Genomic DNA, 57224 nt, shown 5'->3' on the forward strand with positions numbered 1-57224 from the left:
CCGGCGTGGCCGTCATGCACTTCATCGGGATGCAAAGTGATCACGCTACCTGGTGGGCTGCGGTGAAATTCACCGTTGCTGAAGAAATCCTGACGTCCCGCCAGCGTGACACCCAGGGCATATTCTTCATGCGCATGTCGGTCGTACTGGAAGTCGTTCATCGTGGCATGCAATGCCGTCATGCGTGCCACATGCCGGCTTTTCATGAACCGGAAACGACTCGTGGCTTGCATGGTGTCCTCCTTACGATCCGGTCGTGCCATGACAACGCCACTTTAGCGCGTCACGCGGGAGCGGACTTGAACGATATTGCGCACTTCGTGCTTTCGGTGCGCCGGACGCGCGCACCCAGGACCCTGGCGGGCCCGTGCGCTGCACCTCGGCACGACGAGCGCGTCCTGCTAGTCTGCAAGCTCGGCTAATGACGGGACAGGGGATGCGCATGGCGGAAGATCGGCGGGAGGAACTAGCGGGATTGACTCACTTGCTCGAGCGGATCGGGCAGGCGCCCCGGCGCGACGATGAGCGTGTCCAGCTTGGCGATATGCTGACGGCGGTGGGACAGGGGTCGTTTGGCTCCTTGCTGCTGGTGCCCGGGGTGATCACGCTATTGCCGCTGGTGGGCGATATCCCCGGCGTGCCCACGCTCATGGCGCTGCTGGTGCTATTGGTGGCGGGACAACTGCTGCTTGGGCGCCGCACGTTCTGGTTGCCGCAATGGCTTTTGAAGCGCTCGGTTTCCCGAGCCAAGCTGGACAAGGCGGTGGCCTGGATGCGTAAGCCGGCCCGGGCCATCGACCGCTTGTTGAAACCGCGTCTGACGTGGCTGACCCAGCGTGCCGGTACCTATCTCGTGGCGCTTTTCTGCTTTCTCATTGCCCTGGCGATGCCACTGATGGAAGTGGTGCCTTTCTCGGCCAATGGCGCGGGGCTTGCCTTGATGATGTTCGGCTTGTCACTGATGGCCAACGATGGCCTCTGGGCGCTGCTGGCGCTGATCCTCACCGGCGGCACGGTGGGAGCGGTGATCGTCGCGTTGCTGTGAGGCCTGTCAGTAATGGTGCTCCGAGCCGGCCCTCAGGCTTTGGGCGGCGGATAATGACACATAGCCTAGGCACCTAGTCGTGCATCGAACATAGTTTGCTTTGGTCGAGGATGACTGATGGCGCTCGACGAGGCCACGGCAGTCTTCATGGTTCAGGCTGTCCCAGCAACGGCTAACGCCGATCGCCAGGACGTGGGTACGGCGCAGCGCCTCGGCGGGATAGAGGTACGTGGTCTGCTGCGAGATCAGACTCAACTCGCCCAGCGTGCCGCCGCGCTCGACGCAGCGGATCGTTCCAGGTGGCCGTCGTCGGTGGCACGCAACAGCCGCACGGCGTCAGATGGCGAATTGTGCAACGGGCAGGAATGCATAGTCGCTCCCCTCCATCACCGGCATGTCGCCGGGCACCACGAGATAACCGTCCGCCTGACAGGCCGCGCCGAGCATGGCCGAACCCTGGCCGCCGGCCAGCCGGGCCGTTGGCTCGAATTCCGTATGCTCGACAACGACGCGCAGCAACTCGCAGCGCCCGTGCGTGGCACGACGGCTGAACCCCGCCTTGACGGAAAACTGCTGAAGCGGGCGCGGACGCCGGCCCTGGCAGGCCTGTACGAAGACCTGTCCCAGCACCTGCCAGGTCACCAGTGCCGCGACCGGGTTGCCGGGCAGACCGAGCAGCGGCACGTTGCCGTCGGCCCCATGGAGACGGCCGAAGGCGAAGGGCTTGCCGGGCTTCATCGCAACACCGTGGAAAATCAGCTCGCCGAGCTCGGCGAGCACCGGGCGAACGTGGTCCTCCTCGCCGGCCGAGACGCCACCGGTACAGATCACCACGTCGGCACGGTCACGCGCCTGGCATAGTGCCTCGCGCAGCGCGGCGGCGGTATCGGCAACGATGCCCAGGTCGACGACGGTGCAGTCCTGCTGCTGGAGCAGGGCGTCGAGCATGACGCGGTTGCTGTTGTAGAGCTGGCCCGAGGCCAGGGGCGTGCCCGGCTCGACCAGCTCGTCGCCGGTGGAGATCAGCGCCACCCTGAGGCGGGCGAAGACTTCGACCTCGACGATGCCCTGGCTGGCCAGCAATGCCAGGCCGGCGGCGTCGAGGCGCTGGCCGGCGGGCAACAGCGGCGCGCCTGCGAGGCACTCTTCGCCGCGTTGGCGGATATTGGCGCCGGGTAGTGCTTCGCCCTGGACATGCACGCGGCCCCAATCATCGATGTGGCAGCGTTCCTGCGGGACGACGCAGTCGGCGCCGGCCGGGAGCGGCGCGCCGGTGAAGATGCGTGCACAGCCGCCCTCGCCAAGCGGGGCCGGCGCGCAGCCCGCCGGAATGCGCTGGAGCACCGGCAGACCGTCGTGAGGGGCTGCGAGATCGGCAATGCGCAGCGCATAGCCATCCATGGCGCTGTTGTCGGCGCCGGGCATGGCTAGGCGGGCACTGATCGGCGCGGCGAGGATGCGCCCCAGCGCGGCATTGCGCGGGCAGCGTTCACGCGCTACCGGTGGATGCGCGGCGGCCAGCAGGCGTCGGCGGGCGTCTTCCAGATCGAGAAGGCCGGGAGTGAGGGTAGCGCAGCTGACGCAACTCATGCTGGCTTCTCCTCGACGCGCTCCGCGGCCACTGGCGTTGTGGCGGGTTGCCGACTGACACAGGGCGTGGCATCGGGGCGAACCATGGCGACGAAATTGCAGGGCCGGGTGCGGGCGTCGAGCTGCGAGGCGAGGATGCCGTCCCAGGCGGTGGCACAGGCCTTGGGCGAGCCCGGCAGGGCGAACACCAGGGTGTGGTTGGCCACCCCGCCGATGGCCCGGGACTGGATCGTCGAGGCGCCGATATCGCCATGGGATATCTGCCGGAACAGCTCGCCGAAGCCGTCGATGGCCTTGTCGAACAGCGGCGCAAGCGTCTCGGGGGTGGTGTCGCGTGGCGTGAAGCCGGTGCCGCCATTGACCAGCACGGCATGGATGCCGTCGCGGGCGATCCACTCGGAAACCACCGCGCGGATACGGTAGATGTCGTCCGGCACGATGCGCCGCTCGCCCAGCCAGTGGCCGGCCGCGATGAGGCGTGCGCAGAGCAGGTCGCCGCTGCCGTCGCGGTCGAAGCCACGGGTGTCCGAGACTGTCAGCACCGCGATGTTGAGCGGCACGAAGGGCGCATCGGCGTGAATGTGGGCCATGGAATCCTCCTCGTCCACCCGTGGGTGGCGGCAATATGAAATTACGGAGCGCGTCTGTGAATGACTTACTGCATCAGTGCGCCGGTACTCTCGTCGTCCAATGCAACGCCGCTCACGCCCAGGCGCGCTTCCAGCGCCAGCAGGTAGTGACGCAGCGCGCGGCGTGTGGCCTGTTCGCGCAGGGTGTGACGGACCCGGTCAGCGGCCTCGGCATAGGGCTGGGCGTGGCCACCCTCGCGGCAATCGAGGCTCACCACATGCCAGCCGTAGCGCGAGGCCAGCGGCCGATCATGCAGTCCTTCGGGCAGGCGCTGCAGTGCGCGATCCAGTTCGGCGACGGTCTGCCCCGGTGTCAGCCAGCCTAACTCGCCGCCGTCATCCTTCGACGGGCACGCGGAGTGGCGTTGGGCGAGTTCGCTGAAGCGCTCGGGGGTCGACTGCAACTCGGCGATGAGCGTCCGGCCCAGACGGTACTGACGATCGCGGGCCTCGGCATCGTCCGGGGCGGCGGCCAGCAGAATATGGCGTACCGCCAGGCGCAGCGGTTCGCTGAAGCGCTCGGCGTTGGCCTCGAAGTAGCGTTGACAGTCGGTTTCGGCGGGCTCGGGTACCTCTAGTTCCGTGTCCAGTAGGGCGGCCAGGGCCGCCTCTTCGCCATCCTCGACGTCCCAGCCCAGCTCGTCGCAGCGCTGGCGCAGCAGCTCGCGCACGACCAGGGCGCGCGCCGCCTGCAATTGGGCTTCTTCCACGGAGTCGGCCTGATGGTACTGCATCTCCCGGGCGATCTCGTCGGCGGGGATGTTCACGTCGCCGACCCACACCGGCGGGATCGCCATGGTCTGCGCGTTGTCGGGCAGGGTTTCGAGTGAAATCAGTTGCATGGGATTGCCCTCATTCATGCTTTACGACGCACGATTTGATAACGGCGACCAATGTAGCCCAGCGGCGCGCTCCACACGTGCACCAGACGGGTGAACGGGAACACCAGCACGATGGTCAGGCCGAGCAGGATGTGCAGCTTGTAGACCAGCCCGATCTCGGCCAGATGCTCGGCGGCGCCACCCTTGAAGAACACGATGGACTGCGCCCACTCGGCCAGCTCCAGCATCGCGCCGCCATCCAGATGCCCCATCGCCGGGATGATGGTCAACAGCCCCAGCGACACCTGGGCGACCAGCAGCGCCAGGATCACGATGTCGGCACGGCTGGAGGTGGCCCGCACACGCGGGTTGGTCAGGCGGCGATGCAGCAGCATGGCGCCGCCGGTCAGGCACATCAGCCCAGCGATGCCGCCGACGATGATGGCGATGATCTGCTTGCTGCCGGCGCTGATGAACGGTGCATAGACCCAGTGCGGGGTGAGCAGGCCGACCAGGTGCCCGAAGAAGATCACCAGGATGCCGATGTGGAACAGGTTGCTGGCGAGGCGCATCTGTCGCTTGGAGAGCATCTGGCTGGAGCCGGTCTTCCAGGTGTACTGGCCATGGTCGAAGCGCAGCAGGGAGCCGGCCAGGAAAATGGTGCCCGCCACGTAGGGATACAGGCCGAACAACAGTTCATTGAGATAGTTCATGACGGCAGGCTCCTGACTTAGTGACCTGGGGCGGCGTTGACGGTGGATGGAACGATGCGGATCGGCACGTCTTCCTGGAACTGGCGCTTGAGCTCCGCCTGACGACGGCCGGTGGCGGACTGCAGTGCGCAATCCTCATCGGAGGTCGCGTTGAAGCGTACGGCTTCTTCTTCCCACACCGCGTCGAGGGCGGCGGGGGTATCGTCGCGCGCTTCCTGGCTGACGGCCTCGGTGTGCTCGTCGATGGCGGCGTCAGCGCCGACCATGGCCAGCAGCGCGGTGGGCACTAGCGTATAGTCGGACTCGCGTTCGCGCAGGCGGGCGGCGAGTAACCCGAGAATGTGGGCGATGTCGCTGAGTTGCTGGGCTATGTCGGCCTCGTCACGGGTCGACAGGTATTCGAGGAATACCGGCAGGTAGTCCGGCAACTCGCGGGCGCGGAGTTCGAAGCCGGCCTGACGGTACTGTTCGAGCAGGTCGACCATGGCCTGGCCACGGTCGCGGGACTCGCCGTGGACGTGCTCGAACAACAGCAGCGAGGTCGATCGGCCCTTGTCGAACAGCGCCACGTAGTCGGCCTGCAGGTCGAGCAGGTCGGTGGCGGCGATGCGCCCGATCCAGCCATGCAACGCGGCGCGCTGAGGATGGCTCAGGTGGTCTTCGTTGGCGATGACGCTCTGCATTTCAGCGGCGGCCAGCTGCAGCTCACCGGTGGGGTAGTCGAGCAGACGGGCAAGGACGATCAGACTACGCATTGGACTCTTCCTCCGGCGCGGGACGTTTCGGTGTCGGCGTGTAATGGTTGACGGCTTCGGGCGTGGCCGGAGCCGTGGGCTCGTCATCTGGATGTGTCATCGGCTTGACCAGCGTGGCGGTTTGCTTGCGTGCGCCGAACAGGCTGGCATCGCTGTCGCCGCCGTGGCAGCCGTTGCCGAACGAGAAGCCGCAGCCGCCGCGTTCGGGGAAGGCTTCGCGGGCCTGCTCACGGTGGCTGGTGGGGATCACGAAGCGGTCCTCGTAGTTGGCGATGGCCAGGTAGCGGTACATTTCCTCGACCTGGGCTTCGGTCAGGCCCACGGCGTCGAGCACCTCCTCGGCTTTGTGGCCGTCGACCTGCTGGGCACGCTTGTACAGACGCATCGCCATCAGACGCTTGAGGGCGAGCACCACGGGTTCTTCCTCGCCGGCGGTGAGCAGGTTGGCGAGGTAGCGCACCGGGATGCGCAGCGACTCGATGTCGGGCAGCACGCCGTCGCTTTCGATATACCCGGCCTCGGCGGCGGACTGGATCGGCGACAGCGGCGGCACGTACCACACCATCGGTAGGGTGCGATATTCCGGGTGCAGCGGCAGCGCTAGCCCCCAATCCATGGCCAGCTTGTAGACCGGCGAGGCCTGGGCGGCCTTGAGCACGTTCTCGGGGATGCCGTCACGCTTGGCCTGGGCGATCACTTCGGGGTCGAAGGGGTCGAGGAAGATCTCGCGCTGGCGGTGGTAAAGGTCGCGCTCGTCGGGAGACGACGCCACTTCCTGGATACGGTCGGCGTCGTACAGCAACACGCCGAGATAGCGGATGCGGCCCACGCAGGTCTCGGAGCAGACCGTCGGCATGCCGGACTCGATGCGCGGGTAGCAGAAGATGCACTTCTCGGATTTTCCGGTTTTCCAGTTGTAATAGATCTTCTTGTACGGGCAGCCCGAGATGCACATACGCCAGCCGCGGCATTTGTCCTGATCGATCAGCACGATGCCGTCTTCCTCGCGCTTGTAGATCGCGCCACTCGGGCAAGATGCCACGCATGTCGGGTTGAGGCAGTGCTCGCATAGGCGCGGCAGGTACATCATGAAGGTGTTCTCGAACTGGCCGTAGATATCGGCCTGGATCTTCTCGAAATTCTTGTCCTTGCGGCGCTTGGAAAACTCGGTGCCGAGGATCTCTTCCCAGTTGGGGCCCCACTCGATCTTGTTCATGCGCTGACCGGTGATGGCGCTGCGCGGGCGCGCTACCGGCTGATGCTGGCCTTCGCCGGCCTTGTGCAGGTGCTGGTAGTCGAAGTCGAACGGCTCGTAGTAGTCGTCGATCTCGGGCAGGTCGGGGTTGGCGAACAACTTGGCCAGTACCCGGTAACGCCCGCCGATACGCGGCTGGATGGAGCCGTTCCTGTTGCGCAACCAACCGCCTTTCCACTTCTGCTGGTTCTCCCATTCCTTGGGGTAGCCGACGCCGGGCTTGGTCTCGACGTTGTTGAACCAGGCGTACTCGACCCCCTCGCGGCTGGTCCAGACGTTCTTGCAGGTCACCGAGCAGGTGTGGCAGCCGATACACTTGTCGAGGTTGAGGACCATGCCCACCTGTGAGCGAATTTTCATATCACGGTCTCCGCGGTAGTTATGTCTTCAACCAGTCGGCAGCGTTGCATCAGGGCCAGGCAGTTTCGCCGGCTCAGCCCGCTGCACGATGTCTCCCTGGACCCGTTGAAGCGTCTTTTCGAAAGCCACTTTGGGCTTTTCGGTGAGGCGGGTTTTTGACTCGAATCAAGTCGTCGAGCCCGCCGTTCGGTGCCGGGGTGCTGGGTACTCCCTTGGAGGTAGAATCGCCGTTCACAGCAAGTTACTGTTTCCTCGATGTTTTATGCCGGTATCTATACCTTGGGGGGTAGGCGATAAACGAGGGGAGCTCTTTGGGGGTAGGGAGAACTGCGGAAAGAGCGGGCGGGCAGCAGCAATGAAGAGAGCCGGCGGATGCCGGCTCTCTTAATCCACGCGTTTGATCAGACTGGGATCAGCACGGTGTCTCGGCATTCCTGCGGGTGTAATAGAACCAAGTCAGGCTCATGCAGATCACATAGAAGACGATGAAGCCGTAGAGTGCCGCTTCCGCTCCGCCGGTCAATGCGATGGAACTGCCGAAGGTCTTGGGGATGAAGAAGGCACCGTAGGCGGCGATCGCCGAGGTGAAGCCGATGGTTGCCGCTGATTCCTTGTCGCCCTGTTGGCGTTGCGCCGCACTATCAAGATTCGGCATAAGGCGCGCCACCTCCTGACGGAAGATCTCGGGAATCATCTGGAAGGTACTGGCATTGCCCACCCCGGTAAAGAAGAACAGCAGCAGGAACATGGCGAAGAAGCCCCAGAAAGCGCCCGGCTGGTCCTTGATGCCGAGGAAGAACAGCACCCCGGCGACACAGGCGATCATACCGGCGAACACCCACAGTGTGACCCGGGCGCCGCCGAAGCGATCCGAGACCCAGCCGGTGCCGGCACGCGACAGCGCCCCCACCAGTGGCCCCAGGAAGGCGAATTTGAGTACGTCGACCTCGGGGAACTGATTGGCTGCCAGCAACGGAAAACCAGCCGAATAACCGATGAAGCTGCCGAAGGTACCGGTATAGAGCATGCACATCAGCCAGTTGTGCTTGCGTTTGAAGATGACTGACTGATCCTTGAACGAGGAGCGCGCGCTGGCGATATCGTTCATGCCGAACCAGGCTGCCGCGGTACCGAGCAGGATGAACGGCAGCCAGATGAAGCCGGCGTTCTGCAACCACAGGCGCTGGGTGTCCCCCAGCGTCTGCGGCTCACCGCCCAGCGCACCGAAGACCCCGGCGGTGATCACCAGCGGCACCACGAACTGCATGACGCTGACCCCCAGGTTGCCCAGCCCGGCATTGAGCGCCAGGGCGTTGCCCTTCTCGCGCTTGGGATAGAAAAACGAGATGTTGGCCATGCTGGAAGCGAAGTTGCCGCCGCCGAACCCGCATAGTAGTGCCACAATCAACATGACCAGATAGGGGGTGTCCGGGTTCTGCACCGCAAAGCCGATCCACAGCGCCGGCAGCGCCAGCGAGGCGGTCGACAGCGCGGTAAAGCGTCGGCCGCCGACGATTGGCACCATGAAACTGTAGAAGATGCGCAGTGTGGCGCCGGACAAACCCGGTAGCGCGGCCAGCCAGAACAACTGGTTGGAGGTGTAGTCGAAACCCACCTGGGGCAGTTTGGCGACCACCACCGACCAGACCATCCATACGCAGAAGGCCAGCAGCAGACAGAAAATGGAGATCCACAGGTTGCGGGTGGCAATGGACTTGCCGACGCTCCCCCAGAACTCGGTGTCCTCGGGTCGCCAGTCGGTGAGTACCCGCGACTGCTCACCTTTGTGTAGCGTGTTGTCCATGGACATGCTCGTTATCTCCTGATAGTTGCTCTTGGCGACCGGGGCCCAGCGCTCCGGTTGCACCGTTTTCGTGGTTAGGTTCGGGCATCCGTCTCCCCGGTCTTCCGACGGTTTCCGCCCGGCGATTCCTGGACTTCCGGCAGGTATCGATAGCGCTCCTCCGAGAGCTCGGGGATGCGCCGGCGCTCCATGCGCCGGATCGCCATGTGCATCCAGACCAGGGAAACGGCGACGAGCACGAACATCACCATGTAGGAGGTGGTCCACACGCCCGTGAGGTCGAGTACGATTCCGAAGGTAATGGGCAGGAAAAAGCCACCCAGGCCGCCGATCATACCCACCAGACCACCGACGGAGCCGACGTGATTCGGGTAGTAGACGGGGATGTGCTTGTAGACGGCCGCCTTGCCCAGGGACATGAAGAAACCGAGCAACACCGTGAGCACTACCACGCCCCACAGAGGCATCGCCAAACTGAACTCGATCAGGCCTTCCTTGCCCTGAATAGCGTATCGAGTCTCCGGGTAGGCGAGCAGGAACAGGCATACCAGCGAGACAATGAAGGTCAGATACATTACCGCGCGGGCACCGAAACGATCGGAGAGGTAGCCGCCAAAGGCCCGGAACACGCTTGCCGGCAGCGAATACAGCGCCGTGAGAGTGCCGGCGACCGCGATGCTCACGTCGTAAGCGCCGACGTAGTAGCGCGGCAGGTAGGAGGCGAGGGCGACGAAGCCGCCAAACACGAAGAAGTAGTAGAGCGCGAAGCGCCATACCTGGGGGTGACGCAAAGGCTCGAGTTGGGTGAGTGCGGAGGTGCCATGTGCGCCGGCACGGCGACGGGCCATCGTCATCGGGTCTTCCTTGGTGAATACCCAGAAAACCACCGCCATGATCGCCAGGACCACGGCGTAGATCACCGCCGTGTGCTCCCAGCCGAGGGCGATCAGCAGAAACGGGGCACCGAAATTGGTGATCGCCGCGCCCACGTTACCGGCGCCGAAGATCCCCAGTGCGGTGCCTTGGTGCTCTTCCTCGAACCAGTAGGAGGTGTAGGCAATCCCTACGATGAACGACCCGCCGGCCAGACCCACACCGAGCGCGGCGATCAGGAACATCCAGTAGGTCTCCACATAGGAGAGCAGGAATACGCACACCGAGGTCACGAGCATGAGGATGCTGAACACCCGGCGGCCGCCGAGTTGTTCGGTCCAGATACCGAGGAAGATCCGGCTGATGGAGCCGGTCAGCACAGGGGTTGCGACCAGGATGCCGAACTCCGTCTCGCTGAGGCCGAGATCCTGCTTGATCCTCACGCCGATAATCGAAAAAATCGTCCACACCGCAAAGCACACGGTGAACGCTACAGTGCTCAGCGACAGTGCCCGATACTGATCGGGCCTCGTTACGCCTTCCAGATTCTTCATGATAGCCTTCCTGACACGAAAGAAATGATCGAGTGGGATTCAGGACGAGAACGGATAATATGCTTGACTTGTTGGCTTGCCATCGCGAGCCCTCCCGCTGGAACCTGAGGCCACCATAGGCACGGTGCACTCGACCGTTGTTGACGCGAATCAAGGGAGCTCATGGGGCGGGCGGGGTAGGCTAGCGTGGCTACCCCCTAAGAGGTAGCCAGATATTTTTATTCATCGTTTTGTTTTATAAGCATTTTTAACAAGCATGGGGTCACGCTGAGGTCCGCTGAAGCGGTAGCGAGGCATAGGTGGTAGTCCCGTCTGGAGCGCGCATGCCTCAGTCCATTACACGTTCATTGATCTTCCGGGCCGGCCTGGCCATGGTGGGGATCGTCGTTCTCGCCCTGACTAGCATGCTGGGCTCGATCATGATCGCCGAGACCGCCGGCGGCGATGCCGCTGCCATCAACCAGGCCGGCACCCTGCGCATGCAGGCCTACCGTCTGCTGAGCACGCACCTGCAGGCCCCAGTGGATGGCGAGGTGCTGCGCCAGCGGATCGAGCGCTTCGATGCCGACCTGACCAGCCCGGTCATCACTGCATTGATTCCCGACGGTCCGCAGCATCCCCTGGCCCAGCGCTATGCCAGCGTGACCGAGATGTGGCAGGACATGCTGCGTCCGGCCCTGCTGGATACCGAGGCACGTCCTCCCCAGGCGCTGGCTGACCAGATCGTCCAGTTCGTCAGCGAGATAGACAATCTGGTCGGCCAGTTGCAGCGGGAAGCCGAATCGCGCATCCAGATGCTGCGCCTGTTGCAAGGTATCGTCCTGTTCCTGACCCTGGTGCTGGTCCTCGTGGCCATGTACAAGCTGGTCAACGACGTGGTGCCGCCACTGCGCGAGCTGTTCCACGTGGTCAATCGGGTGCGTCACGGCGACTTCGCGGGACGATTGGCTTATGAAAACAACGATGAACTGGGTCTGATCTCGCGCACTATCAATCAGATGAACGAAAGTTTGTCGCGAATGTATGCGGAACTCGAGCAGCGGGTGGAGGCCAAGACAGCCGAACTCAAGCGCAGCAACGAGTCGTTGCGACTGCTCTACGAGGCCGCCCGACAGCTCAACAGCTCGACCCCGGGCAGTGAGGATTTCCGCGACGTGCTCGAGCGTCTGGAGCAGGTCACGGGCCTCGGTCCGATTACCCTGTGCTTGTCGCAGGGCGAGGCCGAGCGCGCCTATCAGCGTATTTCCACGCAGCTGGGCGATCGCCCCGATTTCTGCCAGGCCCCGGACTGCGGCCCCTGCCTGAGTGGCGAGCGTGTTCCCCCGCGGGTGCGACCGGTGGTGGTCAGCGAGTCCGACCGCCGCTATGGCGTGTTGTTGATGCAGCACCCGGCGGGAACTCCTCCACTGCGCTGGCAGATGGACCTGGTCGAGACCGTGGCGGGGCTGATCGCCACCGCTCTCTCGCTGGCGCAAAACAACGACGAGCAGCGCCGGCTGGCCCTGATGGACGAACGTGCGGTGATCGCCCGGGAGCTGCACGACTCGCTGGCCCAGTCGCTCTCTTACCTGAAGATCCAGGTGGCGCGTCTGCAGTCGCTGATCCGACAGCAGGCTTCACCGGCCGATCAGGATGCGGTCATCGATGAGCTGCGCGAAGGTCTCAGCTCGGCCTACCGCCAGCTGCGCGAGCTGCTCAACACTTTCCGCCTGAAAATGGTCGAGCCAGGGCTCGAGGCTGCGCTCAACGAGACGGTGCGCGAATTCGCCCAGCGCGGTGAAGTGAAAATTCTGTTCGATTACGAGCTGCGGCATTGCCCGCTGACCCCCAACGAGGAGATTCATGTGCTGCAGATTGTGCGCGAGGCGCTATCTAACGTGGTTCACCACGCCAGGGCAGAGAACTGCGATATCCACTTGCAGACCACCGAATCGGGGCAGGTCAGGGTGTCTATCCGTGACGATGGGGTGGGCTTGCCCGAGCAGCACGCGCGGCTCAACCACTATGGCACCACGATCATGGACGAGCGTGCGGTCGGCCTGGGCGGCACGCTCGAGATGCACAATCGCGCCGAAGGGGGCACGCAAGTAGTGCTGTGTTTCACCCCGCAGGTCACCGCCGGGAGCGAATCGGTTACTCTGCTGGGAGGCGTCCAATGAGCGAAACACGCATCCTGATCGTCGACGATCATCCGCTGTTCCGGCGCGGTGTGCGCCAACTGGTCGAGATGGACCCGGGCATGACCATCGCCGGCGAGGCATCCAACGGCGTTGAGTCTGTCGAGGCGGCAGGCCAACTCGATCTCGACCTGATCCTGATGGATCTGAATATGGCCAATGTGGACGGGCTCGAAGCCCTGCGCCAGATGCGCAGCAACGGCGTCGATACGCGGATCGTGATGCTCACCGTTTCTGATGCCGACGACGACGTGGTTGCCGCGCTGCGTGCCGGCGCTGATGGCTACCTGCTCAAGGATATGGAGCCCGAGGACTTGCTTGCACGTATCAAGGAGGCCGCCGAGGGCAAGCTGGTGATCAGTCCGCAGCTCGCCGCGATCCTGGCGGGTATCGTCAGTGGCGGCCGTGCGGCGCCCGCCGATGCGTTGTCGTCGCTGACATCGCGTGAGCTCGACATCCTGCGGGCGCTGGCCCGCGGCATGAGTAACAAGATGATCGCGCGGCGGCTCGATATCACCGAGGGTACGGTGAAGGTTCACGTCAAGAACCTGCTCAAGAAACTCGGCCTGCGTTCGCGGGTGGAGGCGGCGGTGTGGGCGGTCAATCATGAGGTTTCGTAACTAGCTACTCCTCGACCTTGCTCAGTGCCGAGTCCTTGTGCATGGCGATGTGATCGGTCTTGTCGCTCTTGATCTCGTACTGCGGTTCGTCCTCGCTGGCATGACGCCTATGTCCCTTGTATTCGGTATCGCGGGTGTGAACACGGATGACCCGACCGCTGACATGGCCCGCCTCCGAGTTCCAGCGGACGCGATCGCCTACCTTGAAACGTTTAGCCATGTTGGCCCTCCATTGCGAGGATTAGTGGAGTCGCTGCATCCAGCATAGACCTCTGTCGGATTACTGAATATCGACGGCATCGCCACGGCGGTCGAACGCCAGGAAGTTATCGATGCTGCCCATCTGCAAGGCTTCGACCATACGCTGAAGGGGGCGTTCGGCCTCTTCGCTGGTCGGCGGGTTCGTGCCGTCACCGGCCAGGGCGGCGACAAAGACGATGTCCCAGGCCACGCCAGTGAGTCGGGATTCCACGACCAGCGATTCCATGTCGCTCAGTTCATCCAGCGTCTTGTCGACGCACAGGGCCGGTGTCAGTACGCCGCCTTCACCCTGTTCGAAGCGTTCGCTCTGCTGGGCGTCAGGGTTGTCGGGCAGTTCGGCCCTGGCGAAGACGAACAGTAGGCGCTGGGGGGCGGGCTGGCTGTGCACTTCGGTTAGAAGCTCTGTGTAGCTGGCAATCGCCATATGGCTTTCCTCAAGAGAATGTTGGCTGGCAGCGCGTGATTTAACACGCGACATAGCCCCACACTGACCGGTCCGGCTTATGGCTTTGATGACTTCAATCAATGTTGGTTGGATATCTAACGAGACTGCGTAAAAAAACACTGTTTTAGGAGTAAGATATGCAGCAATTCTCCTGTGCGCCACTTATGCGCGACAAGAGGCACCAGGGCAACGACGCCGAGCGTGGTTCTTTTAGGGTATTGCCAAAGGGTTGCAGAGATGCCGCATGGCAGTCGATAGCTATTGGTGCAAGACTTTCTTAGTGACCTATCCGGCCCTGCCAACACCATGGACATACTCAATCTCGTTTTTCTGCTCACCCTGGCCGTTGGCGTCAGCCGAATACTGGCCAACATCATCCCCTTGCCCCTGCCTATCCTGCAGATCCTGATGGGTTGCCTGCTGGCTTCACCGCTTTTCGGGATGGAAGTCGAGCTGGACCCCGAGATCTTCATGATGCTGTTCATTCCGCCGTTGCTGTTCTACGACGGCTGGAAGATTCCCAAGAAGGAGTTCACCGATCACGGCGGGCAGATCGCCGCCATGTCGCTGCTGCTGGTGCTGGTCACTGTGGTGGCGGTCGGTTACTTCATCCACTGGCTGTTGCCTTCGATTCCGCTGGCGGCCAGTTTCGCGCTGGCCGCGATCCTGTCGCCCACCGATGCGCTGTCGGTGATCGCCATCGCCCAGGGGCGCCTGCCGCGCCATATGTCGCACCAGCTGGAAGGCGAGGCGATGATGAACGACGCCACGGGGCTGGTCTCGTTCAAGATAGCCATCGCGGCCGCCATGACCGGCGGCTTCTCGTTGCTCTCCGTGTCCGGCGAGTTCCTGATGGTGGCGTTGGGTGGCCTGCTGATCGGTGGCGCGCTGAGCTGGACGGTTGGCAAGATCAAACAGTGGATGACCGCGCGCAACCTCTATGATCCGGCCACCTACGTGGTCACCATCCTGTTGCTGCCGTTCGCGGCGTTCTACCTTGCCGAGCATGCCGGCATGTCGGGCATTCTCTCGGCGGTGGCCGCCGGCATGGTGCAGAGTCGTGTCGACATGCTGCCGGTGAAAACCAGCACCCGCATCCTAAATCGCAGCATCTGGGAAATGCTCGACTTCACCTTCAACGGCGTGGTGTTCCTGCTGCTCGGGCTGCAGTTCCCCGGGATCGTCGAGCGTGTGTGGGCGGATTCCGCCACGCAGAGCTACGCGATGGGTACGCTGGTGCTCTACGCCGTCGTGCTCATGGCGCTGCTGCTGGCGATCCGCTTTGCCTTCATCTATGCCTACCACTGGATCGAGACCCGCCTGCTCAAGCCGCGAGCCAAGGGCGGAGAGAACCAGCCGCTGCTGTTGATCACCACTCTTAGCTCGGTGGCCGGCGTGCGTGGGGCAATTACCCTCGCCGGCGTGCTTTCGGTGCCGTTGTTCATCAATGGCGCGTCTTTTCCCGGGCGCGATCTGATGATCTTTCTGGCGGCCGCGGTGATTATCCTGTCGTTGCTGATCGGCGCGCTGGGCATTCCCTACTTTTTGAAATTCCTGTCGCTGAACGACCTCAAGGAGCACGAACGCGAGTTGCTGAAGGCACGGCAGATCGCCTCCCAGGCCGCTGTCGACTGGCTGGAAGAGTGGTCAAAGGCACAATCGAGCGACGAGCCCGAACCGAAAGGATCGGTGACGGCCCGGATCATCGATTCCTATCGTCAGGAAATGCAGGCGATGGCGATGGAGCGTGACGATCGGGCCGACCAGGCGCATCAGCTTCACCAACTGGAAACGGATTTGCGCATCCGAGCCATTCAAGCCCAGCGCAAGGAACTCTATCGGTTGCGCAAGCGGCGGCATATCGATGAACAGATGCTGCAGACCCTGATTCGCGAACTGGATTACGAAGAGGCTGCGCTTCAGTAGGCATGGGAAAGCCAGTCGCCATGGCGACTGGCTTTTTCGTCAGGATCAGCGGCCGTGTGTCGATGGCCGGCGAGGGGAGAGTGGCTCAAGCCGCATGAGGCGGGCGTGCCCGAAGTGCTCGTAGTGACGCCGCTCGGCGGGCACGCCGAGTTCTTGCAGCGCCTCGTCGATCGCGGTCATGAAGCCCTGTGGATTGACGAAATAGCATTCGGGCGAATCGTCGGGTAGGTAGCGTCCAGCAACTCGCGGTTGACGCGGCCGATGTGGTCGGCCCGGTCGTCCCGTTCCCCCCGTTCGTAGAGTGTCACCGATGTCGATGTGCCGGGGTAACTGGTCGGGTGGTAAACCGTGCCGAACGAAATTGCCCCACTGATGTGGGGCAATTCGTTGGCAGGTGAGTCGCTGGCTTCAGCCTTCCACTTTGGCCTGCACGCTGTCGTTGCCTTCGTCGTCCAGCCAGTCGATGTGGTGCATCTTGCGCACGATGACGAACTCGTCACGGTTGGAGCCCACGGTCCCGTAGTAGTTGAAGCTGTAGGACAACTGGGCGTAGCCGCCGATCATGTGGGTTGGTTTGGGGCAGACGCGGGTCACCGAGTTGTGGATACCGCCACGGGTGCCGGTCACTTCCGATCCGGGCACGTTCACGATGCGCTCCTGGGCGTGGTACATCATCGCCATGCCGTTCTTGACCCGTTGGCTGACCACCGCCCGGGCGGCTATCGCGCCGTTGGCGTTGTACAGCTCGATCCAGTCGTTGTCCTCCACGCCGATGGCACGTGCATCGTCCTCGGACAGCCAGACGATGGGGCCACCGCGCGACAGCGTCAGCATCAACAGGTTATCGCTGTAGGTGGAGTGAATGCCCCACTTTTGGTGCGGGGTGATCCAGTTCAGCGCGATCTCCGGGTTGCCGTTGCTCTTGTGCTCCGTGATGCCGGTCATCGCCTTGGTGTTGATCGGCGGGCGGTAGACCAGCAGGCTCTCGCCGAAGGCACGCATCCAAGGGTGGTCCTGATAGAACTGCTGGCGGCCGGTCACGGTACGCCACGGAATCAACTCGTGGACGTTAGTGTAGCCCGCGTTGTACGACACGTGCTCGTCCTCGAGGCCCGACCAGGTGGGACTGGAGATAATCTTGCGCGGCTGAGCGACGATGTCGCGGAAGCGGATCTTCTCCTCGTGCTTGGGCAGCGCCAGGTGGGCGTGCTCGCGGCCGGTGATCTTGGACAGCTCATTCCAGGCCTTGACCGCCACGTTGCCGTTGGTCTCGGGGGCCAGCGTCAGAATCATCTCGGCGGCATCGATGGCCGTCTCGATGTTCGGACGGCCTGCGGCCGGACCCTCGGTCTTGCGCTGGTTGAGCTTGCCGAGCAACTCGACCTCGGGCTGGGTCTGCCAACTGATGCCCTTGCCGCCGTTGCCCAGGGTGTCGAGCAGCGGACCCACCGAGGTGAAGCGCTCATAGGTCGCCGGATAGTCACGCTGCACCGCGATCAGGTGCGGCAGGGTCTTGCCGGGAATCGGCTCGCACTCGCCTTTCTTCCAGTCCTTGACTTCGGCCTGGGCCAGCTCGGCCGGGGAGTCGTGCTGCATGGGCAGGGTGACGATATCGGTCTCTTGGCCCAGGTGGCCCTCGCAGGCCTTGGAGAAGGCCTTGGCGATGCCCTTGTAGATGTCCCAGTCGCTGCGCGCTTCCCAGGCAGGGTCGGTGGCGGCGGTCAGCGGGTGGATGAACGGGTGCATGTCCGAGGTGTTGAGGTCATCTTTCTCGTACCAGGTCGCCGTCGGCAATACCACGTCAGAGTACAGGCAGGTGGTGGACATGCGGAAGTCCAGGGTCACCAGCAGGTCGACCTTGCCCTCCGGGGCATCATCGTGCCAAGTGACTTCCTCGGGCAGCGTACCGTCCGTGTCGCCCAGATCCTTGCCCTGCAGGCCATGCTTGGTGCCCAGCAGGTACTTGAGCATGTACTCGTGGCCCTTGCCGGAGGAGCCGAGGAGGTTGGAGCGCCACACGAACATGTTGCGCGGGAAGTTCTGTGGGCTGTCCGGGTCCTCGGCGGCGAAGCGCAGGTTGCCGCTCTTGAGCTGGGCAACCACATAATCGGCCGGCTCGAGGCCGGCGACGCGGGCGGCCTCGGCGAGCTGCAGCGGGTTGGTGTCGAGCTGCGGCGCGGAGGGCAGCCAGCCCATGCGCTCGGCGCGCACGTTGAAATCGACCAGGCTTCCCGTGAAGTCCTCGCGACGCGCCATGGGCGAGAGCAGCTCGCTTATTTCGAGCTTCTCGTAGCGCCACTGGCTGGAGTGATTGTAGAAGAACGAGGTGCCGTTCATGTGGCGCGGCGGACGCTGCCAGTCGAGGCCGAAGGCCAGCGGAGTCCAGCCGGTCTGCGGGCGCAGCTTCTCTTGGCCCACGTAGTGCGCCCAGCCGCCGCCGCTCTGGCCGATACAGCCGCACAGGATCAGCATGTTGATCAGGCCGCGGTAGTTCATGTCCATGTGGTACCAGTGGTTCATACCGGCACCAACGATGATCATGCTGCGCCCCCGGGTCTTGTCGGCGGTATCGGCGAATTCGCGCGCAAGGCGGATGGCCTGGGCGGCGGGCACGCCGGTTATCCGCTCCTGCCAGGCGGGGGTGTACGGACGCACCTGGTCGTAGGCGGTGGCGCCGTCGTCCTCGCCCTCGGTGCCCAGGCCGCGGTCGATACCGTAGTTGGCGACCATCAGATCGAACACGGTCACCGCCAGCACCTCGCGACCGTCGGCCAGGGTCAGGCGCTTGGCCGGCAGGTTGTGATAGAGCACGTCGTTGCCAGCGACATGATCGAAATGTTCGTGGGCAATGCCGCCGAAGTAGGGGAAACCGACCCTGGCGACGCTGTCGTGGCTCTCGTCCAGCGACAGCTGCAGGGAGACCTCATTGCCCTCGGCGTCGAGCGGCTCGAGGTTCCAGCGACCCTTGCCGCCTTCCTTTTCACCCCAGCGGAAGCCGATGGAGCCGCGCGGTACCACCAGGCGATTGCCGGTCTCGTCCCAGGCCACGGTCTTCCAATCCGGGTTGTTGTCCTGGCCCAGGTTGGCGTCGAAGTCGCTGGCGCGCAGCTGCTTGCCGGGCGCAAAGCTGCCATCCTCACGGGCCTCCAGCTCGACCAGGAACGGCATGTCGGTATAGCGACGCACGTAGTCGGTGAAATAGGCGCTGGGCTTGGCGAGGTGGAATTCCTTGAGGATCACGTGGCCCATGGCCATCGCCAGTGCCGCGTCGGTGCCCTGCTTGGGGCTCAGCCACTCGTCGCACAGCTTGGCGACCTCGGCGTAGTCCGGGGTAATGGCCACGGTCTTGGTGCCCTTGTAGCGCACCTCGGTGAAGAAGTGGGCGTCGGGTGTGCGCGTCTGCGGGACGTTGGAGCCCCAGGCGATGATGTAGCTGGAGTTGTACCAGTCGGCGGACTCGGGCACGTCGGTCTGCTCGCCCCAGGTCTGCGGCGAGGCCGGCGGCAAATCGCAGTACCAGTCGTAGAACGACAGGCACACCCCGCCGATCAGCGACAGGTAACGTGCGCCGGCGGCATAGGAGACCATCGACATCGCCGGGATCGGTGAGAAGCCGATGATGCGGTCGGGGCCGTACTGCTTGGCGGTGTAGACGTTGGACGCCGCGATCAGGGTTTCCAGCTCGTCCCAGTCGGCGCGCACGAAGCCGCCCATACCGCGAACCTTCTTGTACTGCGCGGTCTTCTCGGGGTTCCCGACGATGGAGGCCCAGGCCAGCACCGGATCGACGTGCTGGGCCAGCGCCTCGCGCCACAGCTTGATCAGGCGCTTGCGCACCAGCGGGTACTTGAGACGGTTGGCGCTGTAGATATACCAGGAGTAGCTGGCCCCGCGCGGACAGCCGCGCGGTTCGTGGTTGGGCAGGTCGGGACGGGTGCGCGGATAGTCGGTCTGCTGGGTTTCCCAGGTGACCAGGCCATTCTTGACGTAGATCTTCCAGCTGCACGAGCCGGTACAGTTCACCCCGTGGGTGGAGCGCACGATCTTGTCGTGCTGCCAGCGGGCGCGATAACCGTCTTCCCAGTCGCGGGTTTCGTCACGGGTCTCGCCATGGCCATTGGCAAATGCCTCTCGGGGCTTGCCCAGATACTGCAGTCGGTCGAGGAAATGGCTCATTATATCTTGCCTCTATGGAGTCCGGTCAGGAGTCAGGGAGTCGTCTCGGTCATATCGCCGGGGCCAATGAGGTATGGCTGCGCCAGCAGGCTTGCCATGGCGAACCTCCCATGCATGAACTGAACCCACCATAAGGAACCTACGTCGGGTCGATTTTGATTTCAGTCAAGTTGGGTAGCGAACTCCTTCGCTTACCTCGCAATATCACCCGGACTACCTCTAAAGGGTTATCGGGGGCTAAGCGGGGGTTGGGTAACATCGTGCTCATGATGTTGCGTAACCCCCGCAGGAAGGAGAAATACGCCATGACCCGCATTGCCACGCTGAGCGAATCGCGCGATAGCTGCCACAACTGTCGTCTGCGCACGCTGTGCCTGCCCGACAATCTGCCGAAGGAAGACATCGGGAAGCTGGAAGGGATCGTGCAGCGTCGCAAGCCGGTATCCCGGGGGGGCTATCTATTCCAGGCCGGGCAGCGTTTCAACTCGATCTATGCGGTGCGCACCGGGGCCGTGAAGACGTCGACCCTGATGGCCAATGGCGACGAACATATCTCGGGATTTCACCTGCCGGGCGAAGTCATTGGCCTCGATGCCATCGTCTCGCGGGATCACCCGTCGAGCGCGATCGCCCTGGAAACGGCCAGTATTTGCGAGATTCCTTACGCCGAACTGGAAACCCTGAGCGAACGCACGCCGGCCCTGCAGCATCGGCTGATGCGCATCATGAGCCGCGAACTGCTCGCCGAGCAGAGCACCAATCATCTACTGTCGCGTCGTTCCGCTGAACAGCGCCTGGCCGTCGTGCTGATCAAGTTCTCGGAGCGCTTCGCCGATCGTGGCCTCTCGGCGTTGCGCTTTCGCTTGCCGATGTCGCGCCTCGACCTGGGCAACTACCTGGGCCTGGTGCCCGAGACCATGAGCCGCACCTTCCGCCGCCTGGAGGAGCAGGGCCTGGTCAGCATCGCCGGAAAGGAGATCGAGATCGTCGATAGCGGCGCGATGAAGGCACTGGCATTCGGCGCAGAAGGTTCACAGACGGCGCGGACCTGAGCGGGAGCGCGATGCATCTCATGGCGGCGTGACTTCAGTCAACCTGGCCGTCCGCAGCGGGCGCTAGAGTGAGTCTGGATATACTCGCTCTGGTAATCGAAATGACCCGCTTCCTCAATCCTGTTCTTCTCGGTAAGCATGATCGTCCGGCTCCGGATTATGGGATCTTTCCCAGCCTGGTCCGCTTTCCTGCAAAGCTCACAGCAGACGACTACCGGCTGGCGGCGCATGGCAGTAACGAAGACCCCATCCCCAAACCATTGACGGCTCATGTGCATGTGCCCGCCAGGTTGGGCCACGAGGTCAATGGGGCGGCTCGCTATCTATCTTACCTCAAGCATGAAATAGCGCTTCAGGGGAGCCTGTTTGATGTCGACCGCTGCATCGAGCAACTTGTTCTGACCGGGAATGGCGCGGGGTGCCTTGGCGATGACCAGTTGGCCGGCCTGATGACCGAGTTGCGTCGCCATTTCGGGCTGAAGCGCAGCCGCGACAGGGACTTTTCGCTGCGCACCGGGCCGAACCGTCTGTCGCCGCAACGCTTGGCCGATTTGATTGCCCTTGGCTTCAACCGGTTCAACATCGATATACGGGATGCCGGGGCCGCGGCGATAGAGCGCCTGGTCGAGATCCAGGCCGCGTCTCGCCAAGCTTATCTTCACCCGCCCACTCTCGAGTTGGCGCTGCGGCTGCCTGGACGGACGCCCGCTGGTTTCTCGGCGCTGCTCGAACGCTTGGTATGCCTACGTCCCGAGCTATTACCCTGTCTCGCGATGTAGGTCACGGCACAGCTGACTGGCCAAGGGGCTCTGGCGGTTCAGTGCCGGGCGATCAGGGCGGCACGCCCGAGCGTAGCGAGACCTTGGCCCTCCTTGTACAAGGTATAGAACGCCTGGTGGCGGAGGGCTACGTACATACAGGCATGGGGCGGCTTGTCCTTTCCAGCGATACGTTGGTAGCAGCGCAACGCCGTGGGTGGTCGCAGCGCTGCCTCGAGGACTATCACCTCCACGGCGATGCCGACTGTATCGGGTTCGGTGTTGGTGCGATCAGCCATGTCGCCGATGGGTACTACCAGAATGGACGAAAATTACCGGACTATTATGCCCGCCTAGACGCCGGCGAGTTGGCCATCTGCCGGGGCTATGAGCTGAACGCCGATGACAGAGTGAGGCGCGATGTCATCCAACGCCTCATGGGAAGCGGCGACGTCCCTTATACGGCTATCGAGAAACGCCATCGCATCGTGTTTCGCAACTATTTCGCCCCCGAGCTGCTGGCCCTGCAGGAGATGGCCGGCGATGGTCTGGTCGACATCCGACGTGATCGTATTGCACTGACGCCACCGGGACGGTTACTGCCGAACCGTCTCGCCATGGTCTTCGACGGCGCCTTCAGCGAATCGAAACCGCGGTACTTGCAGATGGTTTGAAGATGGTTTGATCGGCGCTGCCACGTTGACATCGTGCGGAGGGCGCCGTTGTCTTGAAGGGGACGGCGGTTGACGATGAGTTATCAATGCTCGGGGGCGCGCGGGGCCTGAAAAATGTCGCTGTTGCTATCGCCATGTACCGTCAGGAAGCCTACGAGGCCTTTCTCGACACGGGCCAGGGCGTGGTCCACCAACGTATATTTACCTGGATAATCGACCTTGAACTCGACCATGGCGGTGCTGCCTGGGGGGACTGAGATGGTCTGCACATCGGTCAGCGGAGGACTGGTCAACGATCCTAGGTTGTAAACCTTGTCGAAGGTCTCACCGATGATATGAAAACTGGACGTTTTGTTGGGGCCGCCGACGCCGAAGAAGATACGCACGGTTTCGCCGACTCTGGCTTCCATCTTGTGGATGCCGGTTAATGCGCCAACCGCGCCGTTGAACGTGAAATAGTCGGGTCTTTCGGCGAGTAGTTTGTCGAGCGAAAATGCTTGAAGACCTGAGCTACCGTGCGGCTCTCGGGTATAGATTTCGCCCTGCATCACATAGAACTCTCTGTCTACCGGCGTCAGACCTCCTTCGGGCTCGACCAGGATCATGCCGTACATGCCGTTGGCGATATGCTGAGCTACCATCGGCGTCGCGCAGTGATAGACATAAAGCCCCGGCTTCAGGGGCTTGAAGGTAAAACGCCTGGATTGCCCCGGAGCGACTTGTGTAACCTTGCCGCCGCCACCGGGGCCGGTAGCGGCATGCAGGTCTATCGAGTGGATATGATGGCTGCTTGCGTCATTGGTCAGATTGACGGTGACTGTGTCGCCCACCCGAACACGCAGAAAGGGACCGGGTACCTTGCGATTGAAGGTCCAGTATGTGTAGCTTGAGTCATCCGCAAGGTGGCCGGTGGCCTCGCTGGCTTCCAGATTCAGTGTGACATGCCGGGGGGCGCGCGTGCCGACAGGCCGGCCCACTGCAGTAGGGGACTGTGAAATGGTGGCCGTATCGCCGCCAGGCCCTTCCTGTTTGGCCCCTTTCTGTTCTGTCTCTTTCCGTTCTCTTTCTTCCTGTTTGGGATCAACGATGAACCGGCCGGTCATGCCCATAGACTTGTGACCGGGCAGGGAGCAGTGATACTCGAATGTCCCGCTGTGGTCGGCTTTGAAGACGATCGTGGTTGTCGCCCCTTGGGTACCGATACGCTCCGAATCGACATTGAATTCGGACACCACGATATCGTGAATTGCGCCATCCCCGTTGATCAGCTCGATCTGGACGATAGCGCCCTCGGGAGCGTTGAGATCGGGATTGACCTGCCCCTTGATAGCACCGCTTTCGCCGACGAAGGCCCAGTGGTCGTCGACGATAGCCGTGCGCAATGTGTAGCTTACGTCCGGTGCCGCATCGCTGGAAACGTCGCGACTTTCTTGCGCCGCGAGGCTCGTATCGAACACCAGTCCGATCAGGAAGAAAAGTATGCAAGCGATCGACTGGCGAGGGGCTGCATTCATCAAGGTCTTATCCTTGCTGAGACGAACTTGAAATATGCCCGAAAAATAACACTCCAAGGGGGCTCCATGATTGATTCGACTCAAGGAAGCTCGACTTCGGGTTCGCCGATTTTCAGACAGAGCGTAGCCAGGAAAGCGGATGGTGATTGATGGCTACCCCGACGATATACATGAAGATGGCGATCGCGACGAGTGCCGCCGCGGCGCGGATAGTCGGCGTCCTGCCGCGCTTGATGGCCAGGGTGCCAATGATGATGTAGGCCACCAGGCCGACCAGCTTGGCCGCCAGCCACGGGTGCTGGGTAGGCCAGGCTTTCGACATGGCCATCAGTGTGATACCCGCCGCCAGCAGTACCGTATCGATTAGATGCGGCAACACCTTCACCCAGCGCTGCCGACGTCGCGGCGACTCCCTTACCGACCACCAGGCGCGCAGGCTGAATAGCGCCAGACTGAGAGCGGCGGCGGTGATGTGGATCTGCTTGATCAGGGAATAGTCCATACTAATTCTCAGTACGAAGGAGTGGCGGTGGCGGACGCTCAATCGCGACGGACTCGAAATACGACGCGAGTCGCGAGACCAGCAGATCCAAGGCATGGTCCGAGGGGGCGCCAGCCGGAGGCCGTGCCTGGTTCGGATTGAGGCACTTTTGAAGAACATAATGGCGTACACCGCAATCGGCCAGTGACATGGCCAGCCTCTCCAGGTCGCGCAGCGAAAAGGTACGCCAGTGTAGGGACGTGCGGCACTCCAGCTCGATCCTGCTATCCAGCAACAGTGCCAGACTCTGCATATTGCGGTGCCATATACCTTTCTTTTCGCGGGTGTGGCCGGCCTTCATGCTCCAGCCTCTGATGTCGAGTCTTACCCAATCCAGCCAGGGAAGCGCCTTGGACAGGCGCTTCGGGTAGAGGCCTGTCGTGTGCAACCCGGTGTCGAAATCGCGAGACTTGATGTCGTGTAGCGCCGTAGGTAGTTCGTGGTGAAGCGTCGGTTCGCCACCACCGATCACCACCCCATCCAACAGGCCATGCCGACGATCGAGCAAAGCGCATACGTCTCGCCATTCATATGGCTTGTTGCGCTGGTGTGGCGTCATTCGCACGTTGTGGCAATACCCACACCTTGGCGAGCCGTCCCGCAGGAATATCGCACAGGCTCGACGCTTGGGAAATTCCTGTGTCGTCAGTGGTACCAGGCCAACGATCGGCAGGGAGGCGGAAGAGACATTGATAAACATGGGGTTTTCCATATGTGTCATGGCTCTTGTGGTCGGAGACGGGGGCGACTTCGAGGGAGAAGGATGAACCCTGGGGACTCGGAGTCCTCGATATATCAGCTGAGAGCCGCCTTCTGGTGGCTGTTGTCCATGCCGGGACGGCCGTGCCAGAAGCCGTCGCAGATATCGGCATCGACCAGAGCCAATGGGTCGGGCGTGGGTTGCTCGCCCCGTCGCGCGGCGTCGAAAGCGGCGACTACCTTGGCCATGCCTTCGGCGCGGGGGCTCAGGTGTGCCACGCCGACGCCCATATCGGCCATGTCGCCTACCTCGTGGCGCAGATCCTGGCAGGCTCCGGAAAGGGTTTGGATGCCGTTCAGCGTGAAGACCTCCTTCGACTCCTGAGAGCGCAGCGGTAGCCCTTCGGGATGCTTCTGGCACACGAACTGGCAGCGGTCCTTGGGCTTCCGGTAGCGCCGGGCGGTGAAGCAGCGCGACGACCAGGCCAACGGCAGGTGGCCGTAGGCGAACACTTCGCAGGGCTGGTCGAGTCCCTCGGCACGGCAGTCGGCGAGCAGGCGGGCCAGGTCGTCGCGCGACATCTCCACCGGGGCGTGCCAGCGCTGCATGCCGGCGCGGGCCATGACGCCGATCGTTGCCGGGTTGTAGAGGTTGAGCGCAGCCCCGGCGATGAAGGGCGCACGGGCGGCGGATAGGTGATGCAGGGCGCTCTGGTCGTTGGCCTCGATGATGAACTCGCCGTTGTCGCACAGCTTGCGCAGGTCGCGCAGATCGGCCTCGGATTCGATCAGCGTCTGGCTCGACAGCACTACCTGCTTGCCGCTCTGGGTCAGTTCGCGGCCTAGCCCTAACCAGTCGTCGAGCTTCATGTCGCGACGACGCGAGCAGACCGACTCGCCCAGGTAGACGATCTCTACCGGCCAGTCGGCGGCCTCGCGATAGAAGTTGGCGTAGCGCTCGAGGGTCCAGTAGAAGAGCACCGGGCCCAGCGACAATTGCAGCGTCTCGGGGATGGACATGACTCTCTCCTATTTCCAACTGCGTTCGTAGGCGCCCAGGGTGGTGGTCGCGCCCTCGGAGACTTCGCCGAGACCGGCTACCCAGGCGGGATCGGGATGGAAGCGCTCGGGGGTGCGTTCGAGGCGGTCGAGCGCCTGACGCCAGATATCGGCGACCTTCGAAACGTAGGCGGGGCTGCGTTGGCGCCCCTCGATCTTCACCGCACTGATGCCCAGCTCGGCAAGCTCCGGCAACAGTTCCAGAGTGTTGAGGCTGGTGGGCTCTTCGATGGCATGGTAGGTCTCGCCGCCCACCTCGAAGCGCCCCTTGCACAGGGTGGGGTAACCGGCCCGCTCACCCTCGCCGTAGCGGTCGATCAGCACGCCGTTCAAGCGCGACTCGAGCCCCTCGGTGGTTTCCTCCCAGCGCACATGGGCCGCCGGCGAGCAGACCCCGCGGGTGTTGGGCGATTCCCCGGTGAGGTAGGAGGAGAGATAGCAGCGCCCCTCGGCCATGATGCACAGGCTGCCGAAGGCGAATACCTCGAGCTCCACCGGGCTCTGCCTGGCCAGGTCGCGCACTTGGGTGATGGAGAGTACCCGTGGCAGCACGGCGCGTGTGATGCCGAACTGGTCGTGATAGAAGCGTAGCGCCTCATGGCTGGTGGCCGAGCCCTGTACCGAGAGGTGGCGGGCCATGTCGGGATGGCGCCGGGCAGCGTAGTCGAGTAGCCCCATGTCGGCCAGGATCAGCGCGTCGACGCCGAGTTCGGCGGCCTGATCCACGGCGCGGGTCCACTGCACCCAGCCGTCGGGCTGCGGATAAGTGTTGATGGCGCAGAACACCCGCGTACTACGGGCATGAGCGTAGTCGATACCCTCGCGAGCGCGCTTGTCGGTGAAGTTGAGGCCGGCGAACTGTCGGGCGTTGGTGGCGTTCTGGAAGCCGAAATAGACGGCATCGGCGCCTTCGTCCACGGCCCGTTTCAGGGCGGGCAGGTTGCCAGCCGGGCAGACGAGTTCCATGTCGCTCTCCTCGTGGTTTCAAAGCCCGACCATTTTAGTCGAGTATTCGACGTCGACTGTTGATTCTGGTCATGGCGAAGTGTGGTTCGTGAATGATGGCTCAGTCGCGCAGTTCGAGCCTTTCGAAGGTGGGGCGTAGCGTCGTGAGTAGCGATTCCAGGGCCTCGCCGTCAGGGCGTCGTGGCGGTGGGGTGGCATAGCTGGGGTCCAGGCACTGCCCCGTGCGCGCCAACTGGATGGCATAGCGAGCGACGCCGCGTTCGGCGAGATCGAGCGCCAGCCGCTGCAGGCTCGCCAGGTCGAAATCGCGCCAATGCACCGTGGTGCGGCACTCGAAGGGAATGCCGCTCTCCAGCAGCAATGCCAGGCTGCGCTCATGGGCGGCAGCCATGCCGGGGCGACCGACGATGCGGTCGAAATCGGCGTCGGCTCCCTTGACGTCCAGTCCCACCCAGTCGAGCCAGGGCAACAGTGCCTGCAAGCGCCGTGGATAGACCCCGGCGGTATGCAGCCCCACCTTGAAGCCCAGGGTGCGGGCCCGCTCGGCGGCTGCGGGAAGGCCGGCATGCAGCGTGGGCTCGCCACCGCTGAACACGACGGCTTCCAGCAGGCCCTGGCGGCGTTCGAGAAACGCCTCGATCTTGGCCCACTCCTCGGGGGTGGCCTTGCGCGGTTCGAGCATCTGCGGGTTGTGGCAGTAGCCACAACGCAGCGGGCAGCCCTGCAGAAAGATCACACAGGACAGGTGGTCGGGGTAGTCCAGGGTGGTCATGGGCGTGAGGCCGGCCACGGGCAGCCGTAGCCGGTGAGTATCGGTGTCGGTCATGGCCTATCCCGGCCGGGCGCCTGTGGACGCCCGGCATCGTGGTGGGTTCAGAAGGAGGCGGCGCGCTCGCTGAAGTGGCGACGCTCGCGGTGTTCGGACTGCTTGCCGCGGTTGAACTGGCTGACCGGGCGATGGTATCCCATCACGCGAGTCCAGACCTCGCAGCGCTGGCGCTGTTCGGTAGGCAGGTTCTCGATGGAGTGGTCGGAGTGGTTCATGCAATGCTCCTTCTCAGGTTGAGGGTGCCTCAGGCCGGGGTCGCGGCCTGGGAGGCGCGTCTTGCCAGAAGCGCGTCGTCGCACGTCGGGCAGAACTCGTGTTCACCGGCCAGATAGCCGTGTACCGGACAGATCGAGAAGGTCGGTGTCACGGTGAGGTAAGGCAGCCGGAAGCGTGATAGGGCGGTGTGCACCAGTTGCTTGCAGGCCCGTGCCGAGGAAAGTTTCTCGCGCATGTAGAGATGCAGCACGGTGCCGCCGGTATAGCGGGTTTGCAGCGGATCCTGGTGGAGCAGCGCCTCGAAGGGGTCGTCGGTGAACCCCACCGGCAGCTGGCTGGAGTTGGTGTAGTAGGGGGCCTCTGGCGTACCGGCCTGGAGAATGCCGGAAAAGCGTTTCCGGTCTTCCCTGGCGAAACGATGGGTAGTGCCCTCGGCCGGGGTCGCCTCCAGGTTGTAGAGGTGGCCGGTGCTTTCCTGGAACTCGCGCATCCGCTCGCGGACGTGATCCAGCAGTTCCAGGGCCAGTTGCTGACCTTCCGGGGCGGCGATATCGAAGCGGTCGGCACTGAAGTTGCGCACCATCTCGTTGAGGCCGTTCACACCCAGCGTCGAGAAGTGGTTGCGCAGCGTGCCCAGGTAGCGCTGGCTGTAGGGGTATAGGCCGTCGTCCATCCACCGCTGGATGCACTCGCGCTTGATCTCCAGGCTGTCGCGGCCCAGTTCCAGCAGCCGGTCCAGCTCTTTGAGGAGCCCCGCCTTGTCATCGGCGAAGCGGTGCCCCAGGCGCGCGCAGTTGATCGTCACCACGCCCAGCGAGCCGGTCTGCTCGGCGCTGCCGAACAGGCCGTTACCGCGTTTGAGCAGTTCGCTGAGGTCGAGCTGCAGCCGGCAGCACATGGAGCGCACCATGTGCGGCTCCAGGTCAGAGTTGAGTAAGTTCTGGAAGTAGGGAAGGCCGTACTTGGCGGTCAGCGCGAAGAGCCGCTCGGCGTTGTCGCTCTCCCAGTCGAAATCCGCGGTGATGTTGTAGGTGGGGATCGGGAAGGTGAAGACCCGGCCGCGGCAGTCGCCCTCCTCCATCACTTCCAGGTAGGCGCGGTTGAGCAGATCCATCTCGGCCTGTAGCTCGCCGTAGGTGAAGGGCTGCTCTTCGCCGCCGATGACCGGAACCTGATCGCGCAGGTCCTGCGGGCAGATCCAGTCGAAGGTGAGGTTGGTGAAGGGTGTCTGGCTGCCCCAGCGCGACGGCACGTTAAGGTTGTAGATGAACTCCTGCACCGCTTGTTTCACCGCTGGATAGTCGAGCCGGTCCTCGCGTACGAAGGGTGCCAGGTAGGTATCGAAGGAGCTGAACGCCTGGGCGCCGGCCCACTCGTTCTGCAGGGTGCCGAGGAAGTTGACCATTTGGCCCAGGGCGCTGGATAGATGCTTGGGCGGTGCGCTTTCGGCCCGTCCCGGCACGCCCTTGAAACCCTCGGCAAGCAGGGTGCGCAGTGACCAGCCGGCACAGTAGCCGCTGAGCATATCCAGATCGTGGATGTGCAGGTCGCCCTGGCGGTGCGCTGCACCCACCGCAGCAGGATAGATCTCGTTGAGCCAGTAGTTGGCGATCAGCTTGCCCGAGGCGTTGAGGATCAGCCCTCCCAGGGAGTAGCCCTGATTGGCGTTGGCATTGATGCGCCAATCGGCGCGTTGCAGGTATTCGTTGACGGTCGAGGCGACGTCGATGGTGTGATGGCGCTGCACGGAGGGACTTGTCACCGCTTACTCCCATATATGGTATTGAGATTTTTAAAATGCACTACATGATGTGCTTCCAAGCGTAGGCGCCCCAGAGTTGAAAAGACATGATGCAGATCAGGAAAAGGACAATCGGTGGTGATACCCGCTTGAACGGGGCTGCCGGGGTCAGGTCGACCGGGGGGGAAACCGGCACACCGTATGAAGAAAGGATGACCGCAGGGGCCATCCTGTGAGGAGGGGAGTATCAGGCCGACACGCTGCCCTTGGCTTCGCTCTCGATCGACTGCGACTGTGCGCGGCCGAACAAGGCGAAGACGACCTGCCAGGCCACGGCCAGGGCGCCAATGATGAACACCACGTCACCGATGGTGCGGATCCAGCGCAGTGTCTCCAGCAGTGGCTGTTGCATGAAGGCTTCGCTGCGGGCGTACCACAAGCCCTCGCTGGCGCTGGCAATGAACTGGATCACACCCACCGGCAGCAGGCTGGTGAACAGCATCAGTGCCAGGCCGGCGTTGAGACAGCAGAAGCCGACCTTCATCAAGCGGTCGTTGAATACCAGGCCCGGCCTGATGTAGCGCAGCACCAGCAGGGTGAAGCCCAGTGCCAGAAAGCCGTAGACGCCGAACAGGGCGGCATGGGCGTGGGTCGGCGTGGTATTGAGGCCCTGGATATAGTACAGCGCGATCGGCGGGTTGATCATGAAACCGAGAACCCCGGCGCCAAGCATGTTCCAGAACGCCACACCCACGAAGAACAGTAGCGGCCACTTGATGTTTTCCATCCAGGGGGCCCGCTGCTTGAGGCGCCAGTGCTCCCAGGCTTCGTAGCCGAGCACCACCAGCGGCACGACTTCCAGCGCACTAAAGGTGGCGCCGACCGCCATGACCGGCGTCGTGGTGCCGGAGAAGTACAGGTGATGGAAGGTGCCGGGAATGCCGCCGAGCATGAACAGCGAGGCCGAGGCCAGGCTGGCGGTGGTGGCGATGCGCCGGGAGACCAGCCCCATGGTGCAGAAGATGAAGGCCAGCGCGGTGGTCGCGAACACCTCGAAGAAGCCTTCCACCCACAGGTGGACGATCCACCAGCGCCAGTACTCCATCACCGACAGATGCGTGCGCTCGCCATAGAAGAAGCCGGCGCCGTAGAACAGGCCGATGGCGGCTACCGAGGCGGTCAGCAGGGCCAGCAGATGCTTGTCGCCGGGCTGGCGCAGGGCGGGCACGATGCCACGCAGCATCAACACCAACCAAAAGGCGATGCCGGTGAACTTGCCGATCTGCCACAGGCGGCCCAGGTCGACGTACTCGTAGCCCTGGTGGCCCAGCCAGAAGTTGAGGTTTTCCGGCATGATCTGGGCGATCGCCAGGTAGTTGCCGATGAAGGAGCCGGCGACCACGACGACCAGCGCCCAGAACAGGATGTCCACGCCCAGCTTCTGGTACTTCGGATCCTTGCCGCCATTGATGATCGGGGCGAGGAACAGGCCGGCGGCGAGGAAGCCGGTGGCGATCCAGAACAGCGCGCTCTGGATATGCCAGGTACGCAGCAGCGTATAGGGGAACCAGCGGGACAGCTCGATGCCGTAGAAGCTCTGGCCTTCGATGGTGTAATGCGCGGTGGCGCCGCCCACGAACACCTGGAAGACGAACAGGCCGACCACCAGCAGCAGGTATTTGCCCAGCGCCCGCTGCGATGGTGTCAGCGCGATGCCGGTCAGAGGATCCTTGATGGGGGCCTCGGGTTCGGCCTCGTCCTCCTTGTGCAGGAACGCCCAGGTCCAGATCAACAGGCCGATACCGGCAATCAGCAGCACCACGCTGGCCAGCGACCAGAAGATGTTTTCCGCCGTGGGAACGTTGTCGATCAGCGGCTCATGCGGCCAGTTGTTGGTATAGGTCGCCACGCTTCCCGGGCGCTCGGTGGCGGCCGCCCAGGCCGTCCAGAAGAAGAAGTGGGTCAACTGCTCGCGGCGCGCGGCACTGGGCAGCGTATCCTCCTTCATGGCGTAGCTTTCGCGGGTGCTCTGTAGCGCGGGATCGTCGCTGAACAGGCGGCTATAGTAGTCGGCGGTCTGGGCCATGGCCCGGGCGCGTCGCTCGGAGACGGTCACCGTGTCGCTGGCGGCATCCAGGGTATTGGTGCGATACGCCTGTTTGAGTTCGAACTCGAGCTGGTTTTGCTCGCTTGGACTCAGCGAGGCGTAGGACGCGCCATAGGTCTCCTCGGCAGCCAGTTCCAGCCAGGCCATCAGCTCGCGATGCAGCCAGTCGGCCGTCCAGTCGGGGGCCTGATAGGCGCCATGTCCCCAGATCGAGCCGAGCTGCATGCCGCCGACGGACTGCCAGGCGGTCTGGCCGTCGAGGATGTCGTCTTCGGTCATCAAGAGTTCGCCATTCGTCGCCACCACTTGGTCGGGGATCGGGGGTGCCTGGCGGTAGACCTCCTTGCCGAAAAAGCCCAGCAAGGCGAAGGTGACGCCCAGGACGATCAGCAGCAGGCCCCAGAGCTTGCGGTAATTAGCCATGCCGAGCCTCCTGCACCAAGGCCTGTTCGAACAGGACGTCGTTTTCCAGCTGCATGTGTTGGACCAGGTCCTCGCGGAATTCGCGCAAACCGTCGTATAGCGCACGCCAAGTCGTGCAGGCGTCCGCGGGCGCCTGGAGATCGCGCGTCAGCACCATCACCTGATCCAGCGCTTCATGGTGTTCGTCATGCTCGAAACGCATGACGGCAATGGGGCCACGGGCGGCGCCGCCACGCTTGATCCTCGGGAACAGCACGCTCTCTTCCTTTTGCATATGGCTTTCCAGTGCCTGATGCAGCTCTTCGAGGTGATCGGCCAGGTCGCGGGGGCACTGGACATGCGTGTCATGGACCTGTTCGACGCGCCGCGCCAGGCGGATGAGTTCGGGCAGCTGCTGGCGATGGATGGCGTGATAACGGGCCAGGATATGATCGATCAGTTCGCTGGGAGATCGCTCCGAAAGCGTCATGGCGTGCTCCTGTAACGGTAAATGACGCTCCTTTATTGCAGGTTGCATGCCAATCTTTAACCGGTTGATTTGACTCGAGGAACGTTGATTGAGGTCAATTCGACCCAGCGATGTCGGGGTAATAATGGCCAAGCCATGGTGGCGAATACCCGTGATGTCATTATGAGCGCTCAGGAGCCTACCCATGCTGGAAGAAACCGTGCTTGCCGATCTCACCGCCGAATTGCCCAGTGCGGTACGCCTGCAACGCCTGGTGAAGACGCTGCGCGAATACTTCCGCTGCGGGGCGGTAGGCCTTTTACGTCTCGACAGCGAGGCGTTATGTCCGGTGGCGGTCGAGGGGCTGACGCGCGAGGTGTTGGGGCGGCGCTTCATCGTGGCTCAGCATCCACGCCTGGCGGCGATCCTCGCCCAGCGAGAGACGGTGGCCTTTCCACCCGATTCGACCCTGCCCGATCCTTACGATGGCCTGGTTGACAATCACATCGGTGCCCCCTTGCCGGTGCACGATTGCATGGGCATCAGCCTGTATGTCGAGGGCAACCTGTGGGGGGCATTGACCCTGGACGCGCTCGCCCCCGGAACCTTCGACGAACGTGCCCACAGTGACCTGCAGCGTTTCACCTTGCTGGTCGAGGCTGTCGTGCGCTTGACGCGTCTGGAGCAGGACGTGCGTCGCCTGCGCCTGTCGCGAAGCGATGCCGCCAAGGACATCAGTGAACGTCAGGAGGGCGAGATCATTGGGCAAGGTCCCACCATTCGTCAGTTACTGGATGAGCTTGAGGTGGTGGCGGATTCCGAACTGCCCGTGCTGCTCACGGGCGAGACCGGGGTCGGCAAGGAGCTATTCTCACGCTATCTGCACCAGCATTCTCGACGTCGGCAGCGCCCGCTGATTCAGGTCAACTGTGCGGCGTTGCCGGAGTCGTTGGCCGAGAGCGAGCTGTTCGGTCATGTGAAGGGTGCCTTCTCGGGGGCGGGCAGCGCCCGCGCGGGGCGCTTCGAAGCAGCGGACGGCGGCACGCTGCTTCTCGATGAGGTCGGCGAATTGCCACTCGCTATCCAGGCCAAGCTGCTGCGGACCCTGCAAAATGGCGAGATCCAGCGCTTGGGCGAAGACGAACCGCGCCATGTCGATGTGCGCGTCATCGCCGCCACCAACCGCAATCTGCACGACAGCGTGCGCGCCGGTCATTTTCGCGCCGACCTCTATCACAGGCTCTCGGTTTATCCGGTGCCGATTCCACCGTTGCGTGAGCGGGGCAACGACGTACTGATATTGGCCGGCCATTTTCTCGAACTCAATCGAGCCCGCCTGGGGGTACACAGCCTGCGATTATCGCCCGACGCCGAGGATGCGCTGTGCGGCTACGACTGGCCGGGCAATGTCCGCGAACTCGAACACGTCATCAGCCGGGCGGTGATCAAGGCACTCAGCCAGGGCGCGCGCCGCGAGGATATCGTCACGCTGGAGCCCGAGCTGCTCGACCTGCCGCTGGCCGTTTCCACCTTCTCGACTATGACGGCTTCGGAGGCGGCGGTGACATCGCGCCGGGATACCCCGGCGGAATCGCTGTACGACAGCGTGACGCGCAGCCAGCGTCACGCCATTCGTCACGCCCTAGAGCGTACGGGCGGCAATTGGTCGGCGGCGGCGCGGCTGCTCAAGGTCGATGCCAGCAATCTACATAAGTTGGCGCGCCGCTTGGGGATAAAGTAATCGGGCGTTAGCTATTTTGGTGCCTGCCTCTCCCCATTACACGTTTCACAGAAGCGAGGCTCGGGCGGGCGGTAGGGCGGACGCCTCGGTCGCCTCGGGCAAGTTTTCGGCCTCGGGTAACATCGTCCGCTGCGTATCCGGGCGATATTTGCGCATGATATAGCGCAGTCGTTTCATGACATCCAGGTTGGCGGACTCCATCCGCGACAGGGCTGCCATCGCGTCGTCCATGCGTCCTTCCTGATGATGCGTCACGGCGTCGATGGCTTGTTGGTGGACTTCGCGATGCGGGACTTCCAGCGCTTGAAAGTCCTTGTCGCTGTAGAACTGCTGGCTACCCTTTCCCTCGTAGTACCAGCGGCCCAGGGCGCACTGGGTTTCATCGGGCAGGTCGTCGGCCGTCTTGTCCGAAATCCCTATGACAATGCGATAGACCTCCAGCTTGATTTCCAACTCCTCCAGGTTGGCGAGCTCGACCTCGCTGAGCATGGCAGAGAAGGAGAGCGTCGGGCTGCTTTCACTGGTCAGGTCCAACAGTTGCTCGGTACGCTGCATCACGTGGCTGGCTTCGGCGCTCAGACGTTCGGCCTTGCGGGCATTGTCGACCATCACGCCGTCGACCTGGTCGACCTGGCTCAGGATGCTGCCGTTGAACCCGCCAATCTCGTCGGTGGCATCATTGGTGCGCGAGGCGAGCTGGCGTACCTCGGTGGCCACCACGGCGAAACCGCGCCCCGCATCGCCGGCCCGTGCCGCCTCGATGCTGGCATTGAAGGCCAGCAGCGTGGTTTGCATGGAGATTTCCTCGATGACGCTGACAAAGTTGCCGATGCGCCCGGCATCGCCGCGCAGCGACGTCACCTGCTCGGCGGCCTGCCCGATGCGGGTATTGAGTGAACGGAGTTCATCGACCATGGCATTCAAGGCGGCCTGGCTGTGCCGCGATTCGTTGGTGGTGAAATCGGTGATCCGCTGGTTGCCCATCAGCAGGCCGGAGAGCTCCGAGAAGGACTCGCGCAAGGCCACGACGGATTCGCCGAAATCGGTAAGGTTGGTAAACAGGTGCTGGTGTATCCGCTGCTCGGTTTCCAGCGCATCGATGCGCGCTTGAAGTCGGTCGCGCTCGGCACGCAGCGTTTCGGTATGTGCGCTTTCGGTGTGTTGACGAGATCTGCCATGGCGAAAGGCGAGAAGGGTCATGGTGGCGTGCTCCTGTGGTAACGCGTGCACCTCTCTATGGCAGGAAGCGTGCCAACTCTAACTGTTTGATCTTTCGATAATTAATACGGAGTAGGTCGATTTTACCCGGTGTAATGAGGTGATGATGACCGTCTCCATAGTCGTGAGAACCTGAACGATATCGATGGTTTGCCCATGATGGACCAGTGATGGACGGAGAAGAGGCGGGACAAGAGACAACGGCTTTCGCCATCGGGAAGACGTGCGACGACCTTGATATCAGTCAGGCTTGCGGTGTTGCTTCAGTGGCATGATGGGTGGCTACCGATCGTTGAGGAGGGTCACCATGCCATTGTCGTTACCGCCACCGTTGCTTCTGTTGCGGGCTCTCGATCATGGAGCTCCGCTGGCGCTCAAGCGTCGCTTGGTCGAGCCGTTGCTCAACCGAACTTTCGCCGAGCCGCTGGTCGAAGGCGAGTTCGATGCCCTCGACGGACGCCGCATCACGCTGAGGGTCGAGGAGTTGGATGCGGTACTGACCCTGGGGTTGGAAGCAGGGCGGCTGGTGCTTTGCCGCGAGGCCGGCGAGGCGACCATTCGTGGTGGTTGGCGTGAGTTCCTGTGCCTGGCGACCCGCCACGAAGATCCCGATGCCTTGTTCTTCCAGCGCCGCCTGCTGATCGAAGGCGACACCGAGTTGGGTCTGACGGTCAAGAATCTGCTCGACGGTCGCGAGGAAGGGCTTGCTCAGGGCCGCCTGGGCAAGTGGCTGGAACGCCTGGAGCGGCTGGTGCGTCACGATCGCGGTGCCCAGTCATCCCGGACGTCTCCGGAGACGCCAGGGGGAGAGGATAGGCTTTCCTGATTGAAGTCAAGACGTCTGCGTTCTCGTTCTGGCCTGATGGCCTTACCCCCGCCTAGATCATGGCACTGGGCCCGGTAACCTCGGGGCCGGTGCCCGAAGGAGACAGAATGAGCGAGTATTCTCCCCACCAGGACTGGGATCCCCGCGCCGAAGCCGTACCCAATGCCATGGACCCGCCGGAGCATGCCCGCTTCCGGCGCCTGATCGAACCCTACTTCGCGCCGGGCCCCATGCGCGATTTCGAGCCTCTCTACAGTGATATTGCCGACAAGCTGGTCGACGCGCTACCGGCGGAGGGGGAGATCCTGCGTATGGATGCGCCCTTGATGTCCAATCGGCGTATTGCCACCTGCCCGGTAACGCTCGGCGGGCGACGTATCGAGGCGGGAGAGCGTCTGCAGAGTCCCGAGGATCCTTTCAGTGTCTTTCGTTGTCGCCAGGTCGGTAACTGCAAGTGGGTCTGTCCTGAAGGATTGAACCCGATGAAGGCCATCGGCCGTATTCGGGAAATGCTATTGAAAGAGGGTGTTTAAGTGAGCTTCCGCCATAACGACGGGCCCGTGCTGCTCGCCTATGCGTTCCGGCCCTTCTTCCTGCTCACCGCGCTCTACGCGGCAAGCTTGGTAGCGGCATGGACTGCCTTCCTGTTCGGCGGGCTGCCCCTGCCGCTGGGTGTGAATCCGGTCCAGTGGCATGCGCATGAGCTGCTCTTCGGCATGATGCCGGCAGCCATCGCAGGGTTTTTGCTCACCGCCATGTGCAACTGGACGGGAGCGCCACCTCTGAAGGGTGGCGGTCTGCTGGCGTTGATTTTGTTGTGGACAGCTGGGCGGGTAGCAATGTGGCTGTCGGGCTGGCTGCCGCTGTGGCTGATCGCGGCGATCGATCTGGCCTTCTTGCCGGCAATGGCGGCATATGTCGCACAAGTGCTGCTGCGCCACGGCAATTACCGCAACCTGGTGCTGGTTGCGCTGCTCTCTCTACTCACCGGAGCCAACCTGTTGATGCACCTGGGGTTCAGTGGGCTCTGGCTTGGCGGGGGACGGCTGGGTGAAATCCTGGCGCTGGATCTGATTGCCACGCTCATGGTCGTAATCGGCGGTCGGATCACACCGGCGTTCACTGCCAACTGGCTACGCATGCAGGGCAAGGATCCCACCCAGGTGAGACGCTCGGAGGCGCTGGATCGTGCGGCCTTCTGGAGTATGGTCGCTATACTGCCGGTCGACTTGGCGATGCCGTTTCCCGTGCTAACCAGCCTCATGGCATTGTTCGCCGCACTCGTCAATGGTTGGCGACTCCATGCTTGGCGGGGTTGGAAGGCCTCGGGGGAGCCCCTCATATGGATTCTTCACTTTGCCATGGCCTGGATTGTCGTTGCCCTGCTTCTCAAGGCGATGACGCCTTGGTTGGCGCTATCTCCCAGTGTCTGGATGCACGCGATGGGGGCCGGAGCAGGCGGTACCTTGATACTGGGCGTGATGACCCGTGTAGCGGTGGGGCATACGGGGCGGCCAATGCGTCTGCCGCGTTTGGCGATATGGATCTATATCGCTGTCATCACTGCGGGGGCGGTGCGAGTGATTGCGGCCTTCGTGCCGCAACTGGCCTATCCTGCGCTCACCGTCTCGGCAGTGGCCTGGGTGGTTGCTTTTCTACTTTTCGTGCTTATCTACTGGCCGATCCTGAGCCGACCACGCGCTGACGGGCGCCCCGGCTGAATGCAAGCTCGGAATATGGTGAAACCCATTGCCGTCTGGGATGTTCATATCCAGAACCAGCCGTGGCTACCTGCCACCGCCCCCGCGATCGTAATCAGGCTGATGACGAGCAGGAACCAGTGCAGCCCCTGGACGAGCCGAAACGTGGATCCGGGGGCGCGTTCGGCGCGTGCATGGAGCCAGCGGTGCAGGAATAGCGGCTCGAACACGAACAGCATCAGCGTGAAGATCAGCCACACCACGATCATGGCGTGAATCCACCAGTACTCGATCATCGTCAGGCGCTGCCAGCCGACGACATCCAGCATGTAGAAACCGCTGAGTCCCGCCAGCAGCGTGGTGATGCGTGCCTGCCAGGCAAAGCGTGCTTCCACTTTCTCGAAGAATGCCACGCGCTCCGTATCGCTTTTGAAGCGCTTCACTGCCGGTAGCAGGACGGTGGTCACCATCGCTACGCCGCCGATCCATAGCACGACGGCCAGCACATGCACGACCCGGGCCAGAAAGTAGTATTCCATGTGTCACACGGTTCTCGAAAACAGGCCGCGCTGGCCCTCGCCCAAGTAGGCGTCGAAGGCCATGGCTACGCTGCGCATCATCAGTTTCCCCCGGGGCAATAGCCCCACTGCACCTCCCTCGATCGCCACCAGGCCATCGGCGATATGCCTGGACAGCTGATCCAGCGAGTCGGCGAAATAGTGGGCGAATTCGATATTGTACCGGTGCTCGAAATGGGCCATGTCGATGTGACCATGGCACATCAGGGCCATGATTACATCACGGCGCAGACGGTCGTCGTCATTGAGTTGGTAGCCGCGCTCGACCGGCAGGCGGCCGGCATCGAGGCAGGCATAGTACCGGGAAAGCGTCTTGGTATTCTGGCTGTAGCTGTCGGCTACCTTGCCGATGGCGGAGACACCCAGGCCGATCAAATCGCAGTCGGCATGTGTGGAGTAGCCTTGGAAGTTGCGTTGCAACGTGCCGTTTTGGCGGGCCTGGGCCAGTTCGTCATCGGGCAGCGCGAAGTGATCCATCCCGATGTAGACGTACCCCGCAGCGGTCAGGCGCTGGATGGTCAGCTCGAGCAGTTCCAGCTTGCGCTCCGGCGGCGGCATGTGCTCCGGGCGAATCAGGCGCTGAGCCTTGAACATGCTGGGCAGGTGGGCATAGCTGTAGGCAGCGATGCGATCTGGCCGGATATCGATGATCTTGGCCAGGGTGGTATCGAAGCTCTCTACGGTTTGCAGCGGCAGGCCATAGATCAGGTCGACGCTGATCGAATCGAAGTCGGCCTCGCGGGCTGCCTCGACCAGAGCGCGAACCTGGCCTTCGCTCTGGATGCGATTGACGGCGGCCTGCACGTCAGGATCGAAATCCTGAACGCCGAAGCTCAAACGGTTGAAGCCTAGTTGGCGCAGGCCGTGAACTCGCTCGGGCGTGACCGTGCGTGGGTCGACTTCCACGGAAAATTCGTAGGCGCTGCGGGTATCGACGCGAAACGCCTGGCGCAAGGCATCCATCAGCTCGGTAAGCTGTTCGTCGGTGAAGTAGGTCGGTGTGCCGCCGCCCAGGTGGAGTTGGGTCAACCGACGGTCGGCGTCGAACAGTTCGGCATGCAGGGCGATCTCGCGCTTCAGATAACCAAGGTACTCGGCCGCTTTCTCGGTCTTCTGGGTAATGATCTTGTTGCAGGCGCAGTAGTAGCACAGGCTCATGCAGAACGGAATATGGACATAGACCGACAGGGGCTTGGGTAACGGGTCGCCGTTGCTCATCTCGGTGGCTTGCCGGTAGTCGTCCAGCGCGAAGGACTCGTGGAACTGGGGTGCAGTCGGGTAGGAAGTGTAACGTGGCCCGGGGAAGTCGTACTTATTGACCAGGGCACGGTCGAAGACCTGTGTTTGACTCATGGTCATGTCACCAGAAGGGAGTGATGAGTGCACTATACGAGGTCTTGCTGCCACGGAAGTTGCTTTCGATCATTTTCGAGGCGATCGAACGAATCGTCAGCGCTCAAAGGCAACCGCAAGGTGTCGGCTTGAGCGGGAAGGCCTTCCCGCGCGCCGGCACCTGCCTCGTGGCGCTTTTCTGCTTTCTCATTGCCTTGACCATGCCGCTGATGGAAGTGGTGCCTTTCTCGGCCAATGGTGCGGGCCTGGCCTTGATGATGTTCGGCTTGTCGTTGATGGCCAATGATGGGCTTTGGGCGCTGCTGGCGCTGATCCTCACCGGCGGCACGGTCGGCGTGGTGATCGTCGCCTTGTTGTAATACCCCCCCCCCTTTAAAAGGCTGCCTCACCGCCATGATCGGCGTTAAATTCGTGCTGTAGCCAGTCCAGCAGTGCCAGCGTTTCCACCCGCGATTGAGCGCCTTGTCGCGTATACACCGAGAGCGCGTCGCTGAGCGGCAGCGACGCATTGACCGGGCGTACGAGCTGGCCGTTTTGCACCAGGCGCTCGGCCGTGCGCCGCCAGCCCAAGGCGATACCATGCCCGGCAAGCGCCGACTGAAGGACCAAGGGATAGCTATCGAAAATCATGCCGTTTCCCAGGGGGGGCATACAGTTCCCCATAGCGCGTAGCCAACTATCCCACTCGAACCAGTCCGGTGAGTCGGCCCTGTGGTGCAGCAAACGGTGCTCGGCGAGGTTCGCCAGCGTGATGGGACGCTGCTGTGCCGCGAAATAATCGGGACTGCAAATCGGAAAGATCTCGTCGGACGCGGTGAAGGACAGCGCGTGACTGCCGCTGGGGCGCCCGCTCGTCTGCAGTGCGACATCGAAATAGTCGTGATGCTCGACCACGGGGCGCGTCGAGGTCACCAGGCGTACCTCGATTTCCGGATGCCGCCGGTTGAATGCGGCGAGGCGCGGCATGACCCAGTAGAAGGCTTCGCAGAGCTGGCAGAAGAGCACCACCACACCGTCATGCACTTCCTCTCGCAAGGTGTTGGCATGCGTTGCGACGCTCTCCAGAGCGGTACTCACCGTGCGCCCGAACTCGCGGCCGGCGGCGGTGAGGAAGACGCCCCGGTTGCGACGCTCGAATAGCGACACGCCGAGGTTTTCCTCCAGGGCGCGAATCTGGCGGCTGACGGCGGCCTGGGTGAGATGTAACTCCTCGGCGGCACGCGAGAAGCTTTCCAGGCGCGCGGCGGCTTCGAAGGGCATCAGGCTGGCGAGCGGGGGCAAGGCCTTGCCTAGTCGGTTCATATGCGATCCATAATCACAGCTCATGGAAAGTGACGTATAACTCGTTTGTCGTGCATGCCTGGGGCGCGCACTCTTGAGCGGCTTCTTGCTCAGGGAGAACGTTCATGAAGCCGATAATTGGGGCACAAACCTCAGAATGGCAAGGCATCGGTTGTATTGTCGCCTCGGTCTTCTGCCTCTCGATGGCCGACGCTCTGGTTAAGTATATCAGCGATGACGTGGGTGTTTGGCAGCTGTACGTGCTGCGTGCGCTTTTGGCGTCGCCGCTTTTGGGGTTGCTGCTCGGAAGACGTGGCGTGATGCGTCTGGGACGAGCGCTGCTACGCCGCTGGGTGCTGGTCAGAACCGGTTTGTTGATGGCGATGTGGTTGACCTTCTATGCGGCGCTTCCGACGTTGACGCTCTCCATGGCGGCGGTGGCGCTGTACACCTCGCCGCTGTTCATTGCCTTGTTCGCTGCCTGGTTGGCCGGCGAGCGGCTCTCGACAGGAGGCTGGTTGGGGATCGTCTTGGGCTTTGCCGGCGTGGTGCTGATATTGCGCCCGGGGACTATGCATTTCACGCCCATGGTGGCACTGCCGCTGCTGGCGGCGGTGTGTTATGCGCTGGCCTGCGTGGTGACGCGTGTTCATTGCCGCGACGAAGCGCCGTTGGTGCTTTCCGGGGCGCTGAATCTGGGCTTTCTGTGTCTGGGGGCGGTGGGCTGTCTATGGATGACGCTGCACGGGCAGCTACCGGCCGATGGCACCACGCCGACCTTCCTGACGGCGCCCTGGCGTTCGCTTCCAGCCGAAGCCTGGTGGCTACTGGCGGGACTGGCGATACTCTTCGTGCTGGCCAGCAGCACGGTGGCCAAGGCTTATCAAATGGCCCCGTCTGCCTTGATCGGCATTTTCGATTACACGTATCTCATCTTCGCGGCCGGTTGGGGATGGTGGCTGTTCAGCGAGACGCCGGATGTGGCCACGGCGGTGGGCATGTTGTGCGTGGGCGTGGCGGGGGTGTGCGTCTGGCGCGCCACGCCCGCCTGCATGCCGTCCGTTACCGCATCGGTCGGCACCGAGACCCGATCCGGCTATCCGGCGGGACCGCCGAGATAACGATGCCATTGTTTAACCTGGGGGCTGGATGCAGGTTGAGTCGTCCGCGATCCTTCCCTATACATAGGGGATAGACGTTACCTCAACACGGACAAGGAGCTGTCGCATGTTGGCAGGTGGCGTTCAGGACCGCTATCTAGTCTTTGAAATTGAGTGTGCGAAAGTGCAAGGCCAAGGTATGGCCAAGATTCGTTTGAGTCAGCAACGCGAGGGATTCGCATGGAGCTGTTCGCCCTTCTAATCATTCTGATTCTTGCACTGGGCGCCGGGCTGCTGATGCAGTGGTTGCCCATGCGTCACCAGCCGCGGCCCAGTTGGTCTCAGCGCGCGCCGTTTCTGGGCGGGGGGACGCCCGACAGCCACGCCTGGAACCGCTACCACGTTCGCTACTACTCCATGACGCTGCTGTTGATCGCCTTCGAGATGGAGATGATGTTCATGTACCCATGGGCGGTCGTGTTCGTCGAGAAGGGCATGAAGGCCATGATGGAGATGGGCATGTTTCTCGCCATCCTGTCGGTGGGCATCATCTATGCCTGGCGTGAGGGGGTGTTCAAGTGGCAGTGAACTGGCTGCACAAGTTCGCCGTGCGTGGCCGCGTTCCCGTATTTCCCGTGCTGGGCAAGCAGGGGGATGGCGTGCTTCAGCACCTTGCGTTATCGCCGCGAATCGAACTGGTCGACTCGCCGCGTCATGCCAGTGTCTTGCTGGTGGCGGGGGAGGTTCCGGCCGACCGTTTCGAGCCCCTGCGCCGGGTGCATGACCAATTGCCATACCCTTTCACGACGCTGTGGTTTCGCAGCGAACCCTGGCCGCATCTGGAACGCGTGGCCCGTATCGACGATCTCGACGACCTGCCCGGTGCACTGGTCACGGCGCATCGCGAACTGATGGAAGGCCGCCGCGGCAGTGCTCATCGTCTCCTGCCGGATGAGCCGCCCACCCCCTGGGAAGGCGAGGGCGACTTTGGCCAGGGCGGCGAAGGCATGATGGGCGGGGTGCCCTACGGGCGGCCTATGGCCATGAACATGGAGGATGACATTCGCGACGGTTTGACGCTGGATTCACTGACGTTCCGGCTGGGGCCATTCTTTTGCGCGTTTCCGCCCGGCATGGCGGCGGAGATCACCCTGCAAGGGGATCTCGTGCAGACATGGAAAACGCAGTTGGCGCCGTATCCACAACCTCTCGATGAGGTCTTTTGCGACGCGCTCGAGCGCCCCGTCCCCATTGCGGAGGTCGAGCTTGCCCGGGCCCGCCATCATCTGCAGCGGCTGTTTCATGCGTTACACCTGGCGGGCCTGGAGAACGTGAGCCTGCGGGCCTTGCGCCTGGCGCATGGATTGTCGACGTCGAGCACCCTCGATGGATTGCGCCGCGCGCTATCACGTAGCGGCTTCTTTCGACTGACGGCGGGCGGCGGCGCGCTCGGCCCCGAGCAGGCGCGCATGATTGGCGGACCCGCCGCCCGAGCTGCCGGAATGGATGATGATCTGCGCTCGGAGGATGCCGGCTATCGACGGCTGGGGTTCTCTCCCGTCTGCCAGGCCGCAGGCGATACCCATGCTCGCTGGTGGCAGCTGCTGGACGAAATCGATCAATCCCTCCATCTGGCCCGCCTGGCCGAACGCGACAAGGTACACACAGAGCGAGTAGGCGGCATCGAGACGCCGCGTGGCCCCTGGTCGGCGCGGCGGTCGGCGGATGCGAGCGCGCTCTTCGACGAGCTGTTACCCGGGCTGGAGTGGGGCGATGCCCTGGTGACGGTCGCCAGTCTGGATGTCGCGGGGGTGGCCGATCAACCTGTCGGCACACGGCCATCCGGCGAGTCCCGGGCGGTACGGGGAGGCACCGGGAACGATGTTTAGCGAGCTGTTTCTGCCGGTTCTCATGGTGATCTTCATGCTGGTTGTCGGCGGTTATGCCGTTGCCGTGCTCGATCGCCTGGTTGCCAGCGCGCTTGGCACTCCCCAGGCCGGAGGTATCTGGCTGGCGCCGATGGCGCGCGGCGCCTGGTTGCTGACCCAGCACGCCAATGCCACCGAAGCGCCGGATTGGCGGGCCTGGCGGCTGGCACCGGCCCTGTATCTGGCATTGGCGGCGGGCGGGCTGGCGGTGGTGCCATGGTCGGCATCGCTGGTTGCCACGGATCTGGTCACCAGCGTGGTGCTGTGGGGCAGCGTGGAAGCGCTGGCGACCGTCGTCATCTTCTTGCATGGCTGGTCGGCGAATTCGTTACTGGCCTTGATCGGCGGGTACCGGTACGTGGCGCTGGGGCTCTCCTACATCCTGATCAGCATGTTCGTGCTGATCGGCGTGGCATTGCCGGCCGAATCGCTGCAGTTCACCCAGGTAGTGGCTTCGCAGGAAGGTCTGTGGAATGTCATCCGCCAGCCACTGGGACTGCCGCTGTTTCTCATCGTCGGCTTGGGCATGACCTTCTGGGGGCCGCTGAATCTGGCCGATTCGACGGATCTTGCCGGCGGCACGGCCTCGGAGATCTCGGGGCCGCCACGGCTGGTCTGGGACATGGCCCGGGCGGGCATGCTGGTCGCGTTCAGCGGCGTGGCAGCGACTGCCTTCCTGGGGGGCTGGCTGGGGCCCTGGCTGCCCGGCCCGTTATGGATGTCCCTCAAGATGCTGGCGGTATTGAGCGTGCTGCTGTTGCTCGGGCGGCTACTGCCGCGACTGGCGCCGGAGCGCTGCGTCACCTTGATGTGGGTCGTGTTGCTGCCGCTGTCGTTCATCGATCTGGTATGGGCCGGGACAGGAGCGCTGTTGTGATGGAGAGCATGAATCACGGCCTCGGTGTCGATATCGCGTTTCTGCTGCTGGCCACGCTGGCGGTGGTCACCGGGTGGCGCGTGTTTCGCACCGATTCGATGGTACGGGCCTCCTTCTTTCTGCTGGTGTCGTTCATCGCCGTGGGCGTGATCATGATCCTGTTGGCGGCGGAATACCTGGGCGTTGCCATGTTCTTCATGATGGCCGTGGAAATGACGGTCATGGCGCTGTTCATGGTCATGTTCATGATGAACCCGGCCGGCCTGAATCCCATGAACATGGTCCATCAGGAACGTATCGCCATCGGGGCCGGCGTCGCCGGTTTTCTGATACTGGGCGCCATGGCCCTGTTGGCGCCCTTTCCCGATCAGCCGGTGCCGGCAGGCCTTGAGCCCGTCAGATCATTGGGTAACGAAATGCTCGGTGAGTCGATGCTGATTTTTGAATCGGCGGGCCTCGTGCTGCTGACCACCATGATCGGCGTGGTGGTGCTGTCGAGCCATCGCGGGCGCTATGGCGCAGCGGCGGAGGGCTCGATGCCGCCGGGGCTGGAACCGGGCGGCGACCCGGCAGGCAAGCCCGAGGAGGACGAAGCGGGCGAGGGTGGGCATCACCATCATCACCATCATCACCATCATCACCATCACCACTGAGCGGCACAGACAGGCAGGGAGGCTTGCATGACACTCACCACACTTTTGCTATTGGCAGCGGCACTGATCGGTATCGGGATCTATGGCGCGCTTTCCCAGCAGTCGTTCGTGATGCTGATGATGGGTCTGGAGCTGATCCTCAACGGTGTCATGCTGGCGGCGGTGGCGTTCTGGGCCTTCAGCGGGGCCGGGGTGCCGGAAGGGCAACTGCTGACGATCATCGTCATGGCCGTGATGGCCATCGAGATGGCGATGGGGTTCGCCCTGGTGGTCGCGGTCTTCCGCGGTAAACAGGCCGACATGACCGAATCGCTGACCGGGCTGAAACACTGATGCTGTGGTCCGTTCCTCTCTTGCCGCTGCTGGCGGCCCTCGTCATCCATGGGGTCGGCAAGCGCTGGCCGGGCGACGACAGGGGCCGTGCCGTGCTGACCCTGGCGGGGGTGGCGATCACGGTCGCTACCTTGCTGCTCGTGAGCATCGCGGTCACGGCGGACTGGAGCGGCACCTATCGCTGGAGTTCCCGAGTCGTTCTGTCGCTCGGGATGACATCCGCGAGCGCCGTGTTCGCCATCGTCGTGCCACTGATCGCCGCGCCGATCATCGTCTACAGCGCCTACCATGAAGCATCGCCGGTCAGTGGCAGAGAGACGGTGCGCCCTCCCGTCGGACTGGTGGCGCTGCTGACGGCGTTCGTCGGCGCGATGGAACTGCTCGTCCTGGCCGAGGATTTTGTCACCCTGCTGATCGCCTGGGAACTGGTCGGGGCATGCTCGTGGGCGCTGATCGCCCATGAATGGCAGAAGGCCGGCAACCTGCGGGATGCCACCTGGGCGTTCCTGGTCACTCGCTTCGGGGATCTGGGGCTGTACATCGCCGCGGCGGCAGCGTTCGCCGGCACGGGCTCGTTTGCCTTTGCAGACCTGGCCCAACTCGATGGGTGGCGGCTGGACGTGTTTGTTGCCGGCGTCGTGCTGGCCGCCGCCGCGAAATCCGCCCAGGTGCCGTTCTCTCCCTGGCTGTTTGCCGCCATGTCCGGGCCGACACCGGTGTCGGCATTGCTCCATGCGGCGACCATGGTCGCGGCGGGGATCTACCTGGTGGTCCGGCTGCATGCGGAACTCTCCGCCGTCGCCTGGTTTGCGCCGGTCGCCATCACGCTGGGGCTGACCACTGCCCTGGCAGGGGGACTGGTGGCCTGTCTTCAGGGCCATGCCAAGAAGCTGCTGGCCGCCTCGACATCGGCCCAGTATGGCCTGATGTGGCTGGCGGCAGGGGCGGGCTTTCCCAGCGTCGCCCTGGTGCACTTCGTCACGCATGCATTCACCAAAGCGGCGCTGTTCCTGGCCGCCGGCATCGCCGAACGCCATGTCGACAGCTATTCGCTGACGGCGATGCGTCTGGGTCGCCTGCTTCCTGGCGTCGCGGCAGCCAGCATGGTGGCCAGCCTGGCGCTGGCGGGCGTCGTTCCGCTGAGTGCGGCGTGGAGCAAGGAGAAGATCGTCACGGCCGCCGGCCATCAGGCGTCCTGGCTGGCCGTGATCGTCGCCGTGGCGGCAGGGCTCAGTGCGCTGTACGCCACGCGCTTTCAACTGCTGGCGTTCGGGCGGGGGCGGCATGACCGCATGAGCGAGGCTGTCTCCCGGCCCGGCCACTCTTGGGCGGAAGCCGTCGCGCTCTATCTGCTGGCGGCAGGCACATTGGCACTGTCGCTACTCTGGTGGCCCGGTGTCGGAAATGGCCTCGCCGATTGGCTGTCCGTGCACTTTCCCGGGACCAGGCCGTGGGAACTCATCCTGTCGCTACTGCTGGTGGCGCTGGGCATGGGCCTGGGTGCCTGGGCGGTGCGTCGTGAAGTGACAGGGGCGCGCCGACCTGGCGCCACGCGAACCGGCGTGGCGGACTGGCTGGGCCTGCCGATGCTGGCAGCACGTGGCGCGGAGGCCATGCTGATGTTCAGCCATGGCCTGGCACGCTTCGACGATCGCGCCGTGGATGCCGGGATCCGGGGCAGTGCCCGCTTTGGTGCGTGGCTGGCCAGGCTGGGAGAACGGCGTGGCGAAGGCGCGTTCGATGGTGCCACGAACCAGCTCGCGAAGGGCATCGACTGGGCGGGACAAGTGGCACGTCGGGCGCATACCGGGCAGATGCATCACTACTACACCGGTATCGCGGCCGGACTCGCCGCGATCCTGATCATCCTGAGCATAGGAGCGCTCCTTTGATTTTGACTGCAGCCCTGGGGCTTCCCATGCTGGGGGCCCTCGCACTCGCCGTTTCAAGCCGTTGGACCGAGACCGCGGCTCGCCGGTGTGCCATCGCGGTTTCGGTGTTGCCGGTGCTGTTGCTGATCTGGGCGTGGCGACAGTTCGATCCGCAAGGCGCGCTATTCCAGTTCGTCGAGGAAGTGCCCTGGGTACCCAGCCTGGGCATGGGCTACAGGCTGGGCGTGGATGGCATTGCCCTGGCTGTCGCGACGATGAGTGCCCTGGTCTTCTCGGCCAGCATCGCCTACCCCGTGGACACGAAGCATCAGCCTCGCCAGTACTATGCCTGGATGCTCTTTCTGCAGTCCGTGTCTCTGGGTGTCTTCCTGGCGCTGGACCTGCTGCTCTTCTATGTCTTTTTCGACCTGAGCCTGGTGGGGATGTTCTTCCTGATCGGCCGCTGGGGGCATGGTCAGGCGCAGCTCGCCGCGTTCAAGTTCTTTCTGTACACCTTCTGCGGCTCGCTGTTGCTGCTGCTGGCGATCATCGGGCTCTATCTGTCGGTCGAGCCGCATACCTTCGACATGCGCGTGCTCATCGAGCAGCAACCGCTGGCGGGTGCGGGCATGACGGCCGCACTGGTGTTTCTCGCCCTCATGCTCGGCTTCGCCATCAAGACCCCGATGGTGCCCGTGCATACCTGGCTGCCCCAGGCGCATGTCGATGCCCCGGGGCCGGTCTCGGCGATTCTCGCCGGGGTGCTGCTCAAGATGGGCACCTACGGGATCATCCGCATTCCGTTCGCCATGATGGCGGAGACATTCTCTCGCCATGCCCTGGTCATTGCGCTGTTCGCGGTCGCATCGATTCTCTACGGGGCCTTCGTGGCGCTCGGCCAGCGCAACCTGAAGCGGCGCATTGCCTACACGTCGATCAATCACATGGGCTACACGGTGCTGGGGATCGCGGTGGCCGGCGCCCTGATCCAGGATACCGGATATGCCCGCGAGCTGGCCCTGGTGGGGGCCACGGTGGAAATGGTGGCGCACGGCCTGATTACCGGGGCGCTGTTCCTCATCTGCGGCTCGTTCTGGCAGCGTACCGAGGAGTATGACCTGGACAGCTACGGTGGTCTGCTGCGTCAGGCCCCGTGGCTGACCGCCTTCGCCGTGCTCGCCTCCTTTGCCAGCCTGGGCCTGCCCGGCCTGGCCGGTTTCGTGGCGGAGTTCCATATCTTTGCCGGCACCTTCGGTGTCTATCCATGGCTCGCCGTCATCGGTGTGCTGGGCATCCTGGTGACGGCGGCGCTGTTTCTGCAGATGCTGCAGAAGGTGTTCTTCGGGGCGATGCCGGAGCGCTGGGCGCAGTTCGAGGATCTGCGTCCCATCGAGTGGGGCGTGCTCGCGGTGCTGTCGGCAGGCTTCGTGATCATCGGCGTGGCGCCGGCGTTTCTGCTGACCCTGGTCGAGGCATCGGCGACGCTGCTGGTGGGAGGCCGCTGATGCCTATCGGTGACGTACTGCCGGAAATCAGCCTGACGCTGGGTGCCGTGGCGATCGTCCTGTTCGCCAGCTTCGTCCGTCAGCGGCAGCATCACTGGGCAGCCGTGCTGGCCCTGCTCGCCATCGGCCTCGGCGCGGGGCTGACCGTCGCGCAATGGGGCGGGGCGCCGCGACTGACATTTGCCGATGTCTGGGCGCTGGATGGCGTGGCGCTCGCCAGCAAGCTGGTGGTGCTGGTCGCCGGTGCGCTGGTCGTCGCGATGTCGCCTGAATGGATGCGGACCGATCGCCGCCATGGCGAGTACTACGCGCTGGTGCTGTTCGCTCTGCTGGGCGTCATCATGATGGCATCGGCCAGCGATACCATGGAATTGGTGCTGGGCGTGCTGCTGTCCTCGGTGGCCAGTTACCCACTGGCCGCCTATCACCGTGGCTGGGCGCCCGCGCTGGAGGCCGGGATGAAGTATTTCCTGATCGGCGCCTTGACCAATGCATTGCTGACGATCGGGGTGGTGGTGCTGTTCGGCCTGACCGGCAGTACCGGGTATCCGGACATCGCCCAGGCGCTTGCTACGGACAGCGACCGCCTGGCACTGACCATCGCCACGGCCTGCGTGGTGCTGGGGCTGACCTTCAAGCTGGCGGCGTTTCCGGCTCACGCCTGGATGCCGGACGTAGCGCAGGGTTCACCGGTACCGTCGGCAGCCTTTCTGACCGTCATTCCCAAGATCGGCGCCGCGGTAGCGCTGGCCCGCTTCGTTTCCCTGCTGCCGCCGGATGTCGCCTGGCGCGCGATCGTGGCATCGATCTCCGTCGCCACCATGACGCTGGGCAACGTGGCGGCGTTGAGACAGACGGACGTGCGTCGCCTGCTGGGCTGGTCATCGGTTTCCCAGTCCGGGTATGCCCTGATGGCCATCGTGGTACTGGGTATCAGCGATCAGGCCCTGCCGGCACTGGTGTTCTTCCTGGCGAGCTATGCCATCGCCAACCTGGCCGCCTTCGCCGTGGTCACGCACCTGCGGGGACGTACCGCACTGGACGATTATCGAGGATTGGCCCGACACGCACCGATCGCGGCAACGATACTGATCGTGTCGCTGTTGTCCCTGGTGGGTATCCCGCCGCTGGTCGGCTTCTTCGGCAAGCTGATGCTGTTTCGCGTCACCCTCGAGGGCGGTTACGCCTGGCTGGCGCTCGTGGCGGTGATCAACACCGTCGTCTCGCTGTTCTATTACCTGCGCATCGTCGCGCCGATGATGTTCGGCAGCCGCCAGTCCGCCGTGCATTTGCTGTCGGGCCAGTGGGCGCGCTCCGCGATGGCCGTGGCGGGTGTGCTGCTGATCGCCGGAGGGCTCGGCGCGGAAGCGCTCTCGCTGTTTACAGGCTCGATACGCTTTGCCCTGTAGGCCCCGGCGGGCCTGGCCCGCCGGATCCACGTCAATGGAGTGATACTGAGAAAGGAGTCGTCCATGTCACCCGCTCAAGGTTCGACGATCGAAACGCCAGATAGCCTGCATATCAAGGAATGGTTGCGCGCGTACCAGCGGATCCGTGCCGCCACCGAGGCCATCTGCGCACCTCTGCACAAGGAAGACTACATGGTGCAGAGCATGCCGGACGTCAGCCCGCCGAAATGGCACATCGCCCATGTCAGCTGGTTCTTCGAAGCCTTCATCCTGAAACCGTTTCATTCCGCCTACCAGCCCCTCGATCCCGCGTACGATCATCTCTTCAATTCCTATTACGTGACCCACGGCACGCCGTTCCCCCGGCCCGAGCGCGGCATGATCTCGCGGCCGACCGTGGACGATGTCTATCGCTATCGCGCTCACGTCGACCGGGCCATGGAAGCGCTGCTCAGCGATCCACCGCAGGAACATCTCCAGGAGATTCTCCGGCGTCTCGAGCTGGGCCTGCCGCACGAACAGCAGCATCAGGAGCTGCTGCTGATGGATATCAAGCACATCCTGGCCCAGAACCCCTTGTACCCGGTCTACCGGGACGACCTGGCGTCGCCCCCTGAGCATGACGTGGCTGCGCTCGGCTGGCATGCCTACCCGGCCGGCGTTCGCTACATCGGCCATGACGACACCGAGGAGGGGTTCGCCTATGACAACGAGATGGGGCGCCACCGCCAGTTCGTCGAGGCTTTCCAGATCGCCGAGCGTCCGGTGACCAACGGCGAGTTTCTCGCGTTCATGCAGGCGGGAGGGTACGACACACCTGACTACTGGCTATCGGAGGGTTGGGCGACGGTCAAGGCAGAAGGCTGGCAGGCGCCACTCTACTGGGTCGAGCGCGACGGCGTCTGGCATCACTACACCCTGGGCGGCCTGGTACCGGTCGACATGAACGCGCCGGTTTGCCATGTCAGCTTCTTCGAGGCCGATGCCTATGCACAGTGGGCCGGCGCTCGCCTGCCCACCGAGGCCGAGTGGGAGACGGTGGCCCATGATGCCGCCATTCGGGACAGCGTCGGGCAGGGAAACTTCGTCGAGCAGGACCATCTGCAGCCGGTAGCTGCCGCCGCGACCACCGGCGCGCCGAGCCAGATGTTCGGCGATGTCTGGGAGTGGACCGGCAGCGCCTATCGCCCCTATCCGGGGTTTCGCAAGTTGCCGGGCAGCCTGGGGGAATACAACGGCAAGTTCATGTCCGGCCAGATGGTGTTGCGGGGTGGCTGCTGCGCGACGCCGGCCGATCACATTCGTGCCACCTATCGCAACTTCTTCCCGCCACATGCGCGTTGGGCGTTTTCCGGTTTCCGTCTTGCCAAGGAGAGCCTCTGATTAACGTCGTGACCCTGGCCACACCGCTCGCTAACGGCAAGCGGCTCCCATTGAGGCATGATCGGCCATGGGTTGAGCCCCGGCGCTCACGCCGAGAGGCCGCTGGCCTCGTCCACGCCCAGGTGCAAGTTCATGCTCTGTACGGCGGCGCCGGCGGCCCCCTTGCCTAGATTGTCCAGCCGAGCGACGAGTGAAACCTGCTCATGGTTGCCGAACACGAACAGGTCGACTCGGTTGGTGTCGTTGCAGCCCTGCACCTCGAAAAAGCCGCCATCTAGATTGGCCGGGTCCTCAAGAGGCATGACGCGGACGAAGGTCTCGCCCGCGTAGTGATCGGCGTAAGCCTTGCGCAGCGCCTCCGCCGTGGTGCCGGGGCTAAGTTGGTCGACATGCAGGGGAATCGTCACCGAGAGGCCCTTGAGGAAGGGGCCGACGATCGGCTGGAAAACCGGGATGCGCTCGAGCCCGCCGTGCACGCGCATCTCCGGCAGATGCTTGTGGGCCAGCCCCATGGCGTAGGGACGTGGGGCGGCAAGACGATCGTCGTGGCCGGCCTCGTACTCGGCGATCAACTTCTTGCCGCCGCCGCTGTAGCCGGTGATCGAATGCGCTGCCAGCGGCGTGTCGGCGGGCAGCAGGCCAGCGTCGACCAGCGGCCGCGTAAGCATGATGAAGGCGCTGGCATGGCATCCTGGATTGGCGATGCGCTTGCTGGCGCGAATGGCATCACGCTGGCCTGGCGTCAGTTCGGGTAGGCCGTAGGTCCACTTGGCATCGGTGCGAAAAGCCGTGCTGGCATCGATCAGGCAAGTTTGGGGATTTTCGAGCAGCGCTGCGGCCTCGCGAGAAGCGGCATCGGGCAGGCACAGAAAGGCCACATCAGCGGCGTTGAGAAGACGTGCACGCTCGGTAGCATCCTTGCGCTTATCGCTATCGATGCGCAGTAGTTCGATATCCTCGCGTGCCTCTAGATAATCCAGCAGCCGCAGCCCAGTAGTGCCTTCCTGACCGTCTACGTATACCTTGAATGCCATGGGAAATTCGTTGCCTCGTTGACCGGGTCCGTACATGCCGACAGCACTTGCCAGCGTATTGTCCTCCATTGTGCGTCGATGCGGCCGCGCTGTCATGTTTCCGGCGTCAATGCGCTTGTCGTGACTCGCAAAAACGACCAATCTGAGAAGGGTCGGGACTTTGCGTCACCCACTGAAAAAAGCGTGATAAGGACGACATATGAATAAGCGTGTATTGGCTTTCGATGTCTATGGCACCTTGATCGACACTCACGGCGTGGTAGAGGCATTGCACACGGAACTGGGCGATACCGAAATGGCATTGCCTTTTTCGCAGCGTTGGCGGGATAAGCAACTTGAATTTGCCTTCCGTCGCTCGCTGATGGGCGCCTATGCAAGCTTCGCCGATTGCACGCGTGATGCGCTGGAATTTACCGACCGCGCCATGGGCAGCCAACTTTCGGAAGTCGCCAAGGACCGGCTGATGGCCCTTTATGGGCGGTTGCCGGCATTTCCCGATGTTGCCAAGGGGTTGGCACGCTTGAGCGATGCCGGCATGTATTGCGTGGCGTTTTCTAACGGCACCCGGGAGGCCGTGACGGAATTGCTGGCGCAGGCGGACATCCGCGAGCGGTTCGATGCCATCGTCAGTGTCGACGATATCAAGCGCTTCAAGCCCGACCCCGCCGTATACGCCTATCTGCGCCAATGCACCGAGTCGAAGGCCGCCGATACCTGGCTGATTTCCAGCAACCCCTTCGACATTATCGGGGCCAAGTACGCCGGCTTGCATGCGGCCTGGGTGCGCCGCAGCGCTGAGGCGCCTTTCGACCCCTGGGGCGATGAACCCGATATGACGGTGAGCGATCTCGATGAGCTTGCCGAGCGCCTGGCGAGGTGAACTCGACGAGACGCGCTCAGCTGCCGCGCCGCCTTGGCATAGGGCTGAGTGTACTGGCGGCGCTGGTGCTGCTTTTTTTGGTCGCCTGGCTGTGGGCGTTGCCAGCGTATATCGACCAGCGCCTTAGCCAGACGCTGGCCGAGCGCAGCGGCCGTCAGGTAACGATCGACGATGTCACCCTTACCCCATGGCGTCACCAGGTGACCCTCGAGGGGCTACGTATCGCCGGCCAGGCCGATACGCCGGTTTTCTCAAGCCAAAGGGTAGTGGCGACTTTCGATTGGCACTCGCTGTTTGAATCGGGTTGGCGCTTCGAGCGAATCGATCTAAAGGCGCCGCGGCTGCAACTGATCTGGCGCTCCGGGGGAGCATGGAACCTGGCCCGGCTATTCGGCGGCGGTGGAGGAGGCGGTTCGGCACCCCTGCGTATCGCCCAGCTCAACGTCAGCGACGGCCGACTGGACTGGATCAACCGGCGCCCCGACGAGCCGTTGACGCTGAGTCTGAAAAGCCTCGATCTAGAGGCGCGCCATTATGACAATAGCGATGATCGCCCCTTCTCTCTGCAAGGTCAGGCGGACTGGAGTGGCGGCATGCTGAAGGGAGAGGGCGAAATGGGCTTCTCGCCCTGGACGGTAGATATCGATCTCCACGCGGAACAGGTACCGCTGACCGTGTTATCGGGCTATCTGGCCCACGCCATGCGCGCCGAGCCGTCGGCAGGCGCGTTGAGCGCACAGATCCGGCTACGTGCAGGCCGCGCCAGTGATGCCGGCACACAAGTCAACGGTCAGGGTGAGGTTGCAGGGCTCGAGATGCGTGATCCTGAGAAGGATCAGTCCATCGCCCGTGCTGAACGCGTCGCCGTGGAGGGACTGAGGTTCGCAAGCGCGCAGCCTGAACTGACCGCCGAACGGGTGTTGCTTGCAGCACCCTGGCTCGATGTGACGATCGATGAACAGCTCGACACTAACCTCACCGCCTGGCGCCCGCCGTCATCGAACGGTGGTTCTGAGGATAGTGGCTCCGCGAGAGGCGGGATGCACTATGCGCTCGACACCCTAGCCATCAAGCATGGTGCGGTGGCCTTCAGCGACCGTCACCTGCCGCGCCCGTTCGAGCTCGATTTTTCGGCATTGAATGGTGAGTGGCGACATCTCAACTCCAACCAGCCGGGTGACGGCCAGTTGTCGCTCGAGGGCCAGGTGGCCTACGGCTCGCCGCTACGCATAGAGGGGACCTTCGACCCGCTCGGTGACGCGCTGAATGGCAACTTGAACTTGCACTTCGAGCGCCTCGATCTCAAGACCCTGGCACCCTACCTGCGCGAGTTCGGTGGCTATGCCGTCGAGCGGGGCCAGGCGACGCTGGATCTCGACTACCGGCTCGAGCAAGGCCGCCTGAGAGCACAGAATCATCTTGTTTTGCATCGGCTCAAGCTTGGTGAAGAGGTTGACGCTTCGGCCACCGATCTGCCGCTCAAGACACTGGTCGGTGTCCTGAAGAGTGACGACGGCACTATTGAGCTCGATATCCCCATGCGCTTGCCACTCGACGACCCAGGATCGGTGGATTTCGGCAGTGTTGCCGGTCAGGCGATTCGTGAGGCGCTTGAGAATCTGGTGTCATCGCCACTGGAAACGCTCTCCGAGGTGGTCGGTGGCAGCGACGACAGTCACCTGGACGATGCAAACGATAATGGTGCAGACACCCGTAGCGGTGAGAGTAATGAGAGCGTCGGAAGTGACGAGAGCAGCAAGGATGCCCCCACACTCTACGAGCGTGCCCGCACCCGCCAGTAAGCGTCCGGCCATTCACCAGGACCACTCACCTGGGCTCGGCGCCACCGGTTCGCAACGGCGGCGTCGAGGGGCTCAGATAAATGTGATCGGGAACGTTCTTGCTTCGGCTCGCTTGACAGTCAAGTAGCTGCTTCCTAGTTTAAAAGAACGCCCCATACGTTTAATTTCATTTTAAATGATTGATATTAAAGGATATATTTTTCTTCGCGCAGATGTCTAAACGTCTAGTGGCAACTGGTTGGGTGTCTGCAGACACGGAGTCAACTAGTGACAAGGAGTCACCATGAAAGCATTGACTTGGCACGGAACGCATGACGTACGCGTCGATAACGTCGATGATCCCACGATTCAAGAACCGCGCGACGCGATCATCAAGATCACTGCAACCGCGATCTGTGGTTCCGATCTTCATCTCTACAATGGCCTGATGGCGGGTATGAAGGAAGGCGACATCATCGGTCATGAATTCATGGGCGAGGTCGTGGAAACCGGCTCGGCGGTGAATAACCTGCAAAAGGGCGATCGCGTGGTGGTGCCTTTCACTATTGCCTGTGGCAGCTGCTTCTTCTGCAACAAGCACCTTTATTCGCTATGTGATGAGTCCAACCCCAACGCTGAGATGGCCGCCAGTGCCATGGGGCACTCGCCGTCCGCGTTGTTCGGCTATTCGCACATGCTTGGCGGTATCCCTGGTGGTCAGGCCGAATACGTGCGCGTGCCT

Annotated in this window: 52 protein-coding genes and 1 pseudogene (2 of these 53 only partly in view); 26 read left to right on the forward strand and 27 right to left on the reverse strand. The window is 63.1% G+C overall.

Annotation, left to right across the window (positions count from 1 at the left end; genetic code table 11):
* Positions 1-233: the start of an AraC family transcriptional regulator gene (locus tag LUN51_RS01690; protein WP_277809867.1), read on the reverse strand. It extends 598 nt beyond the left edge of the window; 233 of the gene's 831 nt are visible here — the first part of the coding sequence; the start codon lies at positions 231-233; the stop codon falls past the left edge of the window.
* A gap of 209 nt (positions 234-442) precedes the next feature.
* On the opposite strand from LUN51_RS01690, the gene LUN51_RS01695 reads away from it, so the two are divergent.
* Positions 443-1045, forward strand: coding sequence for an exopolysaccharide biosynthesis protein (locus LUN51_RS01695; protein WP_277809868.1), 603 nt, complete (start codon positions 443-445; stop codon positions 1043-1045).
* Between the two features lie 336 nt (positions 1046-1381).
* Here the strand turns inward: LUN51_RS01695 and LUN51_RS01700 are convergent, their stop codons facing one another.
* The 8 genes from LUN51_RS01700 to LUN51_RS01735 all read right to left on the reverse strand — a co-directional run bounded on the left by LUN51_RS01700 (position 1382) and on the right by LUN51_RS01735 (position 10399).
* A complete protein-coding gene (locus LUN51_RS01700; protein WP_277809869.1) occupies positions 1382-2635 on the reverse strand; it encodes a molybdopterin molybdotransferase MoeA in 1254 nt (417 codons plus the stop codon).
* Positions 2632-3225 (reverse strand): molybdenum cofactor biosynthesis protein B, encoded by a 594-nt coding sequence (gene moaB, locus LUN51_RS01705; RefSeq protein ID WP_277809870.1) that lies wholly within the window; start codon positions 3223-3225, stop codon positions 2632-2634. Before moaB ends, LUN51_RS01700 begins: the two co-directional genes overlap by 4 nt.
* A 65-nt stretch (positions 3226-3290) precedes the next feature.
* Positions 3291-4106 (reverse strand): peptidylprolyl isomerase, encoded by an 816-nt coding sequence (locus tag LUN51_RS01710; RefSeq protein ID WP_277809871.1) that lies wholly within the window; start codon positions 4104-4106, stop codon positions 3291-3293.
* 14 nt (positions 4107-4120) lie between these two features.
* On the reverse strand, positions 4121-4798 hold the full coding sequence (narI, locus tag LUN51_RS01715) for a respiratory nitrate reductase subunit gamma (RefSeq protein ID WP_097021968.1): 678 nt from the start codon (positions 4796-4798) through the stop codon (positions 4121-4123).
* A 17-nt stretch (positions 4799-4815) separates the two neighbouring features.
* Positions 4816-5553 carry a nitrate reductase molybdenum cofactor assembly chaperone gene (narJ, locus tag LUN51_RS01720; protein WP_097021967.1) on the reverse strand — a complete coding sequence of 246 codons (738 nt, stop codon included), beginning with the start codon at positions 5551-5553 and terminating at the stop codon, positions 4816-4818.
* The gene (narH, locus tag LUN51_RS01725; RefSeq protein ID WP_097021966.1) at positions 5546-7168 is read right to left on the reverse strand and encodes a nitrate reductase subunit beta; all 1623 of its coding nucleotides are present in this window, start codon (positions 7166-7168) and stop codon (positions 5546-5548) included. Before narH ends, narJ begins: the two co-directional genes overlap by 8 nt.
* A gap of 412 nt (positions 7169-7580) precedes the next feature.
* Entirely contained in the window at positions 7581-8978 is a 1398-nt protein-coding gene (locus LUN51_RS01730; protein ID WP_075368173.1) for a NarK family nitrate/nitrite MFS transporter, read from the reverse strand.
* 68 nt (positions 8979-9046) lie between these two features.
* A complete protein-coding gene (locus LUN51_RS01735) occupies positions 9047-10399 on the reverse strand; it encodes an MFS transporter (protein WP_097021965.1) in 1353 nt (450 codons plus the stop codon).
* A 323-nt stretch (positions 10400-10722) separates the two neighbouring features.
* On the opposite strand from LUN51_RS01735, the gene LUN51_RS01740 reads away from it, so the two are divergent.
* Together LUN51_RS01740 and narL are read left to right on the forward strand one after the other, a co-directional pair.
* Positions 10723-12558, forward strand: a complete 1836-nt coding sequence (locus LUN51_RS01740) for a histidine kinase (protein WP_097021964.1) — start codon at positions 10723-10725, stop codon at positions 12556-12558.
* Positions 12555-13196: a two-component system response regulator NarL gene (gene narL / locus LUN51_RS01745; RefSeq protein WP_277809872.1), complete on the forward strand. Its 642-nt coding sequence runs from the start codon at positions 12555-12557 to the stop codon at positions 13194-13196. Before LUN51_RS01740 ends, narL begins: the two co-directional genes overlap by 4 nt.
* Positions 13197-13200: 4 nt before the next feature.
* On the opposite strand, the gene LUN51_RS01750 is transcribed toward narL, so the two are convergent.
* Together LUN51_RS01750 and LUN51_RS01755 are read right to left on the reverse strand one after the other, a co-directional pair.
* Positions 13201-13416, reverse strand: a complete 216-nt coding sequence (locus LUN51_RS01750; RefSeq protein ID WP_097021963.1) for a DUF2945 domain-containing protein — start codon at positions 13414-13416, stop codon at positions 13201-13203.
* A 60-nt stretch (positions 13417-13476) separates the two neighbouring features.
* Complete coding sequence (locus LUN51_RS01755) at positions 13477-13881, reverse strand: ribonucleotide reductase subunit alpha (protein ID WP_277809873.1); 405 nt, start codon at positions 13879-13881, stop codon at positions 13477-13479.
* A gap of 285 nt (positions 13882-14166) precedes the next feature.
* Between LUN51_RS01755 and LUN51_RS01760 the strand changes: the two genes are divergently transcribed.
* Together LUN51_RS01760 and LUN51_RS01765 are read left to right on the forward strand one after the other, a co-directional pair.
* Positions 14167-15828: a Na+/H+ antiporter gene (locus tag LUN51_RS01760; RefSeq protein WP_277809874.1), complete on the forward strand. Its 1662-nt coding sequence runs from the start codon at positions 14167-14169 to the stop codon at positions 15826-15828.
* 105 nt (positions 15829-15933) lie between these two features.
* The gene (locus LUN51_RS01765; RefSeq protein WP_277809875.1) at positions 15934-16056 is read left to right on the forward strand and encodes a hypothetical protein; all 123 of its coding nucleotides are present in this window, start codon (positions 15934-15936) and stop codon (positions 16054-16056) included.
* Between the two features lie 180 nt (positions 16057-16236).
* Here the strand turns inward: LUN51_RS01765 and LUN51_RS01770 are convergent, their stop codons facing one another.
* Positions 16237-20004: a nitrate reductase subunit alpha gene (locus LUN51_RS01770; protein ID WP_277809876.1), complete on the reverse strand. Its 3768-nt coding sequence runs from the start codon at positions 20002-20004 to the stop codon at positions 16237-16239.
* A gap of 305 nt (positions 20005-20309) precedes the next feature.
* On the opposite strand from LUN51_RS01770, the gene fnr reads away from it, so the two are divergent.
* The 3 genes from fnr to LUN51_RS01785 all read left to right on the forward strand — a co-directional run bounded on the left by fnr (position 20310) and on the right by LUN51_RS01785 (position 22488).
* Positions 20310-21056, forward strand: coding sequence for a fumarate/nitrate reduction transcriptional regulator Fnr (gene fnr, locus LUN51_RS01775; RefSeq protein WP_178999285.1), 747 nt, complete (start codon positions 20310-20312; stop codon positions 21054-21056).
* Between the two features lie 101 nt (positions 21057-21157).
* Positions 21158-21835: a hypothetical protein gene (locus LUN51_RS01780; protein WP_277809877.1), complete on the forward strand. Its 678-nt coding sequence runs from the start codon at positions 21158-21160 to the stop codon at positions 21833-21835.
* 41 nt (positions 21836-21876) lie between these two features.
* Positions 21877-22488 (forward strand): hypothetical protein, encoded by a 612-nt coding sequence (locus LUN51_RS01785; RefSeq protein WP_277809878.1) that lies wholly within the window; start codon positions 21877-21879, stop codon positions 22486-22488.
* 83 nt (positions 22489-22571) lie between these two features.
* Here the strand turns inward: LUN51_RS01785 and nirK are convergent, their stop codons facing one another.
* From nirK to LUN51_RS01835, 10 genes are all read right to left on the reverse strand, one after another.
* Complete coding sequence (gene nirK, locus LUN51_RS01790; protein ID WP_277809879.1) at positions 22572-24002, reverse strand: copper-containing nitrite reductase; 1431 nt, start codon at positions 24000-24002, stop codon at positions 22572-22574.
* 112 nt (positions 24003-24114) lie between these two features.
* Positions 24115-24504, reverse strand: coding sequence for a SirB2 family protein (locus tag LUN51_RS01795; protein WP_277809880.1), 390 nt, complete (start codon positions 24502-24504; stop codon positions 24115-24117).
* A 1-nt stretch (position 24505) separates the two neighbouring features.
* A complete protein-coding gene (locus LUN51_RS01800; RefSeq protein ID WP_097022241.1) occupies positions 24506-25243 on the reverse strand; it encodes an anaerobic ribonucleoside-triphosphate reductase activating protein in 738 nt (245 codons plus the stop codon).
* Between the two features lie 95 nt (positions 25244-25338).
* Positions 25339-26262 carry a U32 family peptidase gene (locus tag LUN51_RS01805; protein WP_277809881.1) on the reverse strand — a complete coding sequence of 308 codons (924 nt, stop codon included), beginning with the start codon at positions 26260-26262 and terminating at the stop codon, positions 25339-25341.
* 9 nt (positions 26263-26271) lie between these two features.
* Positions 26272-27267 carry a ubiquinone anaerobic biosynthesis protein UbiU gene (ubiU, locus tag LUN51_RS01810; protein WP_097021954.1) on the reverse strand — a complete coding sequence of 332 codons (996 nt, stop codon included), beginning with the start codon at positions 27265-27267 and terminating at the stop codon, positions 26272-26274.
* Positions 27268-27367: 100 nt separating this feature from the next.
* Positions 27368-28093, reverse strand: coding sequence for an anaerobic ribonucleoside-triphosphate reductase activating protein (locus LUN51_RS01815; RefSeq protein ID WP_097021953.1), 726 nt, complete (start codon positions 28091-28093; stop codon positions 27368-27370).
* A 47-nt stretch (positions 28094-28140) separates the two neighbouring features.
* Positions 28141-28311 carry an anaerobic ribonucleoside-triphosphate reductase gene (nrdD, locus tag LUN51_RS01820; RefSeq protein WP_097021952.1) on the reverse strand — a complete coding sequence of 57 codons (171 nt, stop codon included), beginning with the start codon at positions 28309-28311 and terminating at the stop codon, positions 28141-28143.
* A gap of 29 nt (positions 28312-28340) precedes the next feature.
* Positions 28341-30074, reverse strand: coding sequence for a ribonucleoside triphosphate reductase (locus LUN51_RS01825; RefSeq protein WP_277809882.1), 1734 nt, complete (start codon positions 30072-30074; stop codon positions 28341-28343).
* A gap of 226 nt (positions 30075-30300) precedes the next feature.
* The gene (locus LUN51_RS01830) at positions 30301-32583 is read right to left on the reverse strand and encodes a nitric-oxide reductase large subunit (RefSeq protein WP_277809883.1); all 2283 of its coding nucleotides are present in this window, start codon (positions 32581-32583) and stop codon (positions 30301-30303) included.
* Entirely contained in the window at positions 32576-33052 is a 477-nt protein-coding gene (locus LUN51_RS01835; protein WP_075368153.1) for a hemerythrin domain-containing protein, read from the reverse strand. Before LUN51_RS01835 ends, LUN51_RS01830 begins: the two co-directional genes overlap by 8 nt.
* A gap of 184 nt (positions 33053-33236) precedes the next feature.
* Here LUN51_RS01835 and norR point away from each other — a divergent pair, with 184 nt between their 5' ends.
* Positions 33237-34772, forward strand: a complete 1536-nt coding sequence (gene norR / locus LUN51_RS01840) for a nitric oxide reductase transcriptional regulator NorR (RefSeq protein ID WP_277809884.1) — start codon at positions 33237-33239, stop codon at positions 34770-34772.
* 45 nt (positions 34773-34817) lie between these two features.
* Here the strand turns inward: norR and LUN51_RS01845 are convergent, their stop codons facing one another.
* Complete coding sequence (locus LUN51_RS01845; RefSeq protein ID WP_277809885.1) at positions 34818-35972, reverse strand: methyl-accepting chemotaxis protein; 1155 nt, start codon at positions 35970-35972, stop codon at positions 34818-34820.
* Between the two features lie 325 nt (positions 35973-36297).
* Here LUN51_RS01845 and ubiT point away from each other — a divergent pair, with 325 nt between their 5' ends.
* The 3 genes and pseudogenes from ubiT to LUN51_RS01860 all read left to right on the forward strand — a co-directional run bounded on the left by ubiT (position 36298) and on the right by LUN51_RS01860 (position 38537).
* Positions 36298-36816: a ubiquinone anaerobic biosynthesis accessory factor UbiT gene (gene ubiT, locus LUN51_RS01850; protein ID WP_075368150.1), complete on the forward strand. Its 519-nt coding sequence runs from the start codon at positions 36298-36300 to the stop codon at positions 36814-36816.
* Between the two features lie 389 nt (positions 36817-37205).
* Positions 37206-37349: pseudogene (sdhB, locus tag LUN51_RS01855) on the forward strand (succinate dehydrogenase iron-sulfur subunit); the annotation flags it as partial.
* Complete coding sequence (locus LUN51_RS01860; protein WP_277809886.1) at positions 37350-38537, forward strand: NnrS family protein; 1188 nt, start codon at positions 37350-37352, stop codon at positions 38535-38537.
* Positions 38538-38581: 44 nt separating this feature from the next.
* Here the strand turns inward: LUN51_RS01860 and LUN51_RS01865 are convergent, their stop codons facing one another.
* Both LUN51_RS01865 and hemN read right to left on the reverse strand, forming a co-directional pair.
* A complete protein-coding gene (locus LUN51_RS01865) occupies positions 38582-39055 on the reverse strand; it encodes a hypothetical protein (protein WP_075368147.1) in 474 nt (157 codons plus the stop codon).
* 3 nt (positions 39056-39058) lie between these two features.
* Positions 39059-40447, reverse strand: a complete 1389-nt coding sequence (gene hemN / locus LUN51_RS01870; protein WP_097021945.1) for an oxygen-independent coproporphyrinogen III oxidase — start codon at positions 40445-40447, stop codon at positions 39059-39061.
* A 23-nt stretch (positions 40448-40470) separates the two neighbouring features.
* Between hemN and LUN51_RS01875 the strand changes: the two genes are divergently transcribed.
* Complete coding sequence (locus LUN51_RS01875) at positions 40471-40806, forward strand: exopolysaccharide biosynthesis protein (RefSeq protein ID WP_277809887.1); 336 nt, start codon at positions 40471-40473, stop codon at positions 40804-40806.
* A gap of 13 nt (positions 40807-40819) precedes the next feature.
* On the opposite strand, the gene LUN51_RS01880 is transcribed toward LUN51_RS01875, so the two are convergent.
* A complete protein-coding gene (locus LUN51_RS01880) occupies positions 40820-41749 on the reverse strand; it encodes a LysR substrate-binding domain-containing protein (RefSeq protein WP_277809888.1) in 930 nt (309 codons plus the stop codon).
* Positions 41750-41853: 104 nt separating this feature from the next.
* Here LUN51_RS01880 and LUN51_RS01885 point away from each other — a divergent pair, with 104 nt between their 5' ends.
* From LUN51_RS01885 to egtB, 10 genes are all read left to right on the forward strand, one after another.
* On the forward strand, positions 41854-42849 hold the full coding sequence (locus tag LUN51_RS01885; RefSeq protein ID WP_246919953.1) for a DMT family transporter: 996 nt from the start codon (positions 41854-41856) through the stop codon (positions 42847-42849).
* A 219-nt stretch (positions 42850-43068) separates the two neighbouring features.
* Positions 43069-43416 carry an NADH-quinone oxidoreductase subunit A gene (locus LUN51_RS01890; RefSeq protein WP_246919956.1) on the forward strand — a complete coding sequence of 116 codons (348 nt, stop codon included), beginning with the start codon at positions 43069-43071 and terminating at the stop codon, positions 43414-43416.
* Positions 43407-44717 carry a hypothetical protein gene (locus tag LUN51_RS01895; protein WP_277809889.1) on the forward strand — a complete coding sequence of 437 codons (1311 nt, stop codon included), beginning with the start codon at positions 43407-43409 and terminating at the stop codon, positions 44715-44717. Before LUN51_RS01890 ends, LUN51_RS01895 begins: the two co-directional genes overlap by 10 nt.
* Entirely contained in the window at positions 44710-45633 is a 924-nt protein-coding gene (locus tag LUN51_RS01900) for an NADH-quinone oxidoreductase subunit H (RefSeq protein WP_277809890.1), read from the forward strand. The genes LUN51_RS01895 and LUN51_RS01900 overlap by 8 nt, the downstream gene beginning before the upstream one ends.
* Positions 45633-46286 carry an NADH-quinone oxidoreductase subunit J gene (locus LUN51_RS01905; RefSeq protein ID WP_277809891.1) on the forward strand — a complete coding sequence of 218 codons (654 nt, stop codon included), beginning with the start codon at positions 45633-45635 and terminating at the stop codon, positions 46284-46286. The genes LUN51_RS01900 and LUN51_RS01905 overlap by 1 nt, the downstream gene beginning before the upstream one ends.
* Positions 46287-46313: 27 nt before the next feature.
* A complete protein-coding gene (nuoK, locus tag LUN51_RS01910) occupies positions 46314-46619 on the forward strand; it encodes an NADH-quinone oxidoreductase subunit NuoK (RefSeq protein ID WP_110061041.1) in 306 nt (101 codons plus the stop codon).
* On the forward strand, positions 46619-48511 hold the full coding sequence (locus LUN51_RS01915; RefSeq protein WP_277809892.1) for an NADH-quinone oxidoreductase subunit 5 family protein: 1893 nt from the start codon (positions 46619-46621) through the stop codon (positions 48509-48511). Before nuoK ends, LUN51_RS01915 begins: the two co-directional genes overlap by 1 nt.
* Positions 48508-49995 carry a complex I subunit 4 family protein gene (locus tag LUN51_RS01920; RefSeq protein WP_156961541.1) on the forward strand — a complete coding sequence of 496 codons (1488 nt, stop codon included), beginning with the start codon at positions 48508-48510 and terminating at the stop codon, positions 49993-49995. Before LUN51_RS01915 ends, LUN51_RS01920 begins: the two co-directional genes overlap by 4 nt.
* Positions 49995-51404, forward strand: a complete 1410-nt coding sequence (locus LUN51_RS01925) for an NADH-quinone oxidoreductase subunit N (protein WP_277809893.1) — start codon at positions 49995-49997, stop codon at positions 51402-51404. The genes LUN51_RS01920 and LUN51_RS01925 overlap by 1 nt, the downstream gene beginning before the upstream one ends.
* Positions 51405-51467: 63 nt before the next feature.
* Positions 51468-52787, forward strand: a complete 1320-nt coding sequence (gene egtB, locus LUN51_RS01930; RefSeq protein ID WP_277809894.1) for an ergothioneine biosynthesis protein EgtB — start codon at positions 51468-51470, stop codon at positions 52785-52787.
* Between the two features lie 86 nt (positions 52788-52873).
* Here the strand turns inward: egtB and argC are convergent, their stop codons facing one another.
* Positions 52874-53821, reverse strand: coding sequence for an N-acetyl-gamma-glutamyl-phosphate reductase (gene argC / locus LUN51_RS01935; protein WP_277809895.1), 948 nt, complete (start codon positions 53819-53821; stop codon positions 52874-52876).
* 199 nt (positions 53822-54020) lie between these two features.
* On the opposite strand from argC, the gene LUN51_RS01940 reads away from it, so the two are divergent.
* From LUN51_RS01940 to LUN51_RS01950, 3 genes are all read left to right on the forward strand, one after another.
* The gene (locus tag LUN51_RS01940; protein ID WP_277809896.1) at positions 54021-54701 is read left to right on the forward strand and encodes a haloacid dehalogenase type II; all 681 of its coding nucleotides are present in this window, start codon (positions 54021-54023) and stop codon (positions 54699-54701) included.
* Positions 54698-56503, forward strand: a complete 1806-nt coding sequence (locus tag LUN51_RS01945; RefSeq protein ID WP_277809897.1) for a DUF748 domain-containing protein — start codon at positions 54698-54700, stop codon at positions 56501-56503. The genes LUN51_RS01940 and LUN51_RS01945 overlap by 4 nt, the downstream gene beginning before the upstream one ends.
* Positions 56504-56786: 283 nt before the next feature.
* Positions 56787-57224, forward strand: the beginning of a protein-coding gene (locus LUN51_RS01950; protein WP_277809898.1) for a zinc-dependent alcohol dehydrogenase. It continues 726 nt past the right edge of the window; 438 of the gene's 1164 nt are visible here — the first part of the coding sequence; it begins with the start codon at positions 56787-56789; its stop codon lies beyond the right edge, outside the window.

The organism is Chromohalobacter canadensis (genome assembly GCF_029544075.1).
Taxonomy (GTDB): Bacteria; Pseudomonadota; Gammaproteobacteria; order Pseudomonadales; family Halomonadaceae; genus Chromohalobacter; species Chromohalobacter canadensis_A.

Coding starts and splice junctions, on each gene's coding strand:
- LUN51_RS01695 (WP_277809868.1), top strand. CDS start 443: ATGGCGGAAGATCGGCGGGAGGAACTAGCGGGATTGACTCACTTGCTC.
- LUN51_RS01700 (WP_277809869.1), bottom strand. CDS start 2,635: ATGAGTTGCGTCAGCTGCGCTACCCTCACTCCCGGCCTTCTCGATCTG.
- moaB (WP_277809870.1), bottom strand. CDS start 3,225: ATGGCCCACATTCACGCCGATGCGCCCTTCGTGCCGCTCAACATCGCG.
- LUN51_RS01710 (WP_277809871.1), bottom strand. CDS start 4,106: ATGCAACTGATTTCACTCGAAACCCTGCCCGACAACGCGCAGACCATG.
- narI (WP_097021968.1), bottom strand. CDS start 4,798: ATGAACTATCTCAATGAACTGTTGTTCGGCCTGTATCCCTACGTGGCG.
- narJ (WP_097021967.1), bottom strand. CDS start 5,553: ATGCGTAGTCTGATCGTCCTTGCCCGTCTGCTCGACTACCCCACCGGT.
- narH (WP_097021966.1), bottom strand. CDS start 7,168: ATGAAAATTCGCTCACAGGTGGGCATGGTCCTCAACCTCGACAAGTGT.
- LUN51_RS01730 (WP_075368173.1), bottom strand. CDS start 8,978: ATGTCCATGGACAACACGCTACACAAAGGTGAGCAGTCGCGGGTACTC.
- LUN51_RS01735 (WP_097021965.1), bottom strand. CDS start 10,399: ATGAAGAATCTGGAAGGCGTAACGAGGCCCGATCAGTATCGGGCACTG.
- LUN51_RS01740 (WP_097021964.1), top strand. CDS start 10,723: ATGCCTCAGTCCATTACACGTTCATTGATCTTCCGGGCCGGCCTGGCC.
- narL (WP_277809872.1), top strand. CDS start 12,555: ATGAGCGAAACACGCATCCTGATCGTCGACGATCATCCGCTGTTCCGG.
- LUN51_RS01750 (WP_097021963.1), bottom strand. CDS start 13,416: ATGGCTAAACGTTTCAAGGTAGGCGATCGCGTCCGCTGGAACTCGGAG.
- LUN51_RS01755 (WP_277809873.1), bottom strand. CDS start 13,881: ATGGCGATTGCCAGCTACACAGAGCTTCTAACCGAAGTGCACAGCCAG.
- LUN51_RS01770 (WP_277809876.1), bottom strand. CDS start 20,004: ATGAGCCATTTCCTCGACCGACTGCAGTATCTGGGCAAGCCCCGAGAG.
- fnr (WP_178999285.1), top strand. CDS start 20,310: ATGACCCGCATTGCCACGCTGAGCGAATCGCGCGATAGCTGCCACAAC.
- LUN51_RS01780 (WP_277809877.1), top strand. CDS start 21,158: ATGACCCGCTTCCTCAATCCTGTTCTTCTCGGTAAGCATGATCGTCCG.
- nirK (WP_277809879.1), bottom strand. CDS start 24,002: ATGAATGCAGCCCCTCGCCAGTCGATCGCTTGCATACTTTTCTTCCTG.
- LUN51_RS01795 (WP_277809880.1), bottom strand. CDS start 24,504: ATGGACTATTCCCTGATCAAGCAGATCCACATCACCGCCGCCGCTCTC.
- LUN51_RS01800 (WP_097022241.1), bottom strand. CDS start 25,243: ATGTTTATCAATGTCTCTTCCGCCTCCCTGCCGATCGTTGGCCTGGTA.
- LUN51_RS01805 (WP_277809881.1), bottom strand. CDS start 26,262: ATGTCCATCCCCGAGACGCTGCAATTGTCGCTGGGCCCGGTGCTCTTC.
- ubiU (WP_097021954.1), bottom strand. CDS start 27,267: ATGGAACTCGTCTGCCCGGCTGGCAACCTGCCCGCCCTGAAACGGGCC.
- LUN51_RS01815 (WP_097021953.1), bottom strand. CDS start 28,093: ATGACCGACACCGATACTCACCGGCTACGGCTGCCCGTGGCCGGCCTC.
- nrdD (WP_097021952.1), bottom strand. CDS start 28,311: ATGAACCACTCCGACCACTCCATCGAGAACCTGCCTACCGAACAGCGC.
- LUN51_RS01830 (WP_277809883.1), bottom strand. CDS start 32,583: ATGGCTAATTACCGCAAGCTCTGGGGCCTGCTGCTGATCGTCCTGGGC.
- LUN51_RS01835 (WP_075368153.1), bottom strand. CDS start 33,052: ATGACGCTTTCGGAGCGATCTCCCAGCGAACTGATCGATCATATCCTG.
- norR (WP_277809884.1), top strand. CDS start 33,237: ATGCTGGAAGAAACCGTGCTTGCCGATCTCACCGCCGAATTGCCCAGT.
- LUN51_RS01845 (WP_277809885.1), bottom strand. CDS start 35,972: ATGACCCTTCTCGCCTTTCGCCATGGCAGATCTCGTCAACACACCGAA.
- ubiT (WP_075368150.1), top strand. CDS start 36,298: ATGCCATTGTCGTTACCGCCACCGTTGCTTCTGTTGCGGGCTCTCGAT.
- LUN51_RS01865 (WP_075368147.1), bottom strand. CDS start 39,055: ATGGAATACTACTTTCTGGCCCGGGTCGTGCATGTGCTGGCCGTCGTG.
- hemN (WP_097021945.1), bottom strand. CDS start 40,447: ATGAGTCAAACACAGGTCTTCGACCGTGCCCTGGTCAATAAGTACGAC.
- LUN51_RS01875 (WP_277809887.1), top strand. CDS start 40,471: ATGAGTGCACTATACGAGGTCTTGCTGCCACGGAAGTTGCTTTCGATC.
- LUN51_RS01880 (WP_277809888.1), bottom strand. CDS start 41,749: ATGAACCGACTAGGCAAGGCCTTGCCCCCGCTCGCCAGCCTGATGCCC.
- LUN51_RS01885 (WP_246919953.1), top strand. CDS start 41,854: ATGAAGCCGATAATTGGGGCACAAACCTCAGAATGGCAAGGCATCGGT.
- LUN51_RS01890 (WP_246919956.1), top strand. CDS start 43,069: ATGGAGCTGTTCGCCCTTCTAATCATTCTGATTCTTGCACTGGGCGCC.
- LUN51_RS01900 (WP_277809890.1), top strand. CDS start 44,710: ATGTTTAGCGAGCTGTTTCTGCCGGTTCTCATGGTGATCTTCATGCTG.
- LUN51_RS01905 (WP_277809891.1), top strand. CDS start 45,633: ATGGAGAGCATGAATCACGGCCTCGGTGTCGATATCGCGTTTCTGCTG.
- nuoK (WP_110061041.1), top strand. CDS start 46,314: ATGACACTCACCACACTTTTGCTATTGGCAGCGGCACTGATCGGTATC.
- LUN51_RS01915 (WP_277809892.1), top strand. CDS start 46,619: ATGCTGTGGTCCGTTCCTCTCTTGCCGCTGCTGGCGGCCCTCGTCATC.
- LUN51_RS01925 (WP_277809893.1), top strand. CDS start 49,995: ATGCCTATCGGTGACGTACTGCCGGAAATCAGCCTGACGCTGGGTGCC.
- egtB (WP_277809894.1), top strand. CDS start 51,468: ATGTCACCCGCTCAAGGTTCGACGATCGAAACGCCAGATAGCCTGCAT.
- argC (WP_277809895.1), bottom strand. CDS start 53,821: ATGGCATTCAAGGTATACGTAGACGGTCAGGAAGGCACTACTGGGCTG.
- LUN51_RS01940 (WP_277809896.1), top strand. CDS start 54,021: ATGAATAAGCGTGTATTGGCTTTCGATGTCTATGGCACCTTGATCGAC.